The 57,671-nt window shown below is 36.4% G+C and carries 60 protein-coding genes and 1 pseudogene (1 of these 61 only partly in view); 24 read left to right on the forward strand and 37 right to left on the reverse strand.

Going from position 1 to position 57,671, the window contains the following annotated elements; genetic code table 11:
- Window positions 1-113: 113 nt before the first annotated feature.
- Window positions 114-1,358 carry a DHH family phosphoesterase gene (locus AB7942_RS19125; protein ID WP_369448106.1) on the reverse strand — a complete coding sequence of 415 codons (1,245 nt, stop codon included), beginning with the start codon at window positions 1,356-1,358 and terminating at the stop codon, window positions 114-116.
- A 209-nt stretch (window positions 1,359-1,567) separates the two neighbouring features.
- Here AB7942_RS19125 and AB7942_RS19130 point away from each other — a divergent pair, with 209 nt between their 5' ends.
- Complete coding sequence (locus tag AB7942_RS19130; protein WP_369448107.1) at window positions 1,568-2,539, forward strand: NAD(P)H-dependent flavin oxidoreductase; 972 nt, start codon at window positions 1,568-1,570, stop codon at window positions 2,537-2,539.
- 50 nt (window positions 2,540-2,589) lie between these two features.
- On the opposite strand, the gene AB7942_RS19135 is transcribed toward AB7942_RS19130, so the two are convergent.
- From AB7942_RS19135 to AB7942_RS19160, 6 genes are all read right to left on the reverse strand, one after another.
- Window positions 2,590-3,075 carry a nitroreductase family protein gene (locus AB7942_RS19135; protein WP_369448108.1) on the reverse strand — a complete coding sequence of 162 codons (486 nt, stop codon included), beginning with the start codon at window positions 3,073-3,075 and terminating at the stop codon, window positions 2,590-2,592.
- Between the two features lie 80 nt (window positions 3,076-3,155).
- A complete protein-coding gene (locus AB7942_RS19140; protein WP_088088575.1) occupies window positions 3,156-3,839 on the reverse strand; it encodes a M50 family metallopeptidase in 684 nt (227 codons plus the stop codon).
- Between the two features lie 135 nt (window positions 3,840-3,974).
- Entirely contained in the window at window positions 3,975-4,667 is a 693-nt protein-coding gene (locus tag AB7942_RS19145) for an ABC transporter ATP-binding protein (protein ID WP_369448109.1), read from the reverse strand.
- A gap of 2 nt (window positions 4,668-4,669) precedes the next feature.
- On the reverse strand, window positions 4,670-5,755 hold the full coding sequence (locus AB7942_RS19150; protein ID WP_369448110.1) for an ABC transporter permease: 1,086 nt from the start codon (window positions 5,753-5,755) through the stop codon (window positions 4,670-4,672).
- Window positions 5,756-5,827: 72 nt separating this feature from the next.
- Window positions 5,828-7,213: a sensor histidine kinase gene (locus AB7942_RS19155; RefSeq protein ID WP_369448111.1), complete on the reverse strand. Its 1,386-nt coding sequence runs from the start codon at window positions 7,211-7,213 to the stop codon at window positions 5,828-5,830.
- A 3-nt stretch (window positions 7,214-7,216) separates the two neighbouring features.
- On the reverse strand, window positions 7,217-7,888 hold the full coding sequence (locus tag AB7942_RS19160) for a response regulator transcription factor (protein WP_369448112.1): 672 nt from the start codon (window positions 7,886-7,888) through the stop codon (window positions 7,217-7,219).
- Between the two features lie 168 nt (window positions 7,889-8,056).
- On the opposite strand from AB7942_RS19160, the gene AB7942_RS19165 reads away from it, so the two are divergent.
- Together AB7942_RS19165 and AB7942_RS19170 are read left to right on the forward strand one after the other, a co-directional pair.
- On the forward strand, window positions 8,057-9,181 hold the full coding sequence (locus AB7942_RS19165) for an ABC transporter ATP-binding protein (protein ID WP_369448113.1): 1,125 nt from the start codon (window positions 8,057-8,059) through the stop codon (window positions 9,179-9,181).
- Window positions 9,181-10,737, forward strand: coding sequence for an ABC transporter permease/substrate-binding protein (locus AB7942_RS19170; protein WP_369448114.1), 1,557 nt, complete (start codon window positions 9,181-9,183; stop codon window positions 10,735-10,737). Before AB7942_RS19165 ends, AB7942_RS19170 begins: the two co-directional genes overlap by 1 nt.
- Window positions 10,738-10,892: 155 nt before the next feature.
- On the opposite strand, the gene AB7942_RS19175 is transcribed toward AB7942_RS19170, so the two are convergent.
- On the reverse strand, window positions 10,893-11,438 hold the full coding sequence (locus AB7942_RS19175) for a cupin domain-containing protein (RefSeq protein WP_369448115.1): 546 nt from the start codon (window positions 11,436-11,438) through the stop codon (window positions 10,893-10,895).
- 162 nt (window positions 11,439-11,600) lie between these two features.
- Between AB7942_RS19175 and AB7942_RS19180 the strand changes: the two genes are divergently transcribed.
- A complete protein-coding gene (locus AB7942_RS19180; RefSeq protein WP_369448116.1) occupies window positions 11,601-12,962 on the forward strand; it encodes a D-serine ammonia-lyase in 1,362 nt (453 codons plus the stop codon).
- A gap of 145 nt (window positions 12,963-13,107) precedes the next feature.
- On the opposite strand, the gene AB7942_RS19185 is transcribed toward AB7942_RS19180, so the two are convergent.
- The 3 genes from AB7942_RS19185 to AB7942_RS19195 all read right to left on the reverse strand — a co-directional run bounded on the left by AB7942_RS19185 (window position 13,108) and on the right by AB7942_RS19195 (window position 15,136).
- Window positions 13,108-14,154 carry a DUF4179 domain-containing protein gene (locus AB7942_RS19185; protein WP_369448117.1) on the reverse strand — a complete coding sequence of 349 codons (1,047 nt, stop codon included), beginning with the start codon at window positions 14,152-14,154 and terminating at the stop codon, window positions 13,108-13,110.
- Complete coding sequence (locus tag AB7942_RS19190; protein ID WP_369448118.1) at window positions 14,144-14,674, reverse strand: sigma-70 family RNA polymerase sigma factor; 531 nt, start codon at window positions 14,672-14,674, stop codon at window positions 14,144-14,146. Before AB7942_RS19190 ends, AB7942_RS19185 begins: the two co-directional genes overlap by 11 nt.
- A gap of 303 nt (window positions 14,675-14,977) precedes the next feature.
- Window positions 14,978-15,136 carry a hypothetical protein gene (locus AB7942_RS19195; RefSeq protein WP_369448119.1) on the reverse strand — a complete coding sequence of 53 codons (159 nt, stop codon included), beginning with the start codon at window positions 15,134-15,136 and terminating at the stop codon, window positions 14,978-14,980.
- 273 nt (window positions 15,137-15,409) lie between these two features.
- Between AB7942_RS19195 and AB7942_RS19200 the strand changes: the two genes are divergently transcribed.
- The 3 genes from AB7942_RS19200 to AB7942_RS19210 are packed head-to-tail and all read left to right on the forward strand — an operon-like array spanning window position 15,410 to window position 16,783.
- Window positions 15,410-15,643, forward strand: a complete 234-nt coding sequence (locus tag AB7942_RS19200; protein ID WP_369448120.1) for a site-specific integrase — start codon at window positions 15,410-15,412, stop codon at window positions 15,641-15,643.
- Window positions 15,644-15,654: 11 nt separating this feature from the next.
- The gene (locus AB7942_RS19205; protein ID WP_369448182.1) at window positions 15,655-16,038 is read left to right on the forward strand and encodes a tyrosine-type recombinase/integrase; all 384 of its coding nucleotides are present in this window, start codon (window positions 15,655-15,657) and stop codon (window positions 16,036-16,038) included.
- Window positions 16,025-16,783, forward strand: a complete 759-nt coding sequence (locus tag AB7942_RS19210; protein WP_369448121.1) for a hypothetical protein — start codon at window positions 16,025-16,027, stop codon at window positions 16,781-16,783. Before AB7942_RS19205 ends, AB7942_RS19210 begins: the two co-directional genes overlap by 14 nt.
- Before the next feature lie 136 nt (window positions 16,784-16,919).
- On the opposite strand, the gene AB7942_RS19215 is transcribed toward AB7942_RS19210, so the two are convergent.
- Window positions 16,920-17,537 (reverse strand): GntR family transcriptional regulator, encoded by a 618-nt coding sequence (locus AB7942_RS19215; RefSeq protein WP_088090513.1) that lies wholly within the window; start codon window positions 17,535-17,537, stop codon window positions 16,920-16,922.
- Window positions 17,538-17,719: 182 nt separating this feature from the next.
- Here AB7942_RS19215 and AB7942_RS19220 point away from each other — a divergent pair, with 182 nt between their 5' ends.
- Both AB7942_RS19220 and AB7942_RS19225 read left to right on the forward strand, forming a co-directional pair.
- Entirely contained in the window at window positions 17,720-18,295 is a 576-nt protein-coding gene (locus AB7942_RS19220) for a DUF2238 domain-containing protein (protein ID WP_369448122.1), read from the forward strand.
- Window positions 18,296-18,308: 13 nt separating this feature from the next.
- On the forward strand, window positions 18,309-18,887 hold the full coding sequence (locus tag AB7942_RS19225; RefSeq protein ID WP_369448123.1) for a DUF2238 domain-containing protein: 579 nt from the start codon (window positions 18,309-18,311) through the stop codon (window positions 18,885-18,887).
- Window positions 18,888-18,932: 45 nt separating this feature from the next.
- On the opposite strand, the gene AB7942_RS19230 is transcribed toward AB7942_RS19225, so the two are convergent.
- The 13 genes from AB7942_RS19230 to AB7942_RS19290 all read right to left on the reverse strand — a co-directional run bounded on the left by AB7942_RS19230 (window position 18,933) and on the right by AB7942_RS19290 (window position 34,391).
- Window positions 18,933-20,294 carry an aspartate kinase gene (locus tag AB7942_RS19230; RefSeq protein ID WP_369448124.1) on the reverse strand — a complete coding sequence of 454 codons (1,362 nt, stop codon included), beginning with the start codon at window positions 20,292-20,294 and terminating at the stop codon, window positions 18,933-18,935.
- A gap of 165 nt (window positions 20,295-20,459) precedes the next feature.
- Window positions 20,460-21,002, reverse strand: a complete 543-nt coding sequence (locus tag AB7942_RS19235) for an NADPH-dependent FMN reductase (protein WP_369448125.1) — start codon at window positions 21,000-21,002, stop codon at window positions 20,460-20,462.
- A 90-nt stretch (window positions 21,003-21,092) separates the two neighbouring features.
- The gene (locus AB7942_RS19240; protein ID WP_098931872.1) at window positions 21,093-21,707 is read right to left on the reverse strand and encodes an NUDIX hydrolase; all 615 of its coding nucleotides are present in this window, start codon (window positions 21,705-21,707) and stop codon (window positions 21,093-21,095) included.
- A gap of 118 nt (window positions 21,708-21,825) precedes the next feature.
- Window positions 21,826-22,983, reverse strand: a complete 1,158-nt coding sequence (locus AB7942_RS19245; RefSeq protein ID WP_335397112.1) for a homogentisate 1,2-dioxygenase — start codon at window positions 22,981-22,983, stop codon at window positions 21,826-21,828.
- A gap of 4 nt (window positions 22,984-22,987) precedes the next feature.
- Window positions 22,988-23,917, reverse strand: coding sequence for a fumarylacetoacetate hydrolase family protein (locus tag AB7942_RS19250; protein WP_369448183.1), 930 nt, complete (start codon window positions 23,915-23,917; stop codon window positions 22,988-22,990).
- A 5-nt stretch (window positions 23,918-23,922) separates the two neighbouring features.
- Complete coding sequence (locus AB7942_RS19255) at window positions 23,923-24,543, reverse strand: flavin reductase family protein (RefSeq protein WP_098931996.1); 621 nt, start codon at window positions 24,541-24,543, stop codon at window positions 23,923-23,925.
- Between the two features lie 104 nt (window positions 24,544-24,647).
- Window positions 24,648-25,763, reverse strand: coding sequence for a 4-hydroxyphenylpyruvate dioxygenase (gene hppD, locus AB7942_RS19260; RefSeq protein WP_369448126.1), 1,116 nt, complete (start codon window positions 25,761-25,763; stop codon window positions 24,648-24,650).
- Window positions 25,764-26,014: 251 nt separating this feature from the next.
- The gene (locus tag AB7942_RS19265) at window positions 26,015-26,809 is read right to left on the reverse strand and encodes an ABC transporter ATP-binding protein (protein ID WP_369448127.1); all 795 of its coding nucleotides are present in this window, start codon (window positions 26,807-26,809) and stop codon (window positions 26,015-26,017) included.
- Window positions 26,784-27,815 carry an ABC transporter permease gene (locus tag AB7942_RS19270; protein WP_369448128.1) on the reverse strand — a complete coding sequence of 344 codons (1,032 nt, stop codon included), beginning with the start codon at window positions 27,813-27,815 and terminating at the stop codon, window positions 26,784-26,786. Before AB7942_RS19270 ends, AB7942_RS19265 begins: the two co-directional genes overlap by 26 nt.
- Before the next feature lie 122 nt (window positions 27,816-27,937).
- The gene (locus AB7942_RS19275) at window positions 27,938-28,936 is read right to left on the reverse strand and encodes an ABC transporter substrate-binding protein (protein WP_088088590.1); all 999 of its coding nucleotides are present in this window, start codon (window positions 28,934-28,936) and stop codon (window positions 27,938-27,940) included.
- A gap of 245 nt (window positions 28,937-29,181) precedes the next feature.
- The gene (locus tag AB7942_RS19280; protein WP_256942446.1) at window positions 29,182-29,310 is read right to left on the reverse strand and encodes a hypothetical protein; all 129 of its coding nucleotides are present in this window, start codon (window positions 29,308-29,310) and stop codon (window positions 29,182-29,184) included.
- Window positions 29,311-29,589: 279 nt separating this feature from the next.
- Entirely contained in the window at window positions 29,590-30,768 is a 1,179-nt protein-coding gene (locus AB7942_RS19285; protein ID WP_369448129.1) for a cation:proton antiporter, read from the reverse strand.
- Window positions 30,769-30,983: 215 nt separating this feature from the next.
- Window positions 30,984-34,391 carry a hypothetical protein gene (locus tag AB7942_RS19290; protein WP_369448130.1) on the reverse strand — a complete coding sequence of 1,136 codons (3,408 nt, stop codon included), beginning with the start codon at window positions 34,389-34,391 and terminating at the stop codon, window positions 30,984-30,986.
- 197 nt (window positions 34,392-34,588) lie between these two features.
- Here AB7942_RS19290 and AB7942_RS19295 point away from each other — a divergent pair, with 197 nt between their 5' ends.
- The gene (locus tag AB7942_RS19295) at window positions 34,589-35,065 is read left to right on the forward strand and encodes a hypothetical protein (protein ID WP_369448131.1); all 477 of its coding nucleotides are present in this window, start codon (window positions 34,589-34,591) and stop codon (window positions 35,063-35,065) included.
- A 40-nt stretch (window positions 35,066-35,105) separates the two neighbouring features.
- Here AB7942_RS19295 and AB7942_RS19300 read toward each other — a convergent pair whose 3' ends face one another.
- From AB7942_RS19300 to ltaS, 3 genes are all read right to left on the reverse strand, one after another.
- Window positions 35,106-35,618, reverse strand: a complete 513-nt coding sequence (locus AB7942_RS19300) for an HD domain-containing protein (RefSeq protein WP_088088594.1) — start codon at window positions 35,616-35,618, stop codon at window positions 35,106-35,108.
- A 131-nt stretch (window positions 35,619-35,749) separates the two neighbouring features.
- Complete coding sequence (locus tag AB7942_RS19305; protein WP_369448132.1) at window positions 35,750-36,652, reverse strand: thermonuclease family protein; 903 nt, start codon at window positions 36,650-36,652, stop codon at window positions 35,750-35,752.
- An 85-nt stretch (window positions 36,653-36,737) separates the two neighbouring features.
- Window positions 36,738-38,687 (reverse strand): lipoteichoic acid synthase, encoded by a 1,950-nt coding sequence (gene ltaS, locus AB7942_RS19310; RefSeq protein ID WP_369448133.1) that lies wholly within the window; start codon window positions 38,685-38,687, stop codon window positions 36,738-36,740.
- A 517-nt stretch (window positions 38,688-39,204) separates the two neighbouring features.
- On the opposite strand from ltaS, the gene AB7942_RS19315 reads away from it, so the two are divergent.
- Window positions 39,205-39,384: a hypothetical protein gene (locus tag AB7942_RS19315; RefSeq protein WP_369448134.1), complete on the forward strand. Its 180-nt coding sequence runs from the start codon at window positions 39,205-39,207 to the stop codon at window positions 39,382-39,384.
- Window positions 39,385-39,487: 103 nt separating this feature from the next.
- Complete coding sequence (locus tag AB7942_RS19320) at window positions 39,488-39,667, forward strand: H-type small acid-soluble spore protein (protein WP_088088599.1); 180 nt, start codon at window positions 39,488-39,490, stop codon at window positions 39,665-39,667.
- A 53-nt stretch (window positions 39,668-39,720) separates the two neighbouring features.
- On the opposite strand, the gene AB7942_RS19325 is transcribed toward AB7942_RS19320, so the two are convergent.
- From AB7942_RS19325 to AB7942_RS19335, 3 genes are all read right to left on the reverse strand, one after another.
- Window positions 39,721-40,869, reverse strand: coding sequence for an acyl-CoA dehydrogenase family protein (locus AB7942_RS19325; protein ID WP_369448135.1), 1,149 nt, complete (start codon window positions 40,867-40,869; stop codon window positions 39,721-39,723).
- 70 nt (window positions 40,870-40,939) lie between these two features.
- A complete protein-coding gene (locus tag AB7942_RS19330) occupies window positions 40,940-41,593 on the reverse strand; it encodes a potassium channel family protein (RefSeq protein ID WP_369448136.1) in 654 nt (217 codons plus the stop codon).
- Between the two features lie 30 nt (window positions 41,594-41,623).
- Entirely contained in the window at window positions 41,624-42,961 is a 1,338-nt protein-coding gene (locus AB7942_RS19335; RefSeq protein WP_369448137.1) for a TrkH family potassium uptake protein, read from the reverse strand.
- Window positions 42,962-43,321: 360 nt separating this feature from the next.
- On the opposite strand from AB7942_RS19335, the gene AB7942_RS19340 reads away from it, so the two are divergent.
- Both AB7942_RS19340 and AB7942_RS19345 read left to right on the forward strand, forming a co-directional pair.
- Window positions 43,322-44,818 (forward strand): nitrate/nitrite transporter, encoded by a 1,497-nt coding sequence (locus AB7942_RS19340; protein WP_369448138.1) that lies wholly within the window; start codon window positions 43,322-43,324, stop codon window positions 44,816-44,818.
- Between the two features lie 222 nt (window positions 44,819-45,040).
- Window positions 45,041-46,342 (forward strand): MFS transporter, encoded by a 1,302-nt coding sequence (locus AB7942_RS19345; RefSeq protein ID WP_369448139.1) that lies wholly within the window; start codon window positions 45,041-45,043, stop codon window positions 46,340-46,342.
- A 238-nt stretch (window positions 46,343-46,580) separates the two neighbouring features.
- On the opposite strand, the gene fdhF is transcribed toward AB7942_RS19345, so the two are convergent.
- Together fdhF and AB7942_RS19355 are read right to left on the reverse strand one after the other, a co-directional pair.
- Window positions 46,581-48,641: a formate dehydrogenase subunit alpha gene (gene fdhF / locus AB7942_RS19350; RefSeq protein ID WP_369448140.1), complete on the reverse strand. Its 2,061-nt coding sequence runs from the start codon at window positions 48,639-48,641 to the stop codon at window positions 46,581-46,583.
- A gap of 150 nt (window positions 48,642-48,791) precedes the next feature.
- Window positions 48,792-50,945, reverse strand: a complete 2,154-nt coding sequence (locus AB7942_RS19355) for a PAS domain S-box protein (RefSeq protein ID WP_369448141.1) — start codon at window positions 50,943-50,945, stop codon at window positions 48,792-48,794.
- A 297-nt stretch (window positions 50,946-51,242) separates the two neighbouring features.
- Here AB7942_RS19355 and yhfH (AB7942_RS19360) point away from each other — a divergent pair, with 297 nt between their 5' ends.
- From yhfH (AB7942_RS19360) to AB7942_RS19375, 4 genes are all read left to right on the forward strand, one after another.
- Window positions 51,243-51,380, forward strand: coding sequence for a protein YhfH (gene yhfH / locus AB7942_RS19360; protein ID WP_369448142.1), 138 nt, complete (start codon window positions 51,243-51,245; stop codon window positions 51,378-51,380).
- A 111-nt stretch (window positions 51,381-51,491) separates the two neighbouring features.
- Window positions 51,492-51,626, forward strand: a complete 135-nt coding sequence (yhfH, locus tag AB7942_RS19365; RefSeq protein ID WP_088088609.1) for a protein YhfH — start codon at window positions 51,492-51,494, stop codon at window positions 51,624-51,626.
- Between the two features lie 151 nt (window positions 51,627-51,777).
- Complete coding sequence (locus tag AB7942_RS19370; protein WP_179195901.1) at window positions 51,778-51,951, forward strand: hypothetical protein; 174 nt, start codon at window positions 51,778-51,780, stop codon at window positions 51,949-51,951.
- A 17-nt stretch (window positions 51,952-51,968) separates the two neighbouring features.
- Window positions 51,969-52,217, forward strand: coding sequence for a transcriptional regulator SplA domain-containing protein (locus tag AB7942_RS19375; RefSeq protein WP_088088610.1), 249 nt, complete (start codon window positions 51,969-51,971; stop codon window positions 52,215-52,217).
- A gap of 48 nt (window positions 52,218-52,265) precedes the next feature.
- On the opposite strand, the gene AB7942_RS19380 is transcribed toward AB7942_RS19375, so the two are convergent.
- Window positions 52,266-52,484 carry a cold-inducible protein YdjO-related protein gene (locus tag AB7942_RS19380; protein ID WP_251032777.1) on the reverse strand — a complete coding sequence of 73 codons (219 nt, stop codon included), beginning with the start codon at window positions 52,482-52,484 and terminating at the stop codon, window positions 52,266-52,268.
- Window positions 52,485-52,531: 47 nt separating this feature from the next.
- Between AB7942_RS19380 and AB7942_RS19385 the strand changes: the two genes are divergently transcribed.
- Entirely contained in the window at window positions 52,532-52,675 is a 144-nt protein-coding gene (locus AB7942_RS19385) for a hypothetical protein (protein ID WP_088088611.1), read from the forward strand.
- A 66-nt stretch (window positions 52,676-52,741) separates the two neighbouring features.
- Here AB7942_RS19385 and AB7942_RS19390 read toward each other — a convergent pair whose 3' ends face one another.
- Together AB7942_RS19390 and AB7942_RS19395 are read right to left on the reverse strand one after the other, a co-directional pair.
- A complete protein-coding gene (locus AB7942_RS19390) occupies window positions 52,742-53,419 on the reverse strand; it encodes an LrgB family protein (protein WP_369448143.1) in 678 nt (225 codons plus the stop codon).
- Window positions 53,403-53,795: a CidA/LrgA family protein gene (locus AB7942_RS19395; protein WP_369448144.1), complete on the reverse strand. Its 393-nt coding sequence runs from the start codon at window positions 53,793-53,795 to the stop codon at window positions 53,403-53,405. The genes AB7942_RS19390 and AB7942_RS19395 overlap by 17 nt, the downstream gene beginning before the upstream one ends.
- A gap of 184 nt (window positions 53,796-53,979) precedes the next feature.
- Here AB7942_RS19395 and AB7942_RS19400 point away from each other — a divergent pair, with 184 nt between their 5' ends.
- Complete coding sequence (locus tag AB7942_RS19400; protein WP_369448145.1) at window positions 53,980-54,582, forward strand: SCO family protein; 603 nt, start codon at window positions 53,980-53,982, stop codon at window positions 54,580-54,582.
- A 377-nt stretch (window positions 54,583-54,959) separates the two neighbouring features.
- Entirely contained in the window at window positions 54,960-56,576 is a 1,617-nt protein-coding gene (locus AB7942_RS19405; protein ID WP_369448146.1) for an ABC-F family ATP-binding cassette domain-containing protein, read from the forward strand.
- A 48-nt stretch (window positions 56,577-56,624) separates the two neighbouring features.
- Here AB7942_RS19405 and AB7942_RS19410 read toward each other — a convergent pair whose 3' ends face one another.
- Window positions 56,625-56,756 carry a YuzL family protein gene (locus AB7942_RS19410; protein ID WP_335439024.1) on the reverse strand — a complete coding sequence of 44 codons (132 nt, stop codon included), beginning with the start codon at window positions 56,754-56,756 and terminating at the stop codon, window positions 56,625-56,627.
- Between the two features lie 102 nt (window positions 56,757-56,858).
- Here AB7942_RS19410 and AB7942_RS19415 point away from each other — a divergent pair, with 102 nt between their 5' ends.
- The 3 genes and pseudogenes from AB7942_RS19415 to modB form a co-directional block, all read left to right on the forward strand.
- Window positions 56,859-57,101, forward strand: coding sequence for a YkuS family protein (locus tag AB7942_RS19415; RefSeq protein WP_026563751.1), 243 nt, complete (start codon window positions 56,859-56,861; stop codon window positions 57,099-57,101).
- A 116-nt stretch (window positions 57,102-57,217) separates the two neighbouring features.
- Window positions 57,218-57,502: pseudogene (gene modA, locus AB7942_RS19420) on the forward strand (molybdate ABC transporter substrate-binding protein); the annotation flags it as partial.
- A gap of 8 nt (window positions 57,503-57,510) precedes the next feature.
- On the forward strand, window positions 57,511-57,671 hold the start of the coding sequence (gene modB, locus AB7942_RS19425; RefSeq protein ID WP_369448184.1) for a molybdate ABC transporter permease subunit. Its footprint extends 496 nt past the window's final position; 161 of the gene's 657 nt are visible here — the first part of the coding sequence; it begins with the start codon at window positions 57,511-57,513; its stop codon lies beyond the right edge, outside the window.

Genomic DNA, 57,671 nt, shown 5'->3' on the forward strand with positions numbered 1-57,671 from the left:
CATATACCTACGATTAAATTACCACTTCAATCTTAATCACCCCTTAAATCGGAAGGTTATGAAAAAAACACAAAAGCCAATCCTTTTTTCGTTAAGGAATGGCTTTTACTAATTCATAAAGTAATATCTACAAGATGGTTCCTGATGATTTCCTGATAATTCCCTCTTAATTCATCTTGTGAGATCCGAAGAGCTTTTGAAACGTGATAAAGATATTCATGGTCGCTTCGTAGCCAAGAAGAATAATTTCTTTTTAAATACCGTTCTGCATCCGCGAATACAGAGAAAGACTGCTCCAATTTCTTCTTGTTATGTACTATAGAAAAATAGCCATCTCCACATGGAATGATATATGAACTTTCTCCTAGCGGGTTCTGATAGGATGTTCCAACCTGTGAATCCTTAACATTAAATTCATTCCGATCTGCATCTGGTTTAAGTGGAATCATTTCAAAAACATTTATTACAAACTTTTCAAACGCTTCCCTTGTCATTTCCGATCCAGAGGCTTTCGGATGCCCTCCACCTCCGTACTTTTTTGCATATTCGGCTACATTTATTTCATCATGGATGGTTCGAAATCCCATCTTCTTTCCACCCATATTCAGTAGGACAATCATATCCAAATGCGGATATAAATTATTTAATTCATTTCCTAGCTCTGATAAATATTGTTCGGCATGAACAATCCCAACACAGTAATCATCAATAAAAGTTTGCACCAGTTGTCTACTTTTCGAATGGATGTACCTGTGGATTTTTTGTTCCTCGATATCAAGCAGCATATGTTCCGTGTCGGTTAATGTAAATGAATCTTTATTTTCAGACAACCTTTTTAACATTTCCTCCTCAAACAGTTCACGACTCATAATATAGAACAAATCATTTAATCGTTTGGCTGTTAAATTATTATTTTCAGCCCACTCCCAAGTGTCATATTGACGTACTAATTCGATAAATTCTTCAAGTGCTTTATTTCGTTCCATCATTTTGTGTTCAATTAGGTAATCATAAAATAAAGAAGTTGCACAAGTCTTTTTTCCCGTCTCATACTCAGGAATTACGCTCCCCCATTTGTATTGATTAAAATGCAAAGCAGTCACATGATGATCGATCATTTGAACTGGTTTTCCCTTTTGGAACCGCTCCTCGAGTTTTTTCTCTACCTGCTCATTTACAGCCAAATCAGTAATGTAGATTTCCACATTATTATTCTCAGGGTTTTTAATAACTGCTTCCACTCTTTGATTTAAATTTCGATAAGAACAGTAAAATATATTGGCCTTGTCTGCAAATGCTAGTTTCGCAATAAGTCCACAACCAAGACCATCAAGATCAATATCCGTAAAAATAATCATCCTATCTACCACCATCCATTTTTCGCTTCATAACGTATCGTTTGGTTTCAGCAAATTTTTTATGCAAATTAACCTAGTTATGATTTAACATTAACCTCTATTTTATCATATAGAAAATAATACCACCTACCATTATGATCAGGTGATAGTAATCACAGACATATTAAAAATGACATGGTATGATGCATGGGAAGTTTCTAATACAAACAATGAAACGGGGTTATAATTTGAACTTTCCACAACTTAAAATAGGCCATATGAGGCCACAGGTTCCAATCATGCAAGGCGGAATGGGTGTCGGTATTTCTCTTAGCAAATTGGCTTCAGCTGTCGCAAATGCAGGCGGGATTGGGATTATATCTGGAACAGGGATCTCAACTGATGAAATGAGAACACATATAAGAAAAGCTAAAAGTCTGATCAAAGATGCTGGATACATTGGTGTAAATGTTCTATTCGCGATGAATGACTTTGCTGAAAAAATGAAAGCAGCTCTAGAAGAAAAAGTTGACTTTATTATTTCTGGAGCTGGAATCTCACGAGATATGTACGCATGGGGAAGAGAAGCAGGAATTCCTGTTATCTCTATAGTCTCGACTGCTAAATTAGCCAGGATCTCCGAACGACTGGGAGCAGCAGCAGTTGTCGTTGAAGGCTTTGAAGCAGGAGGACATCTTGGAACAGACCGCCCAATGTTTGATATCCTCCCAGAAATCGTTGAAGCGGTTTCCATCCCCGTTATTGCGGCAGGAGGAATCATGACTGGCGGCGATATTGCAAAAGCTCTTGCAATGGGTGCGTCTGGTGTACAAATGGGCACACGCTTTGTAGCCAGCGAGGAATGTGATGCTCCATTAGCTTTTAAACAAAAATATGTTGATGCAGGTAAAGAAGATTTGGTTTTGGTAAAAACAACCGTCGGTCTTCACGGAAGAGCCATTAATAATAATTTTGCAAAATTAATTAGTGGAACAGAAAAGCTAAAAATCGCTAAATGCATTGATTGCTTAAAGAATTGTTCTTACCGCTTTTGCACCATGGATTCTCTTTTGGTATCCATGAATGGTGATGCTGAAAATGGCCTTGTTTTTGCAGGGGCTAGAGTTGGAGAAATCAAAGATATTCTTCCCGTTCAAACAATCATTGATAATCTTACATTAGAATACAATCAGGCTATCTAGCTTATTTAAAAGAGCCAACCGTAAATACGGTTGGCTCTTCCCTGTTCCTGTTATGGTAAATTTCTGAATTTGTTCTGAATCGGTGTACGTGGTTTTGGCTCTGGGATTACATCAGGATAGCCTACTCCCAGAACGCCTATAATATCATAGCCATCCGGAACACCAAGAATTGCTCTGTTTTTGGGCGTAATGCCAATCGATGACCAAAAGGTCCCAACCCCTTCTGCCCATGCCGCTAAATTAAAATTTTGGATAAAGCACGCAGTTGCCAGCGCATTTTCCACTGTTTCTACGGATGTCGCCCCGTGCTTTGATAATATCACCAATACGATCGATGCGTTTCCAAAATTTGTTTTATGATTTAACTTTTCTCTTGTCTCTGTTCCAAGAAAGTAAATCTCCCATGGTTCTGTCATGCGGTGATTGGGTGCCATGGCAGCAGCCTCTAGCCATGAGTGAAGTAAATTTTTGTTAATTTCATCAGGTTTGAATTTTTTTATGTTGCGCCGAGTTTTAATTAAATCAATAATATTCAATCAATTACTCCCCTTTTATATTCATATCGAAACCCATCGTAATAACTTATGTCTCTCCCAATATTTTGTACGTAAAAGTTTTAATTCCCCAGTTTATAATATCCACGTTTTAAGCCGTAATAGCAAAACCATAATGATTGAACAAAGAAGAAAATCCCCCAAATAGGAGCAGGAATAAAACCTGTGATCCGCGCAAGATTTGCAGCATCCCCTGCTGATTGAGGTTGAAATATACTGATAAATAATATTTCATAAGCACTTTGTACGGAATCCACTAATAAGATCGACGCAATCAAAAGTAATAAATTATCTCTAAAGTTTTGACTCCCTTTTATGAGTAAAAACAGAAATGCAACGGCAAATGAGCATAACCAAAACAACCCGTAAGGATTCCTTACCCAAAAAATAAGATTCAAACCGATAAAACCTAGCAATATATCAATCAACACAATCTGCTTTTTCTTTCCAATTAGTAAAAATGAGACAAATGCCATAAAGGAGGCAAAGGTATACCCACCAAGGCTGGTAATGAAGCTTCCCAACCAAGAAGACTGATGACTATATGTAGCCCCTTCGGAATTCATAAATAAAGATATTCTTTCTACATTACCCCCAAAAAGAGCAATCAAAGCATGACCTGATTCATGTATAAGGGTATTAATGACTTTGACATAGTTACCTAGCAATGGCACATGTATCAACAGAAAAGCAAACACGAGGAAAAGGAAAAACTTCGCACTGAATTTGTCTCGAACAAAGCTCAAAATATAAATTCTCCTCTTTTTTTTAATTATTTGCTAACTTCATTTTATCACGTTTTATTATCACTATTACAAATTTCAACTCTGGATGGCTCAATTAAAAAAACTAGCAATCACTTAGATTGCTAGCTGCTTCAATTAACCTCTTTTTTCAACTTCAACTAGTTGTCCATCCTTCATTCGATAAATCCGATCACATAACGGGAGAATCTGTTCATCATGAGTGACAATAATGGCTGATTTATTTTGTTCCTTTACGATTTTTGAAATGAGTTCGATAATAGCCATGCTCCGACTGGAATCCAAACTCGCTGTTGGTTCATCAGCTAAAATGATTTCAGGATCATTAATAAATGCTCTGGCAATTGCCACCCTTTGTTTTTCCCCGCCTGACAATTGGTGTGGATAAAACTTGGTACGATGTTCCATACCGACTGCCATTAATACTTCGTTTATTTTCCTTTTGCTTTCATTCGTCCATTGATTGGCCATTTTTAACACAAGGCTTAACTGGTCTTCCACCTTCAAATAAGGAACTAAATTTGAAGTTTGAAAAATATAGCCTAGATGATTCAACCTTATATTTGCTTTTTCTGTGTCACTGAAGGAGGCTATATTGGTCCCATTTACGAGTACCTTTCCTTTATCAGGAGACTGTAAGGCACCTGCAATTGATAAAAACGTTGACTTTCCAGATCCGGAAGGTCCAATAATGGCAACGACCTCGCCCATTTTCAAACGAAATGATAAGTTTCTGACGATGTGATTTTCCTTATCGCCATCTTTAAATGATTTTTCCACATGTTCTAGAACTAAGGGTTCGATTACCATGGTTATTCTAACCTCCCCATTGCTTGTATTGGATCTGCCTTCACTATATTAAAAATAGATACTAATGAACCGAAAATCGACACAAGGAATAATATTCCTGAGAATTTAGCAATCTGTACCAAATCAAAAATAAACGGTATCTCATCCGGAAGAAGCTCCATAAAACCCTTTGTAAAGGCAACAGCACCTACGATACTAACAATGGTTAATATAATGACCTGAAAGATAGTCGATTTGACCAATTGACTTGATTTTGCACCAATGGCTTTTAGGATGCCAAATTGGGCTGTTTTTTGAATGGTCATTATATAAAAGAATGCGGCTAAAACAAAAACTGCGATTACAATTAAAAACGAGAGCATCATGTACAGCGAATTTTGTTCAGCTGTATACCCAGGTATACCTTTAACCACCTGTTTCTTTTCAACCCATTCCCCATTTTTAACTATCCTAGAAACATCCTCTTTCAAACTTGAATTAGCTTTATTTATTGCAATACCGTTAAATTCAGTTTTATCTAAGCCGCCAGAGATTTCCTTCCATGTATCTAGGGAAATAAGCGCAACTGGTGTATGGCTAAAGGTTTGATCTTCAAGAAATCCTACAACTTTTAAGATGATGCCGCTCCGTGAATCTTTTACGATTGTTCCTATCTTAATAGTTCCAGATAGCGAGTGGTCTAGTAAGACAGAATTTTCCCCGCCCGTTTCTAAACTCTTTCCGTCCCTTCCATCCGGCTCTAAAAAGCTGCCTGGTTTTATTGCCATAAATGTAATATCTAGTTTATCCTCGGAGTTAATTTTAGAAATGGCTCCCATTTGAACACCAATTGGCTGTAGGTCACTTGTTGCTGTCAACTTCTCTATATCTATTGTTAAATGGGACCGGTCAATTCGTCCCTCAGCACTTTCTTGCAGATAAAAGGAGTCTGCTGGCATATTAATGATCGAAGAAGCGTTATTCATTGACAAGCCATTCGCAAGCCCACTGATGACGAAGACAAGAATCGCAACAAAAAATAAGATAAAGCTGATTAATAAATATCTTACTTTAAAAAATGTCATTTCCTTAATCGGTACAAAGTACATAAAAAAATTCACCATCCCTTTCATTTCATAAACAGAATACTGTTTGAATATGAACGGATGATGAACTTCATTTTACAATTTAGGGAGGATGACGGTAAAAGTAGTGCCTTTCCCTTTTTCACTAGTTAAATCTATTTTCCCTTGATGCATATCAACGATGGACTTGACGATGGACAAACCTAACCCCGTCCCTTCAACTGAACGTGCTCTAGAGGCATCCGCGCGGTAAAAACGGTCAAATATCCTTTCAATTTCCTGCTGATTTAAGCCCACGCCAGAATCTTTAATAACTATTACAACTTCTAACTCCGATTCAGACAACCTTATATCAATTGTACCGTTTTCTTGATTATACTTAATCGCATTTGTCAACAGATTTTCCCAAACAGAATATAGTAAAGCTCGATCCCCTTTAACCGCGGCACCCGGAAGAGAATAACTCAGCATAATTTCTTTATCTAGAATACTCCATTCATATTGATGAATAACGGCTTTGAGTTGTTCTGCGATATTAACCGAGCTAACTTCCATTAAATCTTTTTTACTTTCAATCGTGGATAAAAGCAGCAATTGTTTGGTTAAACTGGATAGTCGGTTTACTTCGGAATGAACAACACGAAGATATTGTTGTTTCTCTTGATCACTTTTTTCACTATTCTCCAATAAAGCGAGATAGCCTTTTATATTGGCTAGTGGTGATTGGATATCATGAGAAATATTAGTCATTAGTTCTTTTCGTAACGTGTCTACTTTTGCTAATTTCTGGGACATCCTTGTAAAACTGATCGCTAAATTTCCTAACTCATCTCTTCGGTCAATATCCAGTTTGATTGAAAAATTGCCTTCTGCAATTTCTCTTGTTGCCTTATTAAGCTTTCTAATCGGATTGACTAAATATTTGGTACCAATTAGAACAAATAGAATGCTTAATAAAATTGAAATGATTAGCAGCCATCCGAAAAGAATATGCATCTCGTTAAACATAAGCTTAATATCTGGTCTGATAAACATGGCATATTTTTTACTTTTATACTCAAAAGCAATACCGACTGAATTCTTTAATTCATTTGCAAAAAAACCGGTTACAAAGGTTTTATGTGGAAAAGTACGAATCCCATGATATACCCCGCCATTTAATACTTTTTCAGGAATACCCTTAGGTAAATTCTTTTCTCGAAAGGAAGAGCCAAAATACGCCTGATCCCCTTGGTTATTTACCAAAAGAATTTGGTAACCAATCGCCCCGATGTGGTCAAGATAATCCTGTAAACTAATCAATGGGTGCTTACTTGCAAAGTCTGCTATTTCATTAGCAAAATTCATGATTTTCTCGTCATTTTGCTGTTTCAATTTGATTTGGTAATAAGCATTGGAGAGAAAAAAAGAAATAATCCCGCTGACGACCATGATCATAATGGTAATGAAGGCGAATTTACTATACAAAGATTTCATAATCATTATTTATTGAACCTCCAGGGAATAACCTACCCCTCTAATCGTTTTGATGGCAAATTCCTCGGTAAAATTCGAAAATCTTTCGCGCAATCGTTTTATATGGACGTCAACCGTTCTTTCATCACCTTCAAAATCAAGACCCCAAATTTTTTCAATTAGATGACCACGGCTAAATACTTGGTTTGGATGTGTAGATAGAAAGGTTAAAAGTTCAAATTCCTTTAATGGAAGCATGAAGGTCTTGTTATTGATTTTTACCTCATAGCTTTTTTTGTTTATGTACAAGGACCCAATCTTAATATTGGCTTCACCCGTTTTCCCATATCTTCTTAATAATGCATTCACCCGGAAAATCAACTCTTTTGGTTCAAACGGTTTAATTAAATAATCATCAGTTCCTGATTCAAATCCCTTTTCTTTGTCTTCAATTTGACTTTTGGCTGTTAGTAAGATGATCGGAATATCATACTGTTTCCGAATTTCAGTGGTTAAATGGTAGCCGTCCATGACAGGCATCATAATATCCACTATCGCTAAATCACAAAACTGATTATTTAATACTTCAAGTGCTTTTACCCCATTTTCCGATGCAATTACTTTAAATCCTTCTCTCATTAGGAAATCTTTAACAAGATTGCGGATGAACACATCATCATCAACAATTAAAATAGTCTTCAAACTAACACCTACTCACTTTTTAAACATACTTTATTCACTTTATTTTACTTAAAGGATATTGATTTGGAAAGAATAACCGATTAGGTAATTAGACAAAGAAACAACTTTTATGTTACCATTAAGTTGTTGCATTGATGCAAGACAAATTAATTATTGGGGGGAATGGAATTGATAGAATTTAAAAACATTGTTAAGAAGTATCGGACAAAAACAATTATTAATCCTTTTTCATTAGATATTGAGGCTGGACAGTTAGTTGTTTTTATTGGACCGAGTGGCTGTGGGAAAACCACCTTACTGAAAATGATTAATAAATTGATTCAGCCAACTTCTGGAAAAATTTATGTAAATGGGACGGATATCTCAACCATAAATCCGATTGAGCTCCGCAGAAACATTGGCTATGTTATTCAAAATACTGGTTTATTTCCACATATGTCCATTAAAGAAAATTTAGAATTGATTCCAAAGCTAAAGGGTGAAGATCCCACTGCGATTGCCCAAAAAACAGGTGAATTGCTAGAGTTGGTCGGCTTAGATCCTAAGGAGTTCTTACATCGTTTTCCGAAGGAATTGAGCGGGGGACAACAGCAAAGAATTGGCGTGGCAAGAGCCTTCTCAACCAACTCCGATATCATTTTAATGGATGAACCATTTAGCGCCTTAGATCCAGTCACAAGAAGCTCCCTTCAAGATGAACTCTTCCAAATGCAAAAGGAATTAAACAAGACGATTATTTTCGTCACCCACGATATGGACGAAGCTATTAAAATAGCAGATAAGATTTGCATTCTAAAAGACGGTGATATTCTCCAATATGATACGCCTGAAAACATTCTTAAAAATCCTGCTAATGACTTTGTTGAAGAATTTATTGGAAAAAGAAGAGTTTGGAATAATCCTGAATTATTAATGGCCGAGGATATTATGATTCCTAACCCAGTAAAAATTACCGCAAGGCGAACCGTACTTCAGGCCATTGAGATTATGAAGGACCATAAGGTAGACAGCCTAATAGTTACTGACAAACATAATGTCCTTAAGGGTTTAGTGACATTAAAAAGCATCCAGTTGTTAAATCGAACGACGTCGATTGAAATGATTATGGAACAAAATGTTCTTTCCGTTTCACAGGGTGCCAATTTAATTTCTGTGTTAGCTACAATGAATGAACATAAAATCGGTTATGTACCTGTTGTGAATAGTCATAACCAATTAATTGGTCTCATTACAAGAAGTAGTATTCTATCTGCATTAAGCAGCCAACTAATTGATTTGGAGGTGGCCTTTTAATGAGTGGATTTTGGAACTATTTAACCACAAACTATGAACAGATTTTAAGTTTACTTGGCCAGCATCTTTACTTAAGTGTGATTTCTGTATTAGTAGCGATTATAATTGGGATTCCGCTCGGTATATTAATTTCAAGAGAACCAAAGCTCTCAAAACCTATTATTGGAACTACGAATGTGATTCAAGCTGTACCGAGTTTGGCATTACTTGGATTTCTCATCCCATTCGTTGGAATCGGCAGTACCCCAGCGATTATCATGGTCGTTCTATATTCGCTGCTTCCCATCGTTAAAAACACTTACACTGGTTTAACGAATATTGATGGAGACATTCTGGAAGCCGCCAGAGGTATCGGTCTGACCAAGAGTCAAACGATGCGAAAGGTTCAGTTACCACTAGCCTTCCCGATGATTATGGCGGGTATCAGAATTTCAGCGGTTACCGCTGTTGGATTAATGACAATTGCCGCCTTCATCGGTGCAGGCGGACTTGGGTATCTCGTATTTTCTGGTGTGCAAACAGTTGACAATTATATGATTTTGGCCGGAGCTATTCCAGCCTGTATTCTTGCACTTCTCATTGATTTTATTGTCGGAAAACTCGAATCCTCACTTTCTTATACAAGCAAGCAAAGATCAGCAAAAAAGACTGGTAAAACCACTAAAAAAATAATGATTAGTATGGCCTGTATTTTGTTAATCATTGCAGGGACTTTTACTGCTTATTCAAAGGCAAACGCAAAGGATAAAATTGTAATTGGTTCAAAAAATTTCAGCGAACAAATGATATTAGGTAATATGCTCGCTGACTTAATAGAAAATAAGACTGATATTCAAGTAGAAAGAAAACTAAATCTTGGTGGTAGTCAGGTTGCCTTCAGTGCCCTTAAAAATGGGGACATTGACATGTATGTTGAATATACGGGGACAGGATTAATTAATATCTTAAAGAAGAAGCCACAGAGTGATCCGGACATCGTCTACGATATTGTCCAGAAGGAATTCAAGCAAAAATATGGTTTTGAATTGTTAAAACCACTTGGATTTAATAACACCTATGCCTTAGCAATTCGTCAAGACACCGCAAAAGAATATGGTTTAAAGACGATCTCTGATTTAGCAAAGGTAAGCTCGGAATTAACCATGGGTCCAACGATCGAATTTCCAAATCGCGAGGACGGATTAATCGGACTTTCCCAAAAGTATAATTTGAAATTTAAAGACGTAAAAGCCATTGACGGCGGGTTACGCTATACTGCATTAAACAACCATAAAAGTGATGTCATCGATGCCTTTTCGACGGACGGGTTACTTGAAGAGTTTAAATTGAAGGTATTAGAGGATGATAAAAACTTCTTCCCTCCTTACTATGCCGTACCAATGTTAAAAGAAGAAACATTAAAAGAACATCCAGAATTAAGAAAAGTTATTAATTCTTTATCTGGTAAGTTGACGGATGAAAAAATGCGCGAACTCAACTATAAGGTCGACAGTCTCAAACAGTCACCTGCCAAAGTCGCAAAAGAATTTTTGGAAACAGAAGGATTATTAGAATAATTAAAAAGCAAAAGCCGGTCTTCGAATTAAAGGTACATTGGATATTGGAGTAAGGATAGTTATATAAGAAAATCCTTACTCCCTTTTTTTATCTTTATTTAAATATTTAACATACATACTTCAAGTAATCTGTGACCGTTTGTTAAATAAGAAAATTAAAAAATTGGTGGAGTCACCGAAAAAAGTATGGCAGCATGTTCATTAAAATTATTTTCCCATTTATGCTTCATTTGTGCTGGTATTTTTACACTATCACCAGATTCCAATATGTATTCTTCATCATCTAAAAACACTTTAATTTTCCCCTCTAATACATAAGCAACTTCTACTCCTTTATGCTCCAACTGTTTCTCAGATGAAGCAGTCTTCGGTGGAAAATTCATAATGGCTGTTGCCAGGTTTCCAGTAAAATCAGGTGAAACTAGCTCATAGGATAAGTTTTCAATGATCATTTTCTTTCGGTGACTAGACCTAACAACTAAATCAACCGTGTTTGTTTCTTCAATGAAAAAACTAAATGTAGGAACGTCTAGGGATTTCGCTAAAACTTTAAGAGTCTGAATAGAAGGGTTTGCTAAGCCACGTTCGATTTGACTCAACATTGAAGGCGTTATTTCAGCTAACTTTGCTAATTCTCTAATGCTTAAGTCTTTAGCTTTTCTATATTTTTCAACCTTCTTACCAATATCTATATTTTCCATTACTATGCACTCCTTGATAATAAATCGTTAAATTAAATTTAACGTTTTTAAATAATACTTAACAACCAAAAATATCTATGTTAAACTGCATTTAACAATCATTAAATTATATTTTACATTGTTTTGATGACTATAATCAAGTCAATGAGGAGGACTATCAAAGTGAAAGAGATTGAATTCAGAGATCTACAAACATGGAAAGAAAACTATCCTTTACTAAACAAACTCATTTCGATGAATGAAATATTGTGGTTAAATCCTAAAATTGAAAAGTTTAAAACAGGAATTACAAAATCCCCCCTTACTCAAGATGATGTAAAGGATGCAGAGGAAAGATTGAAACGTTTTGCTCCATATATTGCCAAAGTTTTCCCAGAAACAAAAAAGATGAATGGGATAATAGAATCTCCTTTGGTGAGAATTCCTTCCATGAAACAATCCTTAGAGCAGGATTATCGACAACCTATATTAGGTGAGTTATTGCTTAAGTGTGATAGTCACCTTCCTATATCAGGGTCTATAAAAGCAAGGGGCGGGATTTATGAAGTTCTCAAACATGCAGAAGAATTAGCTCTTCAACATCAATTGTTGACGATTCAAGATGACTATTCCATTTTAGATAGTGATAGGTTTCGAACATTCTTCTCCCAATACTCAATCGCAGTAGGTTCGACTGGAAATTTAGGACTTAGTATAGGTATCATAAGTGCAAAGTTAGGTTTTAATGTGACCGTTCATATGTCGGCTGATGCAAAACAATGGAAAAAAGACTTACTTCGAAGCAAAAATGTTAATGTAATTGAATATGAATCGGATTATAGTAAAGCAGTAGAGGAAGGTCGACTCCAAGCAGATCGGGATCCTACATGTTATTTTGTAGATGATGAAAATTCTTATGACCTATTTTTAGGATACGCAGTAGCAGCATCTCGATTACAAAAACAATTAGAAGAGTTAGAGATAACAATTGATGAAAATCATCCTTTGTTTGTTTACCTTCCATGTGGAGTAGGCGGTGGTCCTGGCGGAATAGCTTTTGGTTTGAAGTTATTTTATCAAGACCATGTTCACTGTTTCTTTGCAGAACCTAGCCACTCTCCATGTATGTTACTTGGTTTAATGACTGGACTTCATGATAAAATTTCTGTGCAAGATATTGGTATTGATAATGTAACAGACGCTGATGGACTTGCTGTAGGAAGACCATCTGGGTTTGTAGGTAAAACTATAGAACCGTTTCTAAGTGGTAATTATACGGTTAGCGATGAACAGTTGTATAAGCTATTAAAGGAACTAGTTGATACAGAGGGGATTCATTTAGAACCTTCAGCACTAGCAGGCATGATAGGACCAATTAAATTATCTAAAGAAGGAACCGATTATTTACTGAAGCATAATTTAACGAAAAAAATGAGTAAAAGTACACATATTATTTGGGGGACTGGTGGAAATATGGTTCCTGAAGAAATGATGAAGCAATATTATCAAAAAGGATTGAATTTATCGTTAGAGAATCAAAGGTAATTCAACACGGGGGTTAGTTGACCCCTGTGTTTTTATTGGAAAAATTTTTTCTTGTTAAACTATCCTGCTTCGTTAGTTCAATAAGAAAAGCTGCCACAGTTACCTCTCCGTTCTTGGTTAGGTCAAGCTTGGCAGCCTTTGCTCTTCAGTTTATCTTCTTATTGTCTTTACTATTTACAATAATTTCATAAGGCTCATTATCCACTATTGGCGATATTTCCTCGGATTGTAGAAATTCAACAATCATTGATTCGATTTCAGTTCCAAGTGCTCTAGCTGTTGGATCAGAACTTAAGATAGAGGTACTTATTATAAAGCTCAACGGTTTATCTTTATAACCTACACCTGTAACTTTAAACTCTTTTTTTGACATAAGCCCTTCAGCAATCGTAGATGTAATTTGACCTCCTTTACCGGATGGTCTTACCTCCACTGTTACTCTAGTTACATTAATTTTATAACCTTTATATTTATTTCCGTCCGCAACTTCTAATGCCATTTTCTTAACATCATCATGAACGGAATGATAATATTTCTTGGAACCGACTATATTAATAAAAATTGTTTTCTCCGTTGGGTCAGTTTGTACCTGATCAAATTTATAGTTTAGTTGTTTTAATTTTTTTGTAACCTCATTTTCGATGATATTTTTTTCTTTATTTTCTTCCTCACTAAGGACATAATCTTCTTTTCGCACTTTTTTGACTTCTACGGAATAGGCATCATAGCCTTTTGACTTTAAAATCTCTCTTACAGTCTTTTTAACTTCATCTTTGATTTCGCGATAATATTCGTCTGTTCCTTCTAATGTTACAAAGAATGTTTTATGTGGCGAGTAACGGGTTCCTATTCCACTAATTTTGTACCCTTTTTCCTCTAATTCATCAAAAATTAGGCTACCTATGGGTTCTGATTGAAAAATTGAACTTAAATATGGAATGGAAGAAATCACTTTTGCCATTGCAGGAGAAACAAAAGCAGAACTTATAAACACAACAAGTAATAATACAGCAACACTGCTGAAAAACATTATTTTTCTTCTAAGACTCCATATTTTTCTATCACCCTTGCTTTCAGGTTTAGGTTGCCTTTCGTAATCTCTTTTTGCATTCTCCATCCCTACTATAACCCTACTATTTAATTCCTTTGGGATCTCTATTTTATCCAGCTCTTGTCTTATCTTATTGTCCATACATATCAGCCCTCCTAGTTTTTTTGCGAAGGTTTTGTAATGCTCGATATAAAACGGATTTCACCGTGCTTAATGGTGTATTCAAAATCTCCGAAATCTCACTAAAAGTGTATCCTTGATAGTATTTTAGTAATAGAACAGTTTTTTCATCTTCGTTTAGTGCGTCTAACAAATCTTGTAGTGTTAGTGACAAAGGGATATCTTCCCTACTCTTAGAAATAAATTCAACAACTTCCTTGTTTAAAGGAATCACTTTCTTTTTTTTTCTTAATAAATCAATAGCACAATTTATTGTAATTTTAATGATCCAAGTTTTAAAAAGCTTCAAGTCATTCAAAGTATTAAATTTTAGGTAGGACTGGTATGCTGTTTCCTGAACAATGTCTAGTGCATCATCTTTATTTTTCACGTAAACATACGCCATCCTATAAATATACTGTTCGTATTGTCGAAATAGCCCTAAAAAAGCTTTATCGTTGTCCTCTGGAATTCTGTGATTAGACTCAATTATGATGTTCACCTTCCTTTGTTTTTTTGTGTATACCTATTAGACGGAAAACTTCCTATTTTAGCCGAAGGTTTTTTAATAAATCCTAAAATACTTAGTCATTTTTGATAAGAATTTGTTTAAAAGCAGAAAAGTAGTTCTACTATCAGACAGAACCTTAGCAAAAATACTAAGCAATTGCGACCTTATAGGCAATGAAAAAAGAATCTTCGATTGGAAGATCCTTTTTTACTTCTTATTAAAGTATAGCACCCGTTACTTTAAGTACAATCCTTCACAATGTCTTTGAAAAGTTGTATTTGAATCATTTTAAGGTCAAAAATTATTGGGTCCGAAAGGATTATCTGGTGGATATTCCTCTAACTTATCAGCTGTTCTTTCATCTGGTGAAGTCGCCCCAGATTTTTTGTCAAAATAAATGGCTATTCCAACCAATATAATGATTGGTGTAAATATATATATCCAAATCATCATAACACCTCCAAACTAACCAACGAATTACTTATATTATATTACAAATTTAACTTTTTTTTACAATACTTTTAAACAAAACTGCACGTTAGCTGAATAAGAAATACGATCCTTCGTTATTGAAGAATCGCACCCGGTACTTGAACAATGGGTCATTGAGGCAATTCAAATTTAAATCGACCATTAAAGATTTTTAATTGGTTGTTGACATCTTCTAATTGCACATAGAATGTATGTCTTGTATGTGACAACATATCTTTATCTCTCATTGCGTTGGTGAAGAGATACCTAGATGCAGTCAATCTCTTACGAGATAAGATTATCCTGCTAATTCTTAAAGAAGGTGGATTAAGGTCAGGTGAGCTTCTTGGCAACAAACTTGAAGATATTGATTATGGGGAGCAAGGTATCTGGGTACGTTTTAGACCGAATAACGAAAATGATTCAAGAGCTAAAGCAGGTTATGGCAGAGACAGGTTTGTTCATCTCCCTCCTGATCTTAGGTTTTAATAGATAGATATATTAGTAGCGATTGGGTAAAAAGCGACCCAGATAGTGATTTCTTATTTGTTGTGGTTAGTAGCAATAGACCACAAGAAAACGGTAAACCGATGAAAAAATCTACACTTAGTTCTACCCTTCGAAATTACAGCAAAAAAACAGGAATTCATTTAAATACTCATAAGTTGAGACACACACACGTAACTGAATTGGCAAGAGAATATATCAGAAAAGGGGAACCGATCAACTGGAAGTATATTCAAGAAAGAATCGGCCATAAAGACGTAGCAACTACAATGCAAAAATACGCCCATTTAAACGCAGAAGACCATAAAAAAGAATACAAACGAATGAGCGATTATAAAGAAGAAAAACGTAAGGAGAGAGAAAATGCCAAAAAGTAATGCAGCTAAAGTTAATCAAATCAATGTAGAGGGTTTAGAGAGCAAAGCAACTGTCACACCTTTTCCTCTCGATGTTCTCGATACTTACTGGATGACAAAAATCCAGAAGAAGTTTTTTGAAGTACTAAAACAACGTGAGAATCGAGATAAAAAATATGATGAATTGTCTATCTTAGCAGGATACAAATCCTACGATCATTGGTATAACGCAATCAAAGATGAACGATTCGTTCAATTACTTGAAAATATTGACGTTCAGGTAAGACACTATGAAAATGACTACCCTTCCCATCACGAAGTAGAATACATTCAAGACCCAAAAGAACGGGAAGAATATCTCGCCCAAGATGTTTGGGATGTGAGAAGGTTGTTTAAAGATTACCCAAAACATCGTGACCCCAAAGACTATATCTTGAAATTCTATAAAATAGAAAATGTCCACGTACGCAAATTAAGGAATGTTTTACTCACTCCTGCCTTGCGGCATATTTCAGCTTTTGAAACAGGATTATTTACAGGGTCATCAAGGAGCGTAAGCTCCTTTAACGCTGCTAAAACTAAAAAACATACGTTCAGTGAAAGTTCAAAAGACAAGCTTATTGAATCGCTGAAACGAAGATTAGCTAAATTAGAAGAAGAAAACCAAAAACTACGAAAAGATAACGCCATCTTACTTGGAAAGCTGGCAAATGATCGGTTTGGAAACGAACAAATCAATATATCAGACAATGAATTTCCATTTTAATAAAAATTTAATAAAAAAAGAGCCTATATCTTAAATTACTAAGTAATAAACGATATAGGCTTTTCTTATCAAGCCCTTACGGGCTTAATGTATATTTAACAAATGAACCGGCTTTTCCGCATATTCCTTACCCTTTTTACTCTTCCATAAAGTGAAGCACCCGGTCATGAGTTTCTTCAGCACCTATGATAAGCAGGACATCCCCTTCAAGAATTACCGCATAAGGTCCAGGTGAGATAATTAATTCACCTTTCCGTTTCATGCCGATCACGGTTCCCCCGGTATTTTGCCAAAACTTCAATTCCGAAATAGTTTGTCCAATATGAATACAGCCTGGAAAAACTTCTACCTCGATTGGCGCCAATGGGTTCGTGTGACGAAGCTTTCCAGAGTAGTCCATGATTTTTCTAAGCGTGTCAAACAGCTGCTCATCGAGCTTGTCTCTTTCAGAAATCAGTGAGTTCATTTGCTTTTCAAGATCTTTAATACTTGCGATGTTGGAAAACCGTTGAATATATTTATAGGCATTTTCCCGAGAAGATATGACGATTCCACTACCTTTAGTGGATTGGACAATCTCGACATCCTCTAGAATCTTAATTGCTCTTCTAACAGTTTCAGGAGAAACCTTGTACTCACTTGCTAACGTGGATCTGCCATGAATCTTTTCCCCTACCTTAAATTTCCCATCGTAGATTCTATTTGCTAAATCTATCGCAATTCGCTCGTAAGTTGGTATTTGTGCCTTTTGCATAGCTTCCTCCGCCATCTATTCTTTACCTGAGTCTGTACATAATTATAGTAATTGCTACTTATCAAATATACTCTTTTCCATGTGTATATGCGAGAACAAATATTTCATTTCCACTCAGTTTAACTTTCCATGATTTCATTTGTATTTATTGGACATAATTGTAAGGAATCTTGTTTACTGGGGTGAAGTATTTGAAACGGAAAGTAATTATCCTTTTAAGTGTTGTTTTTATTTTATTAATGTCTGCCTTATTTGTTTATTACCTTATTAAAGGGGATTCCTCGAGATGGCAAGTAGCACTTGGCGGCATTCTTGTGAGTGGATTGCCCCTCCTACTAATATTTAAGAAAAAGAATCCATTTAACCTCCCAATTATAATCGGCTATTATATGTTAATTTTCTGTACATTATTTTTAGGATCGATCGCGAGTTTTTACCTTCATTATAAATGGTGGGACTCTACCATTCATATTTTAAAGGGTATGTATGTAGCTTTTGTTGGTATAACTTTATTTAAATTATTCATCCCGAAAGATGTGCGGAATGATGCTTCAAGATGGATTTTATTTCTTTTTGTTCTTTCACTCTCAGTCCTAGCAAGTGCACTTTGGGAGATCTATGAGTTTGTGGGGGATCAAACGTTTACTCACACCATGCAAAGAGGCGGAAATACAGATACAATGTATGACTTACTCTGTGGATTTGCGGGGGGACTCCTAGTCTCCTTTTACGCCTTTGTGCGAAAGCCTAAAGTATGATAGGAGGAAATTTATGAATCGAAAGCTTGTCATCATTTTCAGTTTAATCTATGTCATTTTTATGGCAGCATTAGCCGTCTACTACTTTTCAAACGATGTAACCTTTAAAGGAACAGTTGCCATTGGAGGAATTGTTTGTGGAGCAGTCCCGTTATTATTGGCCTTATTTACTAAACTCCAATTCAATTTGCCCATTGTCATTTCTTATTTAATTTTCTTAGTCGGTTCACAATATCTCGGTTCCATATTAGGCTGGTATGGACTCGGTTGGTGGGACACCTTTATGCATGTGGTCAGTGGAGCCATCCTTGCTTTTTCTGGAATTGCTTTATATGAAAGATTGGTCCATCGAAATGCGGGAGATAAGATATCGCCGTGGTTTGTATTTTTATTTACGTTATCCTTTGCAGCACTCGGTGGAGTACTATGGGAAATTTATGAATTTAGCTCTGACCAATTTTTTGATATGACCTTACAAGGCGGCGGAAATAAAGATACGATGACGGATTTAATTGCTGATACAATTGGCGGACTGGTTATTGCAATGTGGGCTGGGATTCGAACAAGGATTAAGTTAAAAAAGGAGCTATAGAAAAAGGTACATCGTTTTTGACGTACCTTTTTACTACGCTTAAAATTAAACCGTTACTGCGACAAAAAATTCCTCATAAAGTGCTTGAACCGCTCTTTTTTCATCTACTACTTTAACCCCAAACATCATGCTCACCTCAGATGAACCTTGGTTAATCATTTCGATATTAATACGAGCTTTCGCCAATGCTTTGGAGGCTCTTGCCATTGTTCCTACATTATGGCGCATGCCCTCTCCGACAACCATAATGAGAGCTAGGCTATGTTCAAATTTCACTTGATCGGCATGTAATTCATTTTCAATCCGTTCTTTAATCGCCTTTTCTGTTTCTGCATCCATTTGATTTTCACGGAGGATAACAGAAACATCATCAATTCCAGAAGGCGTATGTTCATAGGATAGTCCGAAGTCCTCTAAGATACTTAAAAGCTTGCGGCCAAAACCTATCTCTCTATTCATTAAGTATTTGCTTACATATATACTACAAAAACCTTGATCACTTGCAATTCCAATAACAGGCCCATTCGTATTGTCTCGCTCATAAACAATCCTCGTTCCTGCTGCACTTGGATTGTTTGTATTTTTGATTTGAACAGGTATTCCCGCTCTGAATGCTGGAACAAGTGCTTCATCATGTAACACGGTAAATCCTGCATATGAAAGCTCGCGCATTTCACGGTAGGTCAGTTCCTTTATTTCCTTCGGCTTTCTTACGATCGAAGGGTTCACAGAATAAACAGCATCTACATCCGTAAAGTTCTCATATAAGTCTGCTTTCAGTGCATTTGCAAGGATTGAACCAGTTATATCGGACCCACTTCGCGAAAAGGTAAAAACCTCTCCTTGTTTGCTATATCCAAAGAATCCAGGGAAAATTAAAATCCCAGAACGCTCGTGCAGCGAATATAACTGACTATAGGCTTCTGGTAGTGCTTGAGCATTGCCAGGCTCATCACTGACGAGGAGACCGGCTTCTTTAGGGTCAACATAATAGGCCTCAACCCCCTGCTCCTGGAAATAAGCCGCTACCAATTTGGCGTGATTATCCTCACCGCTCGCTTTTAATAAATCCAGAAACCGATCCGGTTTTGTTTTGTCGCTACTCAACCTCTTTGTTAAATCGTCATGAATTTCGTTAATAATTTCTAAAGGTAGGGATAATTCTTCGGCGATAATGGAATATCTATCGATGACTGCGTCAAATTTTTCCCTTGGATTTTTATTTTGCAAACATAACTCTCCACATTCAATTAATAAATCAGTCACCTTGTTATCTTCCGAAAACCTTTTTCCTGGCGCAGATACTACAACTACCTTCCGCTCGGAATCTGAAACAACTATCTTAAATACCTTCTCAATTTGTTTTCCGGATGCTAACGAGGACCCGCCAAACTTTACGACCTTCATCCCTACATCTCCCTAATATCTAAAAATATAATTTTAATTTTAACGATATTCAGAAAATAATCAAGTTATTTCTTTTATACAAAGACATTTGTACACCACCAGTGGACAGTCGCATAAAAAAAAACAGTAGATTTCCGCTCGAAATCCACTGTTTTAGATGTTCGTTTACAAATGTTTTGTTTTTTCTACCCAATCGATAAAGTTATTCATCACAGTATCTAGGAATCCAAGGGTAGGTTCATGTGTTAATTTCCCGGCTTCATCCACTTTTTCATGGACAGCATTGATAAATACTTCATTTCCAGGAAGCGTTAATGCTCCCATAGCAGCTAATATTTGTCTAAGATTAACCTGTGCTCTTACCGTTCCAAGAACACCTGGTGTGGCGCCAACAATCATTACTGGTTTTTTCATCATTACTTTATCCACTCGCGAAAACCAATCAAGTGCATTTTTCAAAAATGCAGGAATGGCATGATTATATTCTGGGGTGGCAATTAATACACCATCACTTGCTGCCACTATTTTTTTGACATGAATCACAACTTCTGCTGGTGTTAACTCATCATCCTGGTTGTACATTGGAAGGCCTTCGATCGGTAATATCTCAATTTCAACTTTTTCGAGATAACGTTCCTTCAGTAATTCTACCAGCTTTTTATTAATAGATTGCTTTCTATTACTGCCAACGATTGCTACGATTTTCATAAAAATAAACTCCTTATCCTTGAATTTCAAGCTGCAATATAACTATAATCATTGTTTCTTAAAATAACCAAGGATATGCTCTTATAGATACTAACGAATAAGTTCAATAAAATGGGAAAGAATCTTAGCGGTTAATCCCCAAATTACTTTTCCTTGATACCGGTAGAAATATTCATCGACCCCTCGAGTCCGCCAATTATAATTCTCCCCGCCGACAATTAGGTCAAAGGGAAAATTCTCTTCAGGTTCTGGCCTAAATTCAATATGATATATCTCTGGCTCATTATTTATAAAAAAAGATAGCGGTACAGTAAAAATCTCCCCGACTTCTGATGGATTTGGAACGATTCTATTCGGATGTTTAATGTATCCAACAAAAGGATAGATAATCATTCCAAATGGTGAAATCATATAATCTAGTGGGTTAATGTCTGCTATTTGCTCTTTGTTAATGCCTAATTCCTCAACCGTTTCTCGGATAGCTGCATCTTTTTCATCGATATCCTGTGCGTCAATTCTCCCCCCTGGAAAACATATTTCTCCAGGCTGCCTCCTTAGTTCTAGAGAACGAACCTCTAACAACACGTGAATTTCATCCTCTTTTTCAATGAGTGGTACCATGACAGCATATTTTGAAAATTTCTCACTTCCAAGAATTTTAGGAGTATGGCTTTTTAATTTAGTTACTATTGATTCCAGTTCCATGATTTCACCTCTATTCATTTACAATTTTTTCTTATTACTACCATACCACTTTTTACCAAGATTGAAAAAAACAATCCAACTAGTATTACGTTGGATTGTTCTGGAAAAATCATTAATCCTACTTTTCATACCAAGAATACATATAGTTGGCATCTTCTATTTTTTGTGCCGTTTTTACGATTTTTAGAGGATGAAAGGTGTCGATCATTACGGCCAGTTCAAGCGTTTCCTTTTTTCCGATACTCGCTTCCGTTTTCCCAGGATGAGGTCCATGTGGGATCCCACCTGGATGGAGCGTGATGGACCCCTCCTGTACTCCTTTACGACTCATAAAATTTCCTTCCACATAATAAAGAAGTTCATCACTGTTAACGTTACTATGATAATAGGGAGCAGGAATCGATTCTGGATGATAATCATATAGCCTCGGGACAAATGAGCAAACGACAAAATTATTACCTTCAAAGGTTTGATGGACGGGTGGCGGCTGATGGACTCTTCCTGTGATTGGTTCAAAATCCTCGATGTTAAAGGCCCATGGATATAAATATCCATCCCAACCCACAACATCAAGTGGATGATGTCCTATAATATGCGAGGATATCTTCCCTCTTGATTTCGTTAAAACTTCAAATTCACCCTTTTCATCAAATGTCGTCAATTCTTCCGGTCCACGAAGGTCTCTTTCACAAAATGGGCTATGCTCTAAAAGTTGACCATATTCATTTCGGTATCGTCTTGGTGTTGTTATTTGGCTGAAGGATTCAACAAACAACATTTTCGTTTCTTCATTTTCGTTCGGGATCACACGGTAAATGGTACCAATCGGAATAATAAGATAATCACCTGGACTGTAAGAAAGGTTCCCGAACATTGTTTCTAGTTTTCCTGAGCCATAGTGGATAAAAAGCATTTCATCGCCATCACCATTCCGATAAAAACTTGGCATCGCCATCGTCACATTGGCCGTTCCAATTAATAAATCTTGATTCCCCAAAATATATTCCCGTGCATTTAAAGCGTCCCCTTTGTTTGCTACTTTACTTGTAAAAAAGTGGCGGTGTTTGAGCGGCTGCTGGTCTTCATATTCGGGTAAGTAGTTGCCGACCATTTCTGCCTTCACCACTTCTGTAGGCATATATTGATGATACAAAATAGATTGGGTTCCAGAGAATCCACGAGTCCCCATTACCTGCTCTCTGTAAAGACTCCCATCTTCCTTTTTAAACATCGTATGCCGTTTGTGCGGAATCTTACCCATTTGACGGTAATACATCTTCTCACCTCTCTTCAGCGATTATTTCATTCTGTAACACTCCAAGATGATCAATCTCTAATTCGACTTGATCATCAGGCATTAACCAGCGATGGACCTTCTCTCCAAGCTCAAGAATACATCCTGTACCAACTGTTCCTGAACCAATCATCTCTCCAGGGTATAAAGTCACGCCAGCAGAAGCCCTCTCAATCATCTCAGCAAAGGAATAATATAAGTCTTTCATATTCCCCTTGGAAAGAAGAACCCCATTGACACGGGCTTTCATCGAAAGATTGAAGCCCTTACCTAATTTAAATGGTTCTAACTCATCTTTTGTGACTATCCACGGTCCAATCGAAGTCGAGAAATCCTTCCCTTTTGCGGGCCCCAGTCCAACCTTCATTTCCTTCCTTTGTAGGTCTCTTGCGCTCCAATCATTTAAAATACAATAGCCAAAAATATACTTATCTGCCTCATCTGCAGTAATATTTCTTCCTTCTTTGCCAATAATGCATGCGATCTCCAGCTCATAATCAAGCCAGTTACAATTTACAGGCTTGATTATTTCCTCTCCTGGTCCCTTAATTGCAAGATGATTGGAAAAGTAAAAGACAGGGATTTCGTACCATTCTGGAATCATCTCGAGGCCCCTATTCTCCCTCGCTGTTTTCACATGTTGCTCAAATGCATAAAAATCACGAAAACTCCTCGGAATAGGTAGTGGTGCCTTTAAACAAAGTTGACTCAATGGATAAACGCCTTTTTGTCCCTTTGTAAATGGGGTTAAACTAGCCACTGTTTTCAGATTGGCGTCACTATTTTCAAGAAAAGCTAATAGATTACTTGGCAGCACCCCGCCTGATGCCTCATACATATCAATGGCATGGTCTTGGTCAAGTAACCAGCCTGCTCGGATTGTCCCATCCATTTTTTCAAAAGTAACGAATTTCACGACACTCACCTTTTCTCCATTTTTCGATCCATTTCAAACATTTTAGCTAACGGGTCAGTATAGATGTTCCCAGCCATCCGTCCAATTGGCTTCAACTTGGCACTATCAATTCGCCCTTTATTAAATAGTTCATCATTGACATGGACATGAACCACTTTTCCAATCACAAGGCTTCCTGCCCCAGGCTTATCACCAAAATGTAATACCTGCTCTAGTTCACATTCTAAATGGACGAGAGATTCCTTGATACGCGGCACACTCACTTCTATACTTGGTTCTTTGGTTAAACCCACTTCTGCTATTTCGTCGATATCCGGGCTGAATTCAATCGCACAGTCATTCATTTGCTCAGCCATACTAAAACTCACAATATTAATGACAAATTGACCTGTGCTTTCTATATTTACAAGAGTATCTTTCTTAGCCCCATCCGTTCCTCTTCTCATCGGTGAAAAACATATGAGCATGGGGTCCGCACAAATCGCTGTAAAAAAACTAAATGGTGCTGCATTAGCAGTCCCATTTCCATCTATGGTCGAAACAAAGGCAATTGGACGGGGAAGGATGGAACCAACTAATAGTTTATATGCCTCTCTCCATTCCAGTGTTTTTGGCGAGATCTCTATAACATTCACCCCTTACAGGTTAAATTTTAAAAAAAGGGAGTAATATCTCTCCCTTTTCCAACTCCACTCTATACTTTTGCCCCTTTAAACCCTTGCTATTTATATTAGAGATTTCCTCGTCTTTCCTGCTCCCGTTCAATTGACTCAAATAAAGCTTTAAAGTTTCCTTCACCAAAACCACGTGCCCCTTTGCGTTGAATAATTTCAACAAATAATGTCGGACGGTCTACTATTGGTTTTGTAAAAATTTGCAGTAAATACCCCTCATCATCACGGTCTACTAAAATATTTAGTTCGCGAAGCTTTTCAATTTCTTCATCAATTTTACCGATGCGTTCACCTAAGGATTCATAATATGCTGGTGGAGTATTCAGGAATTCTACCCCATTCTCCTTTAAAATAGCGACAGTTGATACAATATCTTCCGTTAATATCGCCAAATGCTGGACACCCGGACCATTGTAGAATTCTAGATATTCCTGAATTTGTGATTTGCGTTTTCCGACTGCCGGTTCATTGATAGGGAATTTAATCCGCCCTCCGTTATGCATGACCTTTGACATTAGAGCTGAGTATTCCGTCGTGATGTCCTTGTCAGAGAAATGTTTCATTTCCTTAAAGCCCATTACCTTAGCGTAATATTCGACCCACTCCTCCATCCTCTCTACGTTACCCACTACATGATCGATCCCAATTAACCCGGCATCTTTAATCGGAAGTGGCGCCGAGTATGCGACATATCCGGGTAAAAATGCCCCTTGATAATTTTTCCGTTCAATTAACGTATGGATGGTATCCCCATATGTACCAAGAACGGCTTTTTTAATCACACCTGCTTCATCCTTGATTTCAGATGGGGCAGCAATCACAATGGCACCTCTTTTCACTGCCTCTTCAAAAGCTTTCTCGACATTATCGACTAACAGGGCAATGTCCTTCACACCGTCACCGTGTTTTTTTACAAATTGGGAAACTACACTGTCTTCGGTATAGGAGCCTGTTAAGACGAGGCGAATATTCCGTTGCTTTAAACAGTAGGAAGCGGTTTCACGATTGCCAGTTTCAAGACCAGCGTAAGCTACTGGTTGAAATCCAAAGGCAGTGCAAAAAAAGTGACATGCCTGCTTGGCATTCCCTGTGTAAATTTCAATATAATCAACATCTCGAACGGGGAAAAAATCATCAACCAATTGGTCTGCCCTTACTCTATTTTCTTTCATTTAGAAACCCCCATTAGTTTAAAAGTAATAATATTCTAAATTAATTCTAAATGAAAGAATCTTGTCCTTTCAAGGATGGGAAGTAAAGCAATAACGCTTTTTTGTACTAAAGAAATTTAGATATCTTTGAATTATTTCCCAAAATACAAAAAGAAACTTGCCCAAAACAGGCAGTTTCTCCTTAAATGATATTGGAAATACTTTTTATAAAAGCAAATCTAAAATAGACACTCAAAAAAAATTTTTTCCCATTAGGAAAGAATGGCACGATCACTTGACATTTGTACCCCACGTATCCTTTTAAACTCCATAAGTAAACCTTCAATTGTTAATTGTTTCTTATTTTCCTCATTGACCTCTAAAATAATTTGGCCCTTATCCATCATGATTAATCGATTGCCTAAATCAATGGCTTGCTGCATGTTATGAGTAACCATTAATGTGGTCAGTTTATATTTGTCGACAATTTCTCTCGTTAAGTTCGTAATTAATTCCGCTCTTGATGGGTCAAGTGCTGCCGTATGTTCATCAAGAAGGAGGATGGAAGGCTCTGTGAAGGTAGCCATTAACAGGGATAGAGCTTGACGTTCTCCCCCGGATAACAAGCCTACCTTTGCACTTAGGCGGTTCTCGAGGCCCAGATGCAGGGATTCCAATACCTCACGAAAATAATCACGTCGCTTTTTTGTAACTCCTTGTCGAAGTGTTCTCATTTTATTCCGAGAATAAGCCATGGCAAGATTTTCTTCAATCGTCATACTTGGAGCCGTACCGGCCATTGGATCCTGAAAAACACGTCCGATCATTTTTGACCGTTTAAACTCTGACATACTAGTGACATTTTTTCCGCCAATCTGTACTTCCCCTACATCCGGGATTAATACACCTGAAATGATATTCATTAAGGTTGATTTCCCCGCCCCGTTACTGCCAATTACTGTTACGAAATCACCAGGCTGAAGGGTTAGGTTCACATGATCAATGGCGATTTTTTCATCAGGTGTCCCTTCATTAAATATCTTATGAATCTGATTTAATTGTAACATGATTGTCCCCCTTCACTTGGCCAGAAGTCTGCATGATGTTTGATCTCTCAGATCTTCTGCGGGCTTTCCGCTTTCTCTCTTTGGAACTTTCAATAATCTTTGGAGTAGTAAGAGCAAGAATAACAATGAGAGCAGTAATCAGCTTCATATCACCAGGATCCAAGAAATCCACTCGTAATGCTAAGGTAACAACAATTCGATAAATAATCGATCCGCCAATAACAGCGAAAGTGGTCCTAGCAATCGTTTTTGTACCAAATAAGGCTTCACCAATAATAACGGAGGCTAGACCAATCACAATCATCCCAATCCCCATACCCACATCTGCAAATCCACCTTGCTGGGCGATCAGAGCACCTGAGAAAGCTACAAGAGCATTTGAAAGACCTAAGCCAAGCACAACAAGGAGGTTGGTATTAGCAGAAAGGCTGCGAATCATCCGTTTATTATCTCCCGTAGCCCTGACGGCAAGCCCAATTTCGGTTTTCAAAAACAGATCGGTAAAGAATTTAATCACAAATGTTACGATAATCATAAAAATAAGAATTCCCCATGTTTCAGGCAAGCTGTCGCCAAGACCCACCATGGAGAGAATGTTATTTAAAAATGAATCAATTCCTGTCTTTTCAAAAAATCCACTAATTTTCGTAAAAGCTGTATCTGTATTTAATAATGGGATATTTGAGCGTCCCATGATTCGAAGATTTATTGAATAAAGTGCAATCATCATTAAAATTCCGGAAAGCAAGTTATTAATCTTTCCAAATGTATGGAGAAGACCTGTCATACATCCAGCTGCAAAACCGGCGAATAACGCCATGATTGTTGCTAAAAATGGATCGGTTCCATTCGCAATCATTACAGCTGAAATTGCTGCCCCCGTCACAAAACTCCCATCCACCGTTAAATCTGGAAAATCCAGAATACGAAAGGAAAGATAGACGCCTAGTGCCATAATCGCATAGATAATACCTGCTTCAAATGATCCAAATATGGCTGTAAACATTGAGATCATCCTTTCTTTAAATCATTAAGCCTGCTTCTAAGATGCAATAACCTATTTTCAAGCTAATGTTTGGTTCATGGATGGAGCCTTCAAACGAAGGCTCCATCATGATCAATATTATTTTATTTACCTTCGAAAAACTCGCCTAAACTTTTCCAAGCTTCATTTACTGTTAAGCCTTGAGCTTCAGCAGCCTTCGTATTAATGACAAGTTTTAAGCTGTTTGGAAGTTCTACTGGAATTTCAGATACCTTCTTCTTCCCGCTTAAAATATCAGCAGCCATTAAACCAGATTGATAGCCAAGATCGAAATAGCTGAACCCGCTGGCAGCAACGGCTCCTTTTTTCATGGAATCAAGTTCACCAACGAAAAGTGGAATTTTTTTGCTGTTTGCAACGGCAATAACCGTATCAAGAGCAGTAACTACGGTATTGTCAGTTGGAACATAAATCGCATCAACACGGCCAACTAATGATTCAGCTGCCTGCTTCACTTCTGCTGTAGTTGAAACAGATACTTCAACAAGTTTAGCACCCTTCTCTTCAGCAATTTTCTTAACTTCTTTCACCTGAACCACTGAATTTTGTTCACCAGAGTTATAGATCACACCAATATTTTTTGCTTTCACTTCGTCCGTAATAAAGCTAATTGTTTTTTTGGTTGCTTCTGGATGGTTATCGGTTGTACCAGTAATGTTTTTCCCTGGTTTATCAAAAGCCTCTACCAAACCTGCACCCACAGGATCTGTCACCGATGTAAAGATAATCGGAATATCCTTTGTTGCATTCAATGCTGCCGTTGCACTTGGAGTGGCATTAGCAAAAATTAAATCCACTTTGTCACCGACAAAATTATTGGCAATTGTTTGAGTGTTGTTCATATCTGCCTGAGCATTTTGTTCATCATAGCTTACCTTAATCCCTTTATCCTTTAAGGCTTTTTTAAAGCCTTCTGTCGCAGCGTCTAGAGATGGGTGTGGGGCAAACTGGGTAATTCCAACTTTGAACTCCTTATCCGCTCCTTCTTTTTCAGAACCCCCTGCTTTTTCTTTACTTCCGCAGCCTGCAAGCAACATCATTCCTGCTAAGGCAATCGACAATGCTTTAACTTTTTTCTTCATCTAGCTAAATCCCCCTTAAATAATAAAATACTAATTTTCATAAAATTTAATATATTAAAAATTATTCTAGTATTTTTTTGCACGAAAAGCAATAGAAATGCGTAAAATATTTTTTCGCTTTAAAGCAGCATAATTTAATAGGGAATCTTGACATTATTAAAATACCTCATTTTCTTTTTAAACAACAAAAAATGCCTTCTTTTAAATGGAAGGCATTCTAGAAAACTATCTGGATAATATTATTTTTACCAATCACGGGTATTTTCAAGTAAGAGGTCAATTTCAACTTTTTTCATTTTATTGTTGCTTTTCTCAGATGTTAGATTTGACGTTGCTTCTAGTAATTTGTCGATATCAATGATCACGGTTCCCATTTCTAACCTCCTGAATTTAGTAAGTTTTTTGTTTGAAAGATAATTCGACTATTCCACCAAAATAATGGGGGTACTTTCTCAAATCAATCAAAAAAATATGAAAAGTTCTAGTACTTATTTGTTTATAAATAGTGAAAGTATGATATATTTCACTAATTTTTCATAAAAAGGCATCATTGGCTTAAAAAATGTTGGGAAGCACTCGAATGAAAAAACATTAATATCAGTTTCATAATACCCCAAAAATCCAGCCAATTTGATTTGGCTGGATTTTATTAACTAAATTTCCACTTTACTAAATACTGTTTTTTTCATTTCTGTTTGATTATTACCTTCACTGAAAAAATACTTCATCATTGGGGGTGTAACGATGGTAGTAACTAGTACTACTACCACTAAAACAGCAAATAATTCCTGACTGATTAATTTTGTCTCCAAACCAATCGAGGCAATAATTAAGGCAACTTCTCCACGTGAAACCATAGCAGCTCCAATTCCAAGTGAACTCTTCCAGGAAAAATGAGCTATTTTTGCTCCCAATGCAGCACCGATTAACTTGGTTAAAATGGCTAGGATGCTAAAACCGATAATTAGCCCGAAATTTTTCGATATTCCGTCAAAGCTTACTGCCACCCCTATCGAGGTAAAAAATATAGGTACAAAAATGGAATAGCTGATCGTTTCCACTTTCTCAAATATTTTAAGTTTAAATTCTGTTTGACTAATAGCAACCCCAGCGATGTACGCCCCTATAATCGCCGCAATACCTGTAATTTCAGCTGCATAGGCAAACAGGAAGCAAATGATTAATGCACCCGTGACGAGCGGTTCTGTGACCTTTAATGGAGCAAATTTCTTTAAAACCCATGGAACCACCTTCCAAGCTACTAAAATCGCAACCATGAAAAAGAGTACCTTTTTAATAATCATCATGCTTAAATTCACTTCTCCACCGGCCATACTCATTAAAAAGGCCAGGGCGATAATCACAAGAACATCATCAATGACGGCAGCCCCTAAAATCGCGGTCCCTTCTTTAGATTTCATCTTATTTAACTCTTTAAGTGCTTGAACGGAAATACTTACACTTGTTGCAGAAAGTAATAATCCTAAAAATAAGGCTTCAAATGTTGTCATATTCATCAAAATTCCTGCTAAGTAACCTGAAACTAAAGGAACAATGATTCCACTGATTCCAACGAAGGTTGATGCCTTCCACGTGCGTTTAAATTCATTTAAATCAGTCTCCATACCTGCTATAAACATTAACAAGATGACACCAATTTGGCTTAGGTCTGCCAATGTTTTCGTATCTGAAACGAGGCCTAACACAGCTGGACCTAAAATAACCCCTATTAACAACTTCCCTAGAACCGAGGGCTGACCTAATTTAACGCAAATATCCCCAGCAATCTTAGATGCAAATAAAATAATCGCTAATTCAAAAATTAATTCCATCCAATCACCTTTCCTTCGTAAAAAATTAAAGGGTCTGCTTAATAAAAATCAGACCCTTTTTGGGAGAAAACAAAAAAAGCCTGTCGACCACGGGACATAGATATCCCTTGGTGACAGGCTCCTCCAAAAACAATAAATAATTTTTTTAATTATTACTATTATAACTAACTTTATGTTTTTATTCAATGAAAATTAAATGCAGTCGTCTTTCCCCTTTAGTCCCACTTTTTCATTTTATCAATTACTTTTTCCTTGAAACTGGTGATAAAGGTCGATTCACCTTTATTTACTTTTTGCTTATTCCATTCATTAAAGCTTGCTACGGTAATCAAGATAAGACCAGCAATTAATAAATAGAACCACCAGGGCATATTCCCCCAGTACGGTCTAGTTTGCAGGAAGACATTTAATAATAATACACCAGCCCCAACAAAGAAATAGGATTTAATTTGCAGGAACATACCTGCCATCATCGCTACCAATGAAAGTGTTCCTAAAATGATTGCATCATAAATCGTGTTGCTTGCTAAACCATCTTGGATTAATAATAGGGATACGATTATTAGGACTCCCCATTGAACAGCCTTCGTTATATCAGAATATCTTCCCTTTAAACAACGTCGAATGAAAATGATTAGAATTATAAACGGAAGGACAATCACTTCACGTTCCCATAATGACGGAATATGAAGCATAGCGATTATGGAATAGTATGGTTGTAACAAATAGGCTCCACCAAGTATTGTCAAAAAGACAGAGAACCTAGCAGGCACCCTTTTCCTTTGCAGCAAAAAGGAAGCTGAAATAAGCAATCCAGGCAGTGCCTGACACCAGATGTATTGATTCTCGAAACTGTACATAAAAGCGAAAAACATGAATGAAACTAGCGTAAATCCATCGAATTTTGTTTGCTGAATGTTCGGTCCATATTCAACTAGCTTTTTATAAACGAATTGGCCAATAATCAAAAGAACAATCCCTAAGCCGCCAGACAGAATCATTTTATCGAGTTCATCTAATTCACCAAGATAAGAGTATTCAATCGTTGCAATAAATGCTAAGAGTAATGGGATGACCCCTAGAAGATCCCATTTGATTTTATGCATATAAAACAGTGTCCCAACAATATAGGCAAGCGTGACAAGATACGGCAGCAAATCAAACGGATAGGTAATTAATGTAAACACCATTCCGATTGTTGAAAATGGCACGAAATAATAAGCTGTCCGTTTCTTAAATTCATCCTTAGCGAAAAATGCAAATAGAAGAATGAAACCGCTAGTGATTGGGAACTCATAGTTTCCAAAATATCGATTGATTAATTGATCTAACCCAGTTGAAACAATAAAGTAGAGGGACGTAAAGCTCCCATAAAGAAAAACTTTTATCTTCCATTCTACCTTAGTAAACTTTGTACTAAAAGCATATACAAACACTGCCAAGATAAAGCTATAAATCGAGTCTGTCTGATATGCAAACCATGTGAAGCATAGCGCTAGTGGATAAATGCTGTGTCCAACCCATGCAAAGGCAATGGAAAGATTCAAGTCATTTTTCTGATTGAGATAAGCGATTAGAAGCATGACCACTGCACTTGTTGAAGCAATTAGTGAATTAATTGAATGACTTAATGAAAATTTAAGCGTAATAGCTTGGATAATCGAAAAATACGAAAGCAGTACTGAGATACTTACAATAAAAGGAACCCACTTCGTACCAACTTTTTTATATAAATAAAAATACATGGCAATTCCAACCAACAAAACAAGCGGCTGAACCCATAATTGGTTTATCGGACTTAGCAAAGCATGGAAAATGGCAAATGTATAAAGTACCTGTGAGGTATATAACGATATACAACCTAATTCCTTTTCCCCAACTTTTTTCCATACAAAACTTAATAATAAAACCATGATTGCCCCAGCCGCAAAATTAATTGCATAACCATATTCCTTAAGATAAACAGAAAAATTTGTATTAATTTCTTCTCCAAAAGCTACGATGGAAAGACCAAGTAAACCAGGAATACTCCATAAAGCGGCCTCCTGAAGATAAATCCTTGTTTCCTTCTTATACAGTAGAAAGGCAGCAACCACCAATAGTAATAACATAACGCCTAGTTCCCACCATAATAACCAAGAGATTGCAGACAAAATTGCTAGCACCATTATCGATAAGCCGACATCTCTGGAGGCAGTCTGAATGATCTTTACGTACTTTGAAAGTAGCGAAATGCCTAACCCAAAATATAGGATAAAACCTGCTAAAGACAACTGAAGAGAAAAATTGACCATATCGAAAGGCCGGCTTACTAATGCAATCGTTTCATAAATGCCAGAAGCTGCAAATACTGCGCTTAAATACGGAAATAATCGTCTAGAACCTTGAGAGGATAAATAAATAAAGTTAACTGCAATGATAAAATAAGCAAGCATAAGCACAATCGATGGATTGCCTGCACGAAGGAGAATTCCTTCCAGGCTAATGTAAATAAACGCTAAACCTGAGATTACTGCACTTGTATATTGGAAGGCTTTATTTAATGCGAATTTATCATCCATTGCCTTTGGAACGAATACAATCCCAAATCCAATTAATGCATAAACAATCGCCCCAAAACTATCGAGGAAGCTATGCTCAATTAACTGATAGGCACCATAAACGATCATGACACTAAAAATGAAATGATATTCTTTTCGACCGCTCACATACATCATTGATAAATAAATAATCGCTGTTAACAGCAGGTTGAAGCTGTATAATACCTCATTATCGTATAAAAAAAGCATAAATAAGGTACAAAGAACAAGATTTACTTGGACGTACGGAATAAATTCATTCGTAAATAATTTGAATGATTCCTTGTGTTTTAACTGATGATATACAAAAATAAAGATAGTATTAAAAACCATCAAACCTAGGTAAAAGAAATCAATTTTCAGATGGAAGCTGGCTAAGAGAAAGGCAGTTCCTATGCTTAATGAGACATAGGTAAACCAAACAAATAATCTAGAAACTAAGTTCTTTGCAAATAAATAGTAAACAATAATTGGCAGGAAACTCCCGAGCGTTCCGAGTAGATAACGTCCCTCCCCGGATATTGATAAATATGGTCCTAATAACCCAAACCATCCAAGCGATAGGATAAAAATTGGCAAAAACAAACTTCCAAGAACAATGAAGGCAAAGGCCGTCTTTTCAATTTTTAATATTTTCTTCGTTAAAAAAGCAATACCGTAAAATAATAAGGCAACAATTGCTATTGATCCACTTTTCATGAAACTTGTCATTGATTCCCAATTACTCGTCGCAACAAACAATCCACCAATTAATAAAAAGATTACCCCAATGTTTAATAACCAGGTAATATTCCTTTCACGGATTTCTTCTGGTGTTAACGTTTTTTTCACTTTTTGCAGTTTTGGCGGTGCAGCTTTTTTAATTGGCGTATTATTTTCAGTGGATGGGGGTTTTGCCTCCATTTCTAATAAATCCATATGATATTGATAATGTGCCCTTGCTACGGTGTCGACAATTGCCTCAGAAAGGTACCCTTCTTCACGTAAAGTGAATAACTCTTTTCTAAAAATTTTCCTCTGCTCTTCTCTTATATTCGAATCCATGAAATCTCCCCACAATCATACCAAAATGGCGATCATACAAAATTTTCCTCTATAGTGTAATTTTACACAATTACTCAATATTTTCAATATATTCTCAAAAAAACATGAACTCTGCAACACTTTTTTTTAAAGATTTTACGTTTGGGTAAAATATCTGTATGATGTAAGAGGATTTACTTAAATAGACGGAGGAAACTATGCTTACATATAATGAAAAATTATCGATTATCGAATCATTTTCAGAGTTGGAAAGAAAAAATGTTTCACTTGGACGAGTCAATTTTCAGTTCGAAGGCAGTATCTCTGATAAGAAAAACATTGTTTATCACTTACACCCAAATGGGAATGGATTTGTTTATGCTGGACAGCTGGACAATTATGATACGGATGAAAAAGGAATGGTCAATATCCGTGATTTCTCCGAAGACCAACTTCGTAAATTGTTAAAACAATCGATTCAATCCCTATCATCAGTCGAAAAAACGGCGGCTGAAGAAGCCATTATTGGAGATTCAAAAGAGGAGCGCTGGGTGGATAGTGAAAATAATGCCCTGATTCTAGTTGAAGAAAATGAATCCTGGAATATCTATTTTGGGTTAAACCTTGATGCTACCTTTGATACATATGAGGAAGCTGAGGCGTTTTTGCAAGAAGAAGGCTTTACTAGGAAGTAATTTAATTGAACAAAGGCGGTGCATTTGCACCGCCTTTTCTTTATTCACCTTTTTTGTCGATCCATTCGTCTAGGCGGATAATGCTTTGTTTTGCACGTTCATATTCAATGGTTCGGTAATGGTGCATGCCGCCTTCTTCCTCATCCTTTTCGTCGGCCCATTTAACAATTTGTTGTAATGGTGTCCGAACGATATCGTTTGATGGTAGAAAGGAGTCAGTATGAAATAAAATGGCGAGTGCAATCGTCTTAGCTTTGATTGGATTTTCACCAAGACGAATCAGGAGCTTGTGAGCCCTTTCAGCCCCTTTAATTGGGTGAATGTCATTTTGCTTGTATAAGTCATAATCCCATTTTCCATTTTTATACCATGTATAATGCCCCATGTCATGGAGGAGCCCTGCTTTTGCAGCAATGTCAACATCCAGTTGATGCTCCTTTCCTAATTGAAAGGCATGGTAGGCTACAGCAATCGCATGGGCAAGACCAGAACGGTTCAAATATTTTTGGGCAATATGATGTTCAAATATATTCAATAAGGTAACGTCTCTCATGCGATCTCTCCTAACTTTTTCAAAATAATATATTTCATTTATTATATGATAACAAATGGTACATGGCTATTTTTTTATATAAAAAAACAGAAGGCATTCGAAGGCCCTCCGCTTCTTTTAAACAAATGATATTAGCGTTTTGACTTTCTGTACCCTTCATCCTGCGCTTCTTTTTCTGAACAAAACCAAACGATGTTGTCGGTGGTGGAGTCGTAAAAACTACCGCCGGGTACATGATAGATATGAGAATTCGCATTCCCTTTGATCTTCCCTTTACAATCTAAGTTTGATTCTTGATCATCACTTGGGTTATTTTGATAGTTGTTCCCTGAAGATGCTTTTGAATTTGTTCCTGTTTCTTCCGTTTCTTTGACATTTTCAGTATTATACCCATCCACTTGAGCATAATTTTCAATCGACCAGATTCCTACACCTTTTTCTTGTGCTTTCTTTTGAATCGCATAAAATTCATCAACATATTGGGTGTTCGGAGCATAAATATAGGCCACACGAGCAAGGCCTTTTTCCAACAGCATTTCATTAAACATTTTTCCATTAACATAAATATAGGCAAGTAGGCGCCCATAATTATCACGTCCGTCTCCAATTCCAGGTTCAATTTCAACTTTAGTACCAACGGAGAGAATTTCCTTTGTATACTCGGAGGCTTCTGGTCCAAATGGCTGTACCCCTAAGCGGGGATGATGTGTCTCAGGTGTATCCACACAGAGCATTCTTACCTTTTCTATCTTCCCATTAAGGTTAACATTAATAGTATCACCATCGACATTCTTGACGATAGTTGCGGGAAGTAATTTCTTATTACCGGTTTTCGATTGAGGTACTTCTGTTTGAGAGAGTGAAGGTGTCTTTGGATCGCTCGTTTCATTCGTATGAACTTCATTGTTTTTTACAACAGAGGAAGTTTTAGAGTCACTTTTCTGTAAAGATGGTTCGCTACTAGAACACCCTAAGAGAATGATAGGAATAATTAAGATAAACGATATTATTAATTGGAGAATTCTGTTGTTCATAGATAGTGCCCCTTTAAATTATTTACTTTATCTATTGTAACAAAATAAAAAGAGAGAAGTTAATGCTCCTCTCTCTTTGACCTTGTTACTTTTCTTCTGTTACTTTGTCAACTTTTGGTCCTAGATATTCATAATCGTTAGGATTGATCGGTGTATATCCTTCTGGCTTATAGAACCGCAGCAGATCTTTGTAAACTATTTCATCGGACATATTTAGCTCTGTATTAACTTTGCTATCTACATCCTTACATGTAGTACTATCATCTAATAACTCACCTGTTAAAGAGGAGTAACATTTTTCATTAATTTGAATAGCCTCAGATGTTACAAAGTCACCGTTTCTAAATAATGCCCAATTACGGTGTTGTTTAGAAAGTAAATCTGAACCAAATTCCATATAATCTTTCGTATCAATACCTAATAAATGGAGCACTGTTGGACGGACATCGACTTCCCCGCCAACTTGGTGTTGAATTCCACCCTTTACACCTGGTACGTGAATAAATAATGGTACACGCTGTAATTTTGCATTGATTGCAGGTGTAATTTCGTCCACACCCATAACCTTCGCCATTGCATCATTATGGTTCTCAGATATTCCGTAATGGTCACCATACATGACAATTATTGTATTGTCATACATACCATTAGCTTTTAAATCATTAAAGAATTGCTCAAATGCCTGATCCATATAGTTTGCAGATTGGAAATATTGGTTTACAACCGTATCACCGTAATCTCCAGCAGGAAAATCAGTATCTTCCGGATCCATTTCAAATGGGAAATGATTAGATAGTGAAATGAACTTTGTATAGAACGGCTGCTTTAAGCTTTCAAGTAATGGAATAGATTCTTTAAAGAAAGGTTTATCTTTCATTCCATAGTTTTTTGTATTTTCATCTGACATGCTGTAGTATTCTGCATCAAAGAATTGATCGTATCCAAATGCTTTATAGATAACATTTCGATTCCAGAACGTCTTATAGTTCCCGTGTAACACAGCAGAACTATATCCCTGTCCTTTTAGAATAGAAGGCATAGCTTGATAAGTGTTCTGGGCTTTGTTAACAAAAACAGCACCTTGTGCCATTGGATATAATGAATTTTCCATTAGAAATTCGGCATCCGATGTTTTCCCTTGTCCTGTTTGATGATAGAAATTATCAAAATAGAAGGTATTATTGTCATGTGCTAATGAATTCAAAAATGGTGTTACTTCTTGTCCGTTAGGCATTTTATAATCAATCATAAAGCTTTGAAAGGATTCCATCGAAATATAAACTACGTTCATACCTTTTGCTTTACCAAAATATTTTGGATTTGGCGCAGCATAGTTTGCTTTACGATAGTTCTCAACATCTGTAATATCACTGCTATCCGCTAAAGCCCGCTGACTTGATGATTTTATATTTTGGATGACGTCATAAATGGTAAAGTTATACGCTCCAAGGTATTTTACTAAATAATTTCGGTCAAAAGAACGTGAAAGTAACTGCGGACGATCCTTTTCTGCTAAACCTAAATTAAATAGAAAAGTAGTAATTGAAAATAATAGAACAATCTTAAAGGTCTTTCTGTTCGTTACCGTAACTTTTTTGAATACGGTTAATGCTAACGCGATTAAAATAAACATATCTGTAAAATAAAAAATGTCAAACGGAGACATTAATGAAAGTGCACTGTCGCCAAGTTGACCAGCGTTTGTTTTGGTTTGCATTAGAACCGGAACCGTAATGAAATCATTAAAAAAGCGATAATAGGCAATATTTGCATACAATAAGAATGATAATAGAAAATTTGTTAATATCATAATCAATTTTGAATGCTTTTTAAAAAGCAGGGCAAATCCAAAGAAGAAAAGTGCTGAACTTAATGGATTTATTAAAAGCAAAAACTTCTGTAGGCTATTTTCAATACCTAAGTTAAATTCAATTTGATATGCAGCATAGGTTTTGATCCAAAATAATAAAACGGCCGCTATAAAGAATGTAATATGACTATTGGTTAATGTTTTTGGTAGTCTAATTTTATTCATCTTTAAATTCTCCTCTCACTTACCAATTAAGCTTCGGTAAACGAACCTCAATCACTATATCACATTTCTTTAAAAAATAAAAACATAAATCTTGCTTTTTTTATTTATACTTTTCTACAACATTCTACACTTTTCCCAGCCATCTCGGGCAAGCAAAATCATTACCTTTCACAGCTTGGTCATTTCTTAAAAATTGAGATATACCTTTTATTTTTATGTCCGTTCTCTTTGGGACATGACTGTTTTCAATCTTCAATAATATAAGACGAAATAAGTTTTATTTAGTTTCAAATTTTTTTCTTGTTAGATTTTCTATTCCTCCATAAATTATATCTTAGTCGGAACAATCCTTGAGTCATCATTTCTACATATCATAAACCCGAACGTATGAAGGAGCAATATGAATATAGACTTATCTTTAACAGACGGTAAGTAGAAAGATTACTTGAATGAACTCCTTAAACATTGGATAGCATATACACAGAGGAATGTAGAAAAATTTTAAAAGGAGAATACGATGCCCAGAATTAGGCCTGAATTTACAAAAAGCACATATTTTGTTGATGAACCAGGAAATTGGCATTTAAAGCCTGGCGCTCCAAAAGATCTCCAAGTCGAGCTTGAAAATTATCTTAATAGCTTGGTTGATGATGACGAGCCAGGAACTATCAATGGTATACATATCAACTACCCTTAAGAATTATTAATGCCAATTATATAATAGAAGAAAGCGGTTGCGAATGTATTTTATTGGAATGAAATGAAGATCTTTAAATGACTATTTTATAGGAGTGAATATAATGAATATTAACCGTGTAAAACAAATTTTGTCATCATCTGCAGATATAGAAGTAAAATATAATGGTACATCGGTTTGGATTGACCAATTAAATGAAGATGGACAGACAGCAACAGTACATTTACGAGGCCCATTAGAAGAACGTTCAGTTGTAGAAATCGGAGAACTTATCGAAGAATAATTTTTTCGACCATCTTTTCATTGAAAAGATGGTCTTTACTCATCCAAATTTTGTTAGTGGTTTAATATACTATCCTTGGCTAATAATTGTATCGTCATGTCATCCATTGGTGGATTATGAAGGCCTGCTCTTACATCTCGATAATACCGCTGTAACGGATTTTTCAATGAAAGACTTTTTGCACCTACGATTCTCATTGCTAAATCAACAACTTCGATTGCGTTATTGGTAACAGTTAATTTTGCTGCACCTAAAGCAGCCCCCATTTTTTCCCTAGCTTGATCGTTTGAATGATCCCACTGTTTTGCAACCCCATATAAGAAATACTCGGACTGCATTAATTTCAACTCAATCTCTCCAAGTTTTTGCTGAACATTTGGTAAATCGATAATTGGTCCAACAATACTATTCGGAGAATATTCCTTAGCAAATTGAATAGCATAACTTTGGGCCGCTTTTGCTATGCCCAGATAACATGCTGGAATATGAAGTAGCCATCCATTCGCTCTTTTTCCGTTCGAACTAAACTTTTCCACAAGATATTCATCATCTACCAAACAATTATCCAAAATTAAGTCATGACTCCCTGTTCCTCTTAACGCGATACTGTCCCAAGTTTCCTCAATAACCACTCCTTTTGTAGATCGTGGAATTACAAAATTGGCCACTTCATTGGTCTCTTTGATTGTTGCACTAACTATAAAGTAATCTAGGACGGGTGACATGGTAGTAAATGTTTTTCTCCCTTTAATAACCCAGCCATTCTGACTTTTTTCTGCAGTAGTTTCCGGTCTGCCGCCTCGTGTAGGACTACCAGTCTTTGGTTCACTTTGAGCACTATTTATTAATGCTCCATTTTTCACTTGTTTACATAGATACTTAAAGATCGACTCATCCCAAGAGCTTTTTTCATTTAGATTCATAATAATTCCCATATGCCATCCAATCGAAAGTGCTGTTGCCCCGTCACCTTCCGCAATCGTTTCTTGGAGTCGAATAAGTTCATAAAGTGAGATATCCTCTCCACCATGCCTTGAGGGAACAGTTAATGCCGTATAACCTGTATTTTTCAGATCCTGAATATTTGCAAACGGGAAACTACCTTCTATATCTACCTGAGGTGCTCGTAATAGGAATTGTTTTGAAAGTATTCTCATTAACTCTATTCTTTCATCCAATGTATCTTTTTCTTGAAAGTTCATCTCTCATCTCTCCTATCCCATTAACAAAAAATCATTCAAACCCCTAGTCTATATACCAGGGGTTTGTTTCTTATTCTAAATTAGCGAATTTTTCCAAATCGCAATTTTCACCGATTACTACTAGTACATCACCGTAAATAATTTTTTCATCAGGAGATGGTGAAATGTTAATTTCATCTTCATGCCGAATCGCGATGACGCTCAAATTAAACTTTGCCCTTAAATCTAGCTCCCTTAAGGTTTTTTCCATCATCCTATCGGGGATTTTTACTTCCTCTACACTATAATCCTTCGATATCTCAATAAAATTTAAGACATTAGGTGATAACAGCTGATGGGCGACTCGAATTCCCATATCTCGCTCAGGAAAGACGACCCAGTCTGCCCCAACCTTTTTTAATACTTGACCATGTAGTTTATTTAATGCTTTGGCAATCACCTTTTTTACACCAAGTTCCTTCAATAATAAAACAGATAGAATACTTGCCTGAATATCGTTTCCGATTGCTACAATAACTGTATCAAAATTACGGATCCCGATCGATTTTAATGCCTCAGCTTCGGTTGAATCGGCAATCACGGAATGAGTAACGAATGGATGGGATTCTTCAACTCGTTCCTCATTCACATCCACTCCAAGCACTTCCTGCCCAGATTCATATAACTTATTGGCAATACTTAGTCCAAACCTACCTAATCCAATCACTGCATATTGATTAGCCACTGTCTCCTTGTACCTCCTTGGTGTAAAAAACTACCCAATCGTGATTTTTCCCTTCGGATACCGGAATGCATCAGGTTTTCTGCGTATAGTCACCGCATAAGCAATAGTTAATGGTCCTACCCTGCCAGCAAACATAGTAAAAATTATTAATGCCTTGCCAAGTGATGATAATTCTGGTGTCAATCCCATCGATAGCCCGACTGTTGCAAAGGCAGAAGTTACCTCAAATACTATTGTTAACAAATCTTGTCCGTGTTCAGAAATGGTTAAAATGAGAGTCATTATCATTACGAGAAATAACCCACTAAATGTGACGGTTAATGCTTTATAAATCGTTTCATATTCAATCCGCTGACGGTAAAAAATAACATCCTCTTTCCCGCGAATTTGTGACCAAACAGCTCCAATGAGCGTTGTAAAAGTGGTGGTTTTGATCCCCCCGCCTGTCGACCCAGGCGATGCACCAACAAACATGAGTAACACAATTAATAATAATGATGATTGAGTTAGATCACCGATATTTAATGTGTTAGCCCCCGCTGTTCTTGCCGTAACAGATTGGAATAATGACCCTAGGATTTTCCCTGAAAACGACAATGGTTTTAGCGTTAAACCATTGGAATATTCAAGCAGGAATATACCAGCTGTACCTACTACTATTAAAACGCTGCTCGTCATTAAGACAATCTTTGTATGTAATGATAGCCGTTTTAAAACACGATATTCAAAAAGTTCGTTCATAACGATAAAGCCGATCCCACCTAAGATAATTAATGCACTAACGGTCAACGTAACTGTTGGATCGTTCACATAACTCGTTAAACTATGAAACTCCCCCATTAAGTCAAATCCCGCATTGTTAAAGTTGGAAATTGAATGGAAAATCCCATAATAAATCGCTTTTCCTATCGGCATGTCAAAGGAAAAACGGAAAGATAAAAGCACAGCACCAAGTATCTCAATCACCGCTGTAAAAATTAAAATTCGTCTTACTAGCCGTACAATCCCCTCCATTGATAAATTATTTAATGATTCTTGAAGTAGAAGCCTTTCTTTTAAAGATATTTTCTTCCCTAATAGGAAGGCAAAAAACGTTGCAAACGTCATAAATCCAAGTCCACCGACTTGAATCATACATAAAATAACCACTTGACCGAATATTGTAAATGTGGTCCCGGTATCTACGACAACTAAACCTGTTACGCATGTTGCAGAGGTTGCAGTGAACAGTGCGTTTAAAAAAGACAAACCTTGCCCATTTGTAGTCGAAACCGGCATGGTTAGTAGAAATGTACCTAGTAATATGATCAAACCAAAACCTAGAACAAGAATCTTTGGAGGATCTAGAATTATTTTTTTGCGCAGCATAGTTTTCTCCCTTACCACTTTGATGTTATTTTTAACAATCAATTAATAATCATGTGTTATCTATGATCTTAATTTTTTTCTCCTTGTTCATGCCTCTATTTTAAATATTCGTAAATCTATAATACAGGAAAAATATACACTTCGAACAAAACATGTAAATTAAAGATGTAAATTGGTACACCTTAGAAAAATTTTTACCATGAGTGTGTCAAATGTGTGTCATAACTCACTGTAGATTGACTAAATGTTGTTCTATAATACAAGAAGTAAAATTTTCCATGTTCATAAACACTCTTTCTTAATATGTAACGACTTTTTGAGGAAATAATAAAATAGCATGGGAATTGAAGGGGGATTGTAATGAAACAAGGGTCAAAACAACTATTTATACAAACTGGAAGTCTGGTAGCAGGTTTTATGGTTTGGGTACTGATATCATCACTAATGCCGTTTATTAAAGTAGATATCCAACTTTCTTCATCTCAAATTGCCTGGGCTACGGCGGTCCCTGTTATCCTCGGTTCACTGCTTCGAGTTCCGATAGGGTACTGGACCAATCGCTATGGCGCTCGAATTTTATTTACAATCAGCTTTATTATACTGCTCATACCAATTGCATTGTTAAGCTACGCTAATTCCTTATTAACATTAATCTTAGGAGGATTTTTACTAGGGATTGGCGGTGCTGTCTTTTCCATCGGTGTTACCTCCCTTCCCAAGTATTATGAAAAAACAAAGCATGGGTTTATTAACGGAATTTACGGAGCAGGAAATATTGGTACGGCAATTACATCCTTTTCAGCACCCGTACTTGCTACCGCCTATGGATGGAGAAACACCATTAAAATCTTCCTGATTGTTGTATTAATCTTTGCGCTTTTAAATTTTATATTTGGGGACAAAAAGGAACGAAAAGTTCACATTTCCTTACTTGAACAAATCAAAGAGGTATATAAAAATCCAAAACTTTGGTTTCTAAGTTTATTTTATTTTATCACGTTTGGTTCCTTCGTTGCTTTCACCATTTATTTACCATCGTTTTTAGTTAATCACTTTGAATTAGATAAAGTCGATGCAGGACTCCGGACAGCAGGTTTTATTGCTTTGGCAACCTTTTTTCGACCCCTAGGTGGATGGTTAGGCGATAAAGTTAATCCTTTTCTTATTTTAATGGCTGTGTTCTTTAGCCTAACTTTTGCAGGATTTCTTTTGTCATTTACTCCATCACTGCCGATTTATTCCTTTGGTTGCTTATTAGTTGCTTTCTTTGCGGGACTTGGAAATGGCGCTATCTTTAAACTAGTCCCTTTATATTTTTCCAATCAAGCGGGTATTGTGAATGGAATTGTTTCTGCCATGGGAGGACTGGGTGGTTTTTTCCCGCCAATCATTCTCACGATTCTCTTTAATTGGACTGGTCATTATGCGATTGGGTTTATGTCCCTATCTGAATTTTCTTTAGCAAGTCTGGTTATCGTAGTATGGCTATATTATCAAGAAAAGTTGGATATTTCTGCCAAAATTGTAAACCATGCCTTAGATGGTATTTGTGTAACCGATGTTAATGGCATTATTCAAAGCGTTAATCCCGCATTCACAAAAATCACCGGTTATAGTCAAGCAGAGGTAATCGGTAAAACCCCAAGCGTTCTTCAATCCGGTGAACATGACAACGAGTTTTACAAAAAAATGTGGTTCAGTTTAAAAACCAACGGGGTTTGGGAAGGTTATATTTGGAACAAACGCAAAAACAATGAAATTTACAGAGAATGGCTAACTATTACAGCCATTAAAGATGACGTAGGTGAAACAAAAAACTTTGTAGGGATGTTCTATGAAGATAACGAAAAATCCTAAAAAGGCAGAACAAAAGGAGATCTTCCACATGGAAGATCTCTTTTTTTCGTTCACCAGTTATAAATTATTACAACTTTTTGTCAACCTCCTTAAGTTCACAGTTCGTTCACTGTTTTTGTGACGTACGTCACAAAATTACATTTGCAATTGTTTTATAGTGATTACAACAAGAAACACCATACCAGTAAATTATTAATTGAAAAAAATAAGGGGGAAAATATCATGGCCCGAATTAATTATTGGAATCCTGAGGACGAAAAATTTTGGAACGCTGAAGGAAAAAAACATGCAAGACGAAATCTGTGGATATCAGTACCATCATTGATGATTGCTTTTATCGTTTGGCAGATTTGGTCAGTCGTTGCCGTTAGACTTAACGACATCGGTTTCCATTTCACTGAAGAACAATTATTTACACTTGCAGCAGTTCCTGGTCTAGTTGGTGCAACACTTCGCTTTGTTTACACATTTGCTGTCGGTTCCATTGGCGGAAAAAACTGGACAGTAATTTCAACAGCAATCTTAGCAATTCCAGCGATTGGTATTGGCTTTGCGGTCCAAAATCCGGAAACAACATTTTCTATCATGTTATTGCTTGCAGCCCTTTGCGGACTAGGCGGCGGTAATTTCTCATCTTCGTCAGCAAATATTAGCTTCTTCTTTCCGAAAAAGGAAAAAGGGACAGCACTTGGTATTAATGGTGGTTTAGGAAACATGGGTGTATCTGTCGTTCAATTCGTTACACCATTAATTGTTACCTCAGGAACGTTTGCATTAGTTGGCGGTAAACAAGTTTTGGCAAATGGTCAGGAAGTTTGGTTACAGAATGCAGCATTTATTTGGGTGATTCCTATTGTCATCTTGACAGTTTTAGCAATGTTTAAGATGGATAATGTACCAGGTGCAAAGCAATCAGTTGCGGAACAATTTGTGATTGTAAAACGGAAACACACTTGGATTATGACAGCTCTTTATGTAGCAACATTTGGTTCATTCATTGGTTATTCAGCGGCATTTCCGCTTTTATTAAGATCACAATTCCCTGAGCATATATCACTTGCCTTTCTTGGTGCATTAGTTGCCGCTGCGGCACGACCTGTTGGTGGTTGGATGGGAGACAAACTTGGGGGTGCAAAGGTAACTGCCTATGTTTTAGTCATCATGGGAATTGGCGCTGCAGGAGTTATTTATTTCCTAAATGGAAAACAATTTGCTGGATTCTTATTATCCTTCTTAATTCTATTCGTTGCATCTGGTATTGGTTCAGGCTCGACTTTCCAAATGATTCCGAACCTTTTTATTCCTAAAGAAGCAGCACCTGTAATTGGGTTTTCAGCGGCATTTGCAGCCTACGGATCATTCTTTATTCCAAAGCTTTTCGGATGGTCAGTTAAGGCGACAGGCACTCCTGTTACAGCTTTTTACTTCTTTATTGCTTTTTATGTAGTGGCATTTGGACTCAACTGGTATTTCTATCAAAGAAAAGCTACAGCAGCTAAATCATTTACACAACAAGTCGGATAAATCCGGCTTGTTTTTTTATGTAAAAGGCTGTGTTAAACTTGGCTGTTGATTTCCGCTCCAGGCGGTTCGGGGAGCCTCCTCGGCGCTAAGCGCCTGTGGGGTCTCCCCTGCCCCGTCCTCCCGCAGGAGTCTTCGCGCCTTCCTCTCCAATCAACTTGGCTTTAAAAATCAACCTTTAAAACAGCCTTTTGAAAAATAAAAAAACGCAGTCATTAAACTGCGTCTTTAAATAAATTCTCTATATCCTCGATATTGCAACCGCACAAGCCTTATATTCGGCTGTTCCTGAAATAGGATCAAACTCATTTAAGGTTAAGACATTGGTCGGTGTTTCACTCCAGTGGAAGCTCATAAAAACGAGCCCTGGGACTACTTGTTCGGTAATCTTCGCCTTTACCTGTAGTTCTCCTCTTCTCGAGCGAACCTGTACCACTTCACCATCTGTTATACCTAAAGCTGCAGCATCGTTTGGATGAATATCAACAGTTTCTTCTGTTTGTTTTAATTTAACTCCAGCAGCATAATGACGCGTCTGAGAATGTGTATTGTAAGATTCATAACGTCTTCCTGTTGTTAGTGTAAATGGATATTCAGCATCAGGGAGTTCCAATGGTGCAGTATAATCTACCGGTACAAATGATGACTTTGTTGATGTCGACTCCATTTGGTGGAACCTCTCGTGCAAGATAAGTGTTCCTGGATGGTTTTCATCTGGGCAAGGATAATGAATACCATACTCTTTTTCAAGTCTTTCATACGATATGCCCCCGTACATCTCCCAAGCTAGTTTTCTAACTTCATCCCAGATTTCTTCACTGTTGTTATAGTGAATTGGATAGCCCATAATCGTAGAAAGGTCACATAGGATTTCCCAGTCTTCTTTCACATTTGGGTGTGGTTCTACCGCTTTGCGAACTCTTTGAACTCTCCGGTCGGTGTTGGTATATGTTCCATCCACCTCACCCCATGAACGTGCTGGTAAAACAACATCAGCCATTCTTGCTGTTTCCGTTAAGAAAATATCTTGAACAATTAATAAATCAAGCTTTTCAAACAATGTTTGTGTATGATTCATATGAACATCAGCAAGGAGCGGGTTTTCACCAATGACATAAAGTGCCTTTAATTCACCCGACTCGATCCGATCAAAAGTTCTCGTTTGTGTGTCACCCACTCTTGGGTTTAGTTCAACATTCCATTCCTTTTCAAACCGCGCCCGGGAATCACGATTTACTATGCTCATTCCACCTGTTAATTGGTTTGGCAAACAGCCCATATCACCTGCACCTTGAACATTATTCTGACCTCGAAGCGGCATGACACCAGAGCCTGGTTTACCGATATTCCCAGTTAATAATGCAAGATTTGCTATATCAAATACATTATTTACACCACAGTGATGCTCCGTAATCCCGAGCGTGTACGCAATCATCGAACCGTTTGAAGTGGCGTACTCTCTTGCAGTTGCAGCAATGTCTTCTGCATTTAAACCTGTAATCGATGCAGCGTATTCCAGCGTAAAAGGCTCGACTTGCTTTTCTAACTTCTCGAAATCAAGCGTAACCTGTTGGACAAACTCCGGACTGTATAAACCTTCTTTTAAGATGACTCTAATGAAAGCATTGATAAGAGCAATATCTGAGCCCACATTTAATTGCAAATGGCGATGGGAAGATTTTACCATATCTATTTTCCTTGGATCTATGACAATTATTTTCAAACCAGATTTTGCAGCTTTTTTCATACGATTTGCAATAATGGGGTGTGCCTCTGTTGTATTTGAACCCATCAAAAGTAACACTTCTGCTCGATCAATATCATCTAGTGTATTAGTCGGTGAACCGCTTCCAAAAACAGTTGCCAGACCGGCAACGCTAGAGGCGTGTCAAGTACGGTTACAGCCATCAATATTGTTACTATTAATGACCGCCCTCATAAATTTTTGAGTTACAAAATTGGATTCGTTTGTATTTCTCGCGCAAGCGAACATGGATATCGAGTCTGGACCCCACGTAGTTTTTATGTTGGATAATTGACGAGCAATGAATTGATATGCTTCATCCCAAGTGGTTTCAACTAGCTTTCCTGCTTTACGGATTAGTGGAGATGTTAATCTATTTTTTGCATGTACGTATTCATAGGCAAATGCGCCTTTTACACATGTTTGCCCTTTGTTCACTGGTGCTTCCTTGTCACCGCGGATTTTCATGATTTTGTTGTCTTGTACTTCAAGGACTAAGCCACATCCAGTACCACAGTAACCGCAGATCGTTTTAACAAAATTTGCTTCTCCCACCATTTTCACTCCCCTATAAAAACATTAATACCTCTATTACCATATTAATCTATTTAATAAGATTGTGGATTTCTTTTTCAAAGAATATTTGTCTTTTTCTTGAATGAAAATTTTGGATATTAAAAAAAAACCGAGAGATTAGATCCCCCGCTTTCAGGCAATTTTTGCCGGTAATAAGATATTAAAAGTTGTTCCTTTATTAGGTTCACTTTCCACAAACACCTTACCATTATGGCTTTCAATAATTTTGAAACTAACCATTAAGCCTAAGCCGTTACCATTCTTCTTGGTTGTGTAAAAAGGTTCTCCTAGTTTCTTTAATTTTTCTTTGGATATTCCTACTCCTGTGTCTTGAATAGAAATTTGGACATTATTATCATGTATGATTGTTTTAACATGTAATTCGCCACCATTAGGCATAGCTTCAATTCCGTTTTTAATGAAATTCAGAAATACCTGCTTTAAGCGATTCTCATCGCATTCAATTTGAATAATTTCATGGTTACAATCAAAGGTCAAAAGAACATTTTTCTTTCTCGCTTCGAATTCAAGCAAGGATACGACATTCTTAATAACAGGAACAACATTTTTTTCTTCCAATTCCACTGCCTTTGGTTTTGCCAATACCATAAAGTCCTCAACAATCGTATTAACCCGTTCAATTTCATCTAAAATGATACTCAAAAACTCCATTCGCTCCGGATCTTTTTCGTCTAACTGCAAGAATTCCGCGTACCCTTTCATCGAGGTTAGTGGATTCCGGATTTCATGAGCAACACCTGCAGCCAATTGTCCAACAGCCGCGAGCTTATCCTGGCGATGGAGGACCTCTTCTGTTTTCTTCCGCTCTGTTATATCATTGCGAATTGCAAGGTATTGGTATGGCTTTCCTTGACCATTAATAAATGGAACAATGGTTGTGTCCACCCAATAATTAGTTCCATCTTTAGCTTTATTTCTGATTTCTCCCTTCCAGACATTTCCAGAACCAATAGTTTTCCAAAGATTTTTGAAAAAGTCCTTTGAGTGGTACCCAGAATTTAGAATATTGTGGTCTTTCCCCAGGAGTTCTTCTCGATTATATTTAGATATCTCACAGAACTTGTCATTTACACTGGTGATGATTCCTTTTGCATCTGTAAATGCGACAATTGATGATTGATCAAGCGCAAATTTTATATCAATATTCTCTTTAATTGTTTCCTTAAGATGCTCTTCCGCCTTTTTGCGGTCAGAAATATCTGAACGTATTGCAATATATTGCACAGGTTTACCTTTTTTATTCAAAAAAGGAACAATGGTAGTATCAACCCAATAAAACGTTCCATCCTTTGCTTTATTACGAATTTCCCCACGCCATATTTGTCCAGCTTGTATCGTACGCCATAGGTCTTTGAAAAACTCTTTAGAATGATAGCCAGAATTTATTATTCTATGGTTCTGACCGATAATCTCTTCCTTTTTATATTTAGAAATTTCTTCAAATTTATCATTTACAAAAATGATTGTTCCTACTGGGTTTGTAATCGCAACAATGGTTGAAGCATCCAGTGCAGCTTTGATGTCTTTTAAGTTTGTATCGGTTGCCACTAATTGTTTACTAATTAATGTACTCGATAAGATTAGTCCACCGATAATTAATATAGACACGAATAATACCAAATAAATAATAAAGGAACTATCAGAACTAGATCTCCCAAGAACCTTTGTTGTCGTAAATGAGGCTCTCCTTAAAAGAAAATGACCTTCGATAATTGCTAATGACATAATGATTGCACTAATTGGTTTTAACCAAACCTGATTACTTTGGGTATAACTTTTTGAAGAAAAAAGAATCCATAAAGAAAATAAAAAGGAACCAAAGATTAAAAGTCCTGAAAAAACAAGCAAGAGGAAATTAAATTTAATATTTACATTCATTGCATATAATCCGATTACCTGTATGGCAATTAATGCAAAGGTTAGAAATACACTGCCCACGATTAAATGATAATATTTAATTTGTTTTCCATAAAATGAAAGGAAAGCCATTCCTGTAAAAGCAATCCCAATAACCATTGAAAGAATCGTAAGTGGAATTTGATAACTTGCGAACCGATTTGTATCTTCTGAAATGAGTCCGATAAAGTTCATGATCCAAATCCCGATTCCCATAGATAATGTTCCACCCAAAAACAGGAGCCTCTTATTTTTTTCAGACGACTTAATTAAGGTAAACATATCTAATGCTGTATATGATGCCATGATGGTTAATCCAATGGCAATAATAATGAAATAAGGTTGAAAAGTCCCGATCATTGCAATCATTTACCAGCATCTCCCCAGTTTCTATATTGCTTTTCTACTATGATTGTAATGTAAATCGTAATGTTATGGAAGAATAAATATCGAAGATTGTTAATTTCCCTTTATTTTAACCGATAAATAACCGTTCATTTAAAACAAGAAAAAAGGAATAAATTAATTCTTATGATAAAAGACTTATTTTTTAAAAAAGGGCTGATTTTTTTAAAAAAGGGCTACACATTTTAATTTATTTCGGCTATACTGTACTATAACAAGAGCGATTAAAATAAACTGTATTAATAAAGGGGGATTTTTATTATGTTAATGAGTCCAGTTGAGTTTTTTCGTACTTTGCAAAAAAAGGAATGTTCAGAGTGTGGTCAGCACATGGAGGAACAAGCAGAAAGTTACTTTATGGAATGTGACCGCTGTTTAGCTAAAAAAGAGGATTTTTAAAAAGGGCTGATTTTTTTAAAAAAAGTCTACACATTTTAATTTATTTCGGCTATACTGTACTATAACAAGAGCGATTAAAATAAACTGTATTAATAAAGGGGGATTTTTATTATGTTAATGAGTCCAGTTGAGTTTTTTCGTACTTTGCAAAAAAAGGAATGTTCAGAGTGTGGTCAGCACATGGAGGAACAAGCAGAAAGTTACTTTATGGAATGTGACCGCTGTTTAGCTAAAAAAGAGGAATAGTTCAAAAAAAACTCTCCATTTTTGGAGAGTTTTTTTTGATATTAATCATTAATGGTATCTACTGTATTCAATTTATTTCCGTTTTGGAGAGAATTAGGAAGGCATAATCCCTTTTAGGGAAGCAAACCCTTAAGATAAGGAGTTGAATTGAATGTTTAAAAAGGATAATTCTCGAACTGAACGAACAAGTGACCCTCTAAAAGAAACTTTTGCTGGCCGTACGAAAACTGTTTCAGGTGATTCAGTGGATGAACTTAGAAATCTTGAAGAAGCCAACACTTTAATTAGCGGAGATGAGATTCAACAGCAAAATGAAAATCTATAGAAAGGCGGTTAAATTATATGGGAATGATTGAAATAGCTAATGCTAAACCGGGTGATGAAGTTTATATTATTTATCGGAATCCTACTTTTCTAACTGCCGCAAATATTAAAGCCGCCGAAATTGTCCAACATCCAAATAACCCTGATAACTTAGCGTTATATCTTAATGAGAAATTTCTTGACCTTGAAGAAGATGATGCACTTTTTAGCAGCTCTGATGCAGCAAAAAAGGCATATGATACACATTTTTTTGATTTTGGTGAATAAGAAAAGACTGTCATTTATCTATGACAGTCTTTACAAATATATAAATACTTAAATTTGCGGAAGTTCTCTCATTTCCTGTAGCATTTCATTGCCACACATTGGGCAGAGTAAGTCATCTGCCACAAAATCTTTCCTCATCCAACCTATACACGCTTCATCTATACAAGAATAGATTTCAGTATCAACCAAGATTGTTTCAATTTCTTCTTCTTTAGCTCTTTTACCGTAAAAAATGGGAACCGCCTCCTTTTTTATTAGTATGCACAAAAAAGCGGCTTTTCATTTCCATAAAATCCATAGGAGTGGGAAAAATAATGTTTACAAATAAAAACCAATACACAATCGTTGGAACGGATATCGAAGAAGTCAAGAGGTTAAATAGCCAATCTGGCTTAAGTTATAATGAAGTCAAGAAGTTACTTGCAGGAATGTACCTTGATAATAAAAAAGAAAAGTAGAGATTTTTTCTATTTAAATTATGAAAAAACTAAAGCCTTCCTATTAAATGGAAGGCTTTAGTTTTTCTATAGGAAATAAGGAATTAGATATGGTACGATAAACGAAATTAATAAGGCGGCAATTCCCATTGCTGCTCCAGCAACAGCTCCCTGGATTTCTCCTTCCTTGACTGCTTCAGCTGTGCCAATTCCATGTGCTATGGTCCCGATTGATAAGCCTCGAGCAAAAGGATGATGAATTTTAAATATAGTCAGAAGCTTTGGACCAAACATAGCTCCAATCATTCCAGTAAGAATAACAAAAGCAACAATGAGTGATACATTAGCTTTAATTATTTTCCCAATTTCTGTTGCAACTGGGACCGTAACTGACTTTATTGTTAACGAAAGAAGTAGCATTTTAGAGAAATAGAAGCATTTAGCAATAACTAGGGCAGTGGTAATCGTTGTAAATGTCCCAATTAAAAGTCCAACGCAAGCAGCAACCCTATACTTTGCAATCAAATTCCGATTCTTATAGATTGGCACTGCTAAGGCTACTGTTGCTGGACCAAGCAGGTAAGTCATAATTTTTTTAGCAGGAATATATTCACGATAAGTAATATGTGATCCTACTAATAAGATAATAATGATGAATGTACTTAAGAATACTGGGCTCGTTAAAGGGGAGGAATACTTTTGGCCAAACCCGCGAGATAGTTTATAAACAGCAACTGTTAGGAAAATACTATAAACTGTGATCATGATAATTCACTTTCACCTTTTCTTTTTTCATAATCACTGATTGGGTGGCTTTACCTGCCGATAAAAGTCCAATAAAAGTACTTGTTACAAGGACAAATAAGATACTGACGCCCTTATGTATGAAGATAGGCCCCAATGTCATTAATCCTACGGCAATAGGAATGAAAAAAAAGCTTAAATGTTTTAATAACCATGTGGCCGCTACGTCTATTTGTTCGACTTTTATTACACCTGTCCAGAGTAAAACTAAAAGGAGTAGTATACCGATAACATTTCCTGGAATTTGCAAATGAAGAATTCGTGCAATTTGATTTCCAATCTGATAAATCACAATTAATATCAATATTTGACTAGAAAATGTCAGCACTTTTTTCACTAAATCGCCCTCCTTTTCTCTGGAATAAAAAAGTACAATCAGCAATATTCTAAATTTTTAAAAAATATAATCAATAATATTACAGTATAAAGGAATCACTTTAAATTTGCATTAACTTTTGTTCACAAAATATCCATATCTTTTTTCGAATAACTTCTTTATCTTTATGGTAGGAGGGATACATATGAAAAAGATCTATTTAATATGCAGTCTTACTGTGTTTATTGGGATTGCAGCAGGAATTTCTTTCTTTCTCATTCGCGATGCAAATGCGAAAATACCTGCAGAAGTTACCTTGGTAGACCAAAACGGTGATTCATATAATTTTGGTAAGGATCATACCAAATTAAAACTTGTTGAATTCATCTACACTCATTGTCCTGATATTTGTCCAACAACCACCGAAAAAATGATTGACTTGAAAAAAGATTTTGAAAAGATTGGCGTTTTTGGTAAGGATATTGAATTTTTAACAATTACCATCGATCCATATCGAGATACTCCCGAGATATTAACTAGTTATATGAAGGGGTTTGAGATAGAGAATAACAAAAAATGGCTATTCTTAACAGGAGACAAGCAAAACATAAAAAGGGACCGCCAAGAAATGAAAAAGGTTGCGGATGCGATGCAATTTCAATTTAAAGATCCTGGCAATGGTCAATTCATCCATTCAACCTTTACCTTCCTAGTTGATGAAAACAATAAATTCATCGACAAGTTTCCAATGGGAAAAGACTTTAATAAAAAAGAAGTTTATGACACAGTAATGGATAAATTAGACTAAACAAAAAAGCGATTAGTCCACTTGGGATTAATCGCTTTTTATTACTTTTTTCTTTAATTCACGGATGAAGGGTATTTTTTTATTTGCTGTAAAGACAATAGGTAATTAGACTTTGGTTTTGTTAAACTCGCTTTTATACCGGCCTTTTTTAACTTGTTAACGAGTTCAGTCAGTTGATTCTTCGCCATATTTCTCACACCTTCTTTTACTAGCTTCATATCCCAATTCTACATCAAAAATATGAATAAAGTGTGAAATCGGAGAAATTTTTTTAGAAAATTTTTCTTTTAAAAGGAACTTCATCTGAAAGAATTCGCTCTTCTACTATTTTAATGGTATAATCAGTAGATATTTTGTTCTTGGAGGATGTTTTAAATATGATTACTGTAAGTAACGTAGGTTTAAGATATGGAGACCGGAAATTATTCGAAGATGTAAACATTAAATTTAATCCTGGTAACTGCTACGGACTAATTGGTGCAAATGGTGCCGGAAAATCAACCTTTTTAAAAATTCTATCTGGTGAAATTGAAGCACAAACAGGAACTGTTCAGCTCGGACCTAACGAACGGATGGCTGTGTTAAAGCAGAACCATTTTGAATATGAAGAATACGAAGTATTAAAGACTGTCATTATGGGTCATACGAGACTTTACCAAGTTATGCAGGAAAAAGACGCTATCTATATGAAGGAAAACTTCACGGATGAAGACGGTATGAAGGCTGCTGAGCTTGAGGGTGAATTTGCCGAATTAAACGGTTGGGAAGCAGAACCAGAAGCAGCTATTCTTCTAAAAGGACTTGGCATTGGTGAGGACCTTCATTATAAGAAAATGGCTGAAATAACTGGGTCAGAAAAAGTGAAAGTGCTGCTTGCACAAGCTTTGTTTGGCAGACCAGACGTTTTACTTCTCGATGAGCCTACAAACCACTTGGACATCAAAGCCATTCAATGGTTGGAAGACTTCTTAATTAACTTTGAAAACACTGTTATTGTTGTTTCCCATGACCGTCATTTCCTTAATAAGGTTTGTACTCATATCGCCGACTTAGATTTTGGGAAAATTCAAGTTTATGTTGGTAACTATGATTTCTGGTATGAATCAAGTCAATTAGCTACAAGATTAACTTCAGACGCTAATAAAAAGAAGGAAGAAAAAATCAAGGAATTACAAGCCTTTATTGCACGCTTTAGTGCCAATGCCTCGAAATCAAAACAGGCTACTTCTCGTAAGAAGCTACTTGATAAGATTACGCTTGATGACATTAGACCTTCATCTCGCCGGTATCCTTTTGTTGGCTTTACGCCAGACCGAGAAATTGGTAATGATTTGTTACGCGTTGAAGGATTAACAAAAACCATTGATGGTGTAAAGGTTCTTGATAACGTTAATTTTATTGTCAATAAGGGTGATAAAATTGCTCTTGTTGGAACAAACGAGGCTGCTAAGACGGTACTGTTTAAAATTTTAATGGGCGAAATGGAAGCAGATAGTGGTACCTTTAAATGGGGTATTACTACTTCTCAAGCGTATTTCCCGAAGGATAACTCCGAGTATTTTGAAAACAGTGACTTAAACCTAGTGGATTGGCTTCGTCAATTCTCACCTAAAGATGACAGCGAGAGCTTTTTACGTGGATTTTTAGGAAGAATGCTTTTCTCTGGTGAAGAAGTACTGAAAAAAGCAAGTGTCCTTTCAGGGGGAGAAAAAGTTCGTTGTATGCTTTCAAAAATGATGTTAAATGGAGCGAATGTTCTACTTCTTGATGAGCCAACTAACCATTTAGACTTAGAATCGATCACCGCTCTTAATAATGGACTAATTAACTTTAAGGGCTCGTTGCTTTTTGCATCCCATGACCATCAATTTATCCAAACAATTGCTAATCGAATTTTTGAATTAACACCAAAAGGCTTAGTAGATAAGCAAATGAACTACGACGAATATCTTGAAAATGATGAGATACAGAAGCAAGTTGCACAGATGTACTAATAAATAATTAGACGGCACCCACGGTCTGTAACGTGGGTGCCTGTTTTTTTAGCTTTTTTTCTGTTTTCTGCTTGATGATGGTTCAGTCCGTGAACCTGTTTCGGTTGTAGTTGTTCCCTGACCTTCTACTTGCGGGGAAGCCAACCCGATTGTCGATGGATCCTTTTTACGTTTTCCCATTTTTGTACACCTCCCCTATTAGTTTTTGGATGATTATAGCTACTTATTCCGAATAATTACGGTAAAGTTAGGCAAGATAATTTAGAGGAGGAGGTGTTTTGTATGGCAAAAATTGGTGTGGAACAATCTCTTGCACAAGTTCAACAGGCTTTACGTGAAAAAGGACATGATGTGATCGAATTAAAGCAAGAGTCGGATGCTCAGAATTGTGATTGCTGTGTGGTTACAGGACTAGATTCTAATGTAATGGGTATGCAGGATACCTTTACAAAAGGATCAGTTATAGACGCAAATGGCCTGTCTGCTGATGAAGTATGTCAACAAGTCGAAAGTAGACTACAATAATCAGGTTATTTTTCAAAGACTAAAGGATTTACTTTAGTCTTTTTTTTTTTTCTATTCTTTTATGATTAAATCAATTTGCTATAATGATTATGAATGAAGATGTTTAGAAGGACGGATTACAATCAAAAATAATTCAAACAAAAGATGTTCGCCAGGTTCTTACCTATGTGGAGACGAAAAGTGTTGATGCTGGCATCGTCTATATGACAGATCTAAAAGGATCTGATAAAGTAAAGGTTATTACTGTCGCTGAGGAACAGTCTCACGAACCAATTATTTATTCTGCAGGTATTATAAAGTCATCTGTTAACAAGAAAGAGGTTTCTCTATTTTAAGATTATTTACAAACTCCTTCGGCACGAGCGATATTTAAAAAATATGGTTTTAAAGTATTGGATTGATCTTTTTGATGCAAAGTGAATTCTGGTCCCCCATTATTTTATCGCTAAAGGTTGCGTCTATTTCTGTTACCTTAGTGTTTGTGTTTGGAATCTTATTAGCTAGATTACTATCCAAAGGACTCTTTAGGGGAAAAATGCTCATTGAAATTTTTCTGTTGCTTCCAAACGT

This window comes from Neobacillus sp. BF23-41, assembly GCF_041106275.1.

What these genes read in the sequence shown, in the direction of transcription:
- AB7942_RS19125 (WP_369448106.1), bottom strand. Translation starts at nt 1,358, where the DNA reads ATGATTATTTTTACGGATATTGATCTTGATGGTCTTGGTTGTGGACTT.
- AB7942_RS19130 (WP_369448107.1), top strand. Translation starts at nt 1,568, where the DNA reads ATGAAACGGGGTTATAATTTGAACTTTCCACAACTTAAAATAGGCCAT.
- AB7942_RS19145 (WP_369448109.1), bottom strand. Translation starts at nt 4,667, where the DNA reads ATGGTAATCGAACCCTTAGTTCTAGAACATGTGGAAAAATCATTTAAA.
- AB7942_RS19150 (WP_369448110.1), bottom strand. Translation starts at nt 5,755, where the DNA reads ATGTACTTTGTACCGATTAAGGAAATGACATTTTTTAAAGTAAGATAT.
- AB7942_RS19155 (WP_369448111.1), bottom strand. Translation starts at nt 7,213, where the DNA reads ATGATTATGAAATCTTTGTATAGTAAATTCGCCTTCATTACCATTATG.
- AB7942_RS19170 (WP_369448114.1), top strand. Translation starts at nt 9,181, where the DNA reads ATGAGTGGATTTTGGAACTATTTAACCACAAACTATGAACAGATTTTA.
- AB7942_RS19175 (WP_369448115.1), bottom strand. Translation starts at nt 11,438, where the DNA reads ATGGAAAATATAGATATTGGTAAGAAGGTTGAAAAATATAGAAAAGCT.
- AB7942_RS19185 (WP_369448117.1), bottom strand. Translation starts at nt 14,154, where the DNA reads ATGGACAATAAGATAAGACAAGAGCTGGATAAAATAGAGATCCCAAAG.
- AB7942_RS19195 (WP_369448119.1), bottom strand. Translation starts at nt 15,136, where the DNA reads ATGATGATTTGGATATATATATTTACACCAATCATTATATTGGTTGGA.
- AB7942_RS19210 (WP_369448121.1), top strand. Translation starts at nt 16,025, where the DNA reads ATGCCAAAAAGTAATGCAGCTAAAGTTAATCAAATCAATGTAGAGGGT.
- AB7942_RS19215 (WP_088090513.1), bottom strand. Translation starts at nt 17,537, where the DNA reads ATGCAAAAGGCACAAATACCAACTTACGAGCGAATTGCGATAGATTTA.
- AB7942_RS19225 (WP_369448123.1), top strand. Translation starts at nt 18,309, where the DNA reads ATGAATCGAAAGCTTGTCATCATTTTCAGTTTAATCTATGTCATTTTT.
- AB7942_RS19230 (WP_369448124.1), bottom strand. Translation starts at nt 20,294, where the DNA reads ATGAAGGTCGTAAAGTTTGGCGGGTCCTCGTTAGCATCCGGAAAACAA.
- AB7942_RS19235 (WP_369448125.1), bottom strand. Translation starts at nt 21,002, where the DNA reads ATGAAAATCGTAGCAATCGTTGGCAGTAATAGAAAGCAATCTATTAAT.
- AB7942_RS19240 (WP_098931872.1), bottom strand. Translation starts at nt 21,707, where the DNA reads ATGGAACTGGAATCAATAGTAACTAAATTAAAAAGCCATACTCCTAAA.
- AB7942_RS19245 (WP_335397112.1), bottom strand. Translation starts at nt 22,983, where the DNA reads ATGTATTACCGTCAAATGGGTAAGATTCCGCACAAACGGCATACGATG.
- hppD (WP_369448126.1), bottom strand. Translation starts at nt 25,763, where the DNA reads ATGAAAGAAAATAGAGTAAGGGCAGACCAATTGGTTGATGATTTTTTC.
- AB7942_RS19265 (WP_369448127.1), bottom strand. Translation starts at nt 26,809, where the DNA reads ATGTTACAATTAAATCAGATTCATAAGATATTTAATGAAGGGACACCT.
- AB7942_RS19270 (WP_369448128.1), bottom strand. Translation starts at nt 27,815, where the DNA reads ATGTTTACAGCCATATTTGGATCATTTGAAGCAGGTATTATCTATGCG.
- AB7942_RS19275 (WP_088088590.1), bottom strand. Translation starts at nt 28,936, where the DNA reads ATGAAGAAAAAAGTTAAAGCATTGTCGATTGCCTTAGCAGGAATGATG.
- AB7942_RS19280 (WP_256942446.1), bottom strand. Translation starts at nt 29,310, where the DNA reads ATGGGAACCGTGATCATTGATATCGACAAATTACTAGAAGCAACGTCA.
- AB7942_RS19285 (WP_369448129.1), bottom strand. Translation starts at nt 30,768, where the DNA reads ATGGAATTAATTTTTGAATTAGCGATTATTTTATTTGCATCTAAGATT.
- AB7942_RS19290 (WP_369448130.1), bottom strand. Translation starts at nt 34,391, where the DNA reads ATGGATTCGAATATAAGAGAAGAGCAGAGGAAAATTTTTAGAAAAGAG.
- AB7942_RS19295 (WP_369448131.1), top strand. Translation starts at nt 34,589, where the DNA reads ATGCTTACATATAATGAAAAATTATCGATTATCGAATCATTTTCAGAG.
- AB7942_RS19300 (WP_088088594.1), bottom strand. Translation starts at nt 35,618, where the DNA reads ATGAGAGACGTTACCTTATTGAATATATTTGAACATCATATTGCCCAA.
- AB7942_RS19305 (WP_369448132.1), bottom strand. Translation starts at nt 36,652, where the DNA reads ATGAACAACAGAATTCTCCAATTAATAATATCGTTTATCTTAATTATT.
- ltaS (WP_369448133.1), bottom strand. Translation starts at nt 38,687, where the DNA reads ATGAATAAAATTAGACTACCAAAAACATTAACCAATAGTCATATTACA.
- AB7942_RS19315 (WP_369448134.1), top strand. Translation starts at nt 39,205, where the DNA reads ATGCCCAGAATTAGGCCTGAATTTACAAAAAGCACATATTTTGTTGAT.
- AB7942_RS19320 (WP_088088599.1), top strand. Translation starts at nt 39,488, where the DNA reads ATGAATATTAACCGTGTAAAACAAATTTTGTCATCATCTGCAGATATA.
- AB7942_RS19325 (WP_369448135.1), bottom strand. Translation starts at nt 40,869, where the DNA reads ATGAACTTTCAAGAAAAAGATACATTGGATGAAAGAATAGAGTTAATG.
- AB7942_RS19335 (WP_369448137.1), bottom strand. Translation starts at nt 42,961, where the DNA reads ATGCTGCGCAAAAAAATAATTCTAGATCCTCCAAAGATTCTTGTTCTA.
- AB7942_RS19340 (WP_369448138.1), top strand. Translation starts at nt 43,322, where the DNA reads ATGAAACAAGGGTCAAAACAACTATTTATACAAACTGGAAGTCTGGTA.
- AB7942_RS19345 (WP_369448139.1), top strand. Translation starts at nt 45,041, where the DNA reads ATGGCCCGAATTAATTATTGGAATCCTGAGGACGAAAAATTTTGGAAC.
- AB7942_RS19355 (WP_369448141.1), bottom strand. Translation starts at nt 50,945, where the DNA reads ATGATTGCAATGATCGGGACTTTTCAACCTTATTTCATTATTATTGCC.
- yhfH (WP_369448142.1), top strand. Translation starts at nt 51,243, where the DNA reads ATGTTAATGAGTCCAGTTGAGTTTTTTCGTACTTTGCAAAAAAAGGAA.
- yhfH (WP_088088609.1), top strand. Translation starts at nt 51,492, where the DNA reads ATGTTAATGAGTCCAGTTGAGTTTTTTCGTACTTTGCAAAAAAAGGAA.
- AB7942_RS19370 (WP_179195901.1), top strand. Translation starts at nt 51,778, where the DNA reads ATGTTTAAAAAGGATAATTCTCGAACTGAACGAACAAGTGACCCTCTA.
- AB7942_RS19375 (WP_088088610.1), top strand. Translation starts at nt 51,969, where the DNA reads ATGGGAATGATTGAAATAGCTAATGCTAAACCGGGTGATGAAGTTTAT.
- AB7942_RS19385 (WP_088088611.1), top strand. Translation starts at nt 52,532, where the DNA reads ATGTTTACAAATAAAAACCAATACACAATCGTTGGAACGGATATCGAA.
- AB7942_RS19390 (WP_369448143.1), bottom strand. Translation starts at nt 53,419, where the DNA reads ATGATCACAGTTTATAGTATTTTCCTAACAGTTGCTGTTTATAAACTA.
- AB7942_RS19400 (WP_369448145.1), top strand. Translation starts at nt 53,980, where the DNA reads ATGAAAAAGATCTATTTAATATGCAGTCTTACTGTGTTTATTGGGATT.
- AB7942_RS19405 (WP_369448146.1), top strand. Translation starts at nt 54,960, where the DNA reads ATGATTACTGTAAGTAACGTAGGTTTAAGATATGGAGACCGGAAATTA.
- AB7942_RS19410 (WP_335439024.1), bottom strand. Translation starts at nt 56,756, where the DNA reads ATGGGAAAACGTAAAAAGGATCCATCGACAATCGGGTTGGCTTCCCCG.
- AB7942_RS19415 (WP_026563751.1), top strand. Translation starts at nt 56,859, where the DNA reads ATGGCAAAAATTGGTGTGGAACAATCTCTTGCACAAGTTCAACAGGCT.